Raw genomic sequence first — 57,671 nt, 5'->3', positions numbered from 1 at the left:
AATCTGAATAATACATTATGTTGTCGGGCTAACACGCCATTTGGTTTGGGTGATTAGCCAGAAATTTTCTGCCTAACACCCCGTATAGGGTGATTAGCCCGAAAATTGACATTCAGGCTATATCGCTTATAGTCTTACTAGACAGAAAATTTCCATCTAATACATAGTTAGGCAGCTAGGTTATCTGTGGGACGTTACTTGACTGCTGGCTATGATTGCTTAGCGTTAAAGCACCGTGAGATTCAGCAATAAGCTAAAGCTTTAATGGTTCGGCAAGAGATCACTACTCATGAAGCTTGCAAGTAGTAAAGTAGCATATTCTGTACCTTACGAGGATAAGTGATCCAGATCCAACGGATCGCTCTCAACATACTCCTTTGCTGTCATATCCTCCAAAGCGACTACTGAACCTTCTACATTTTTGTATCGTCCAGATTCAGGGATTAATTGCAGCCACTGGTTAAGAAATTGATCCCATCCTACTCCCTTGAACTGATTCTGATCCTCATCTCGGATAAACCAAAATATAAGTTGGATTTCAGAACTATTCCATGCAGGTTCTGCACGTACCCTAATCTCACGTAAGGCGCGAAGTGCTTCTCCTTCATCAGTAGCTTTATTATGCTTATCTCGTAGACGATTTTGGAGCTTTCTGGCAAAGTCAGTGAAGTCGTCAGGGAAAGCAAATCGAGCACGTTTCCGTGCCAGTGCTTGCCCAAGTACCCTAATTTCGTCATCATTAAGACATCCAGGTTTACGCTCCCATTCTGCTACAACCGCCTTTTCTACTGTCATGACACGGTTGAGGTCAGCGACAAGATAAAGTTCCGCGACCCCTGGAATGTAAGCGTATTGAGGTCGCCTGCTTCGTTGAACGTCATGCAACTGCTGCTCATCAACCTCAACAAGAGGGACGATTTCAACAAATGGGCGTTCGTTACAACTGCGAACAATATCGCAGGTCTGTGTGACTATGGTAAAACCCTTGACTTCAGATGTTGCAAGATCAGTTTCTTCCTTTGCAACATCAGCAGAGTCAGATGTCAAAGGTCGTTGAGGGTTAAAGCGATAGATGAACCAGTGTTCTCCAAGCACACAATCACCCTGACACCATTCTAAAAGAGTGGTGTCTATTGCTTGAATCCAAATGACACGATCATTGACCACTACTATTTTTTCGGCTCCTTACTGCTCTGGCTGGTCTGGATCGTCCTACGTCACGATGGATAGGATCATTGAGAGCATCAACTAGATCTTCGGGCTTCTGAGGCATACGCATTTTACGTGCATCTTCGGACAGAGAACCTAATAATGGTCTTCGGGGCGCATTATTAGAACCAGCGATCCGCTTGAACTCTTCGTATTTACCTGCAACCAGGAGATCGAGAAGGGGATTTCCATTACTATCAGGACGAAGTAAAAGACTGCGATTTAGATTTGCACTTCCTTGGTCAATATATCGAATAGTACCTAAAAGTCGATTAAGATGTTCCTCATTAAAGCGGGATAACGGTTGCCCACTTGCCCAAAAATGAAGACTTCTTCGAGAAACATTAAAGATCTTTGCCAGTTGATCCCAAGTTAATCCACTTAACCTTCTTAGTTCACTAAGAGCCTTTTGTGTTGCTTCTGGAGAACTGGCCGATGCTATAGTAACTCCACTCGTTGTCATTTCTGAGGCAGCTACTAAATTTCGATCAATAGTTTCTCTGGAGGTACTTGTACCAGAGGGAGCGGTTAAAATTCTTGATGTAATTATATTAGGTTTTATATTAGGTTTTCCGACATCGGGAATAAATACAGTTGGTTTAGCCAAAAGCGCATTCATAGCTGACCTCCATAACGCTTTAAGAAATCATCTTCTACCGCCCATCGAAAGAAAGTGTAAATTCTTTCAGCAAAATGTTGTGCTTCACTTATCAACTCCTCAACACGGAAGTCTCGATTCTTGGAAACAGACATGTCAAGATCAAGTATCCAACTGGGATCTGCAACAGCTTCTATCGCCTCTGGATCAAAAGTTGCACCAGCAGGCATAGCTCCCCATCTCGCAACAATTTGCTCGTCTCCGTCGGGAATAGTGAACAAAGATTCACTGATGGTTTGATGAATATGTTCTCTAAAATTAACAGCCATCATCCCCGCTATCTCAGGCTTTACAAGAGAAGATATCTCTTGCAAATTTTGTCCAACAATCCTGTCAATGTATCTCAATCCAAAACGCTCGATACTTGCAGGCTTAAAACTATCATTAAGCGCAATAAGTATATTTTCTAGACGCTTTAAAAAATCACGACGACTCAGGTAAGTCGTCGTTTCAAGCGCCAAAAAATTAGGTGCTAACGAAACTCTCCAGTTCCAGTTATCCGCTTTATCTACAAACCGCCAAGTAACTTGAGGTGCCATTGGAACGACACCCTGATGACTAAAAGTAAAACCCTGAGTTTGTTCAGGCTGGAGGATAGGATAGCTCTCACAAATTGCTTCTTGAAACGAACCCACAAAATCGCTCTTCCCAATTGAAAGAATAGGTGGAAAGCGCAACTGTGCAATCACTCGAATAAGGGGTGCATCTTTTAAGGGCACCTCTTGGGGTAGTGGCGAAGTGAATGGATTGAAATTAACCACCTTTTCCATCCTTTTTAGAGCTTTCAAAGAAATTAATCATAGTTGGAGCCGAGAGATAATACCTATTGTTCACTACCCTTATGATATACCAATAGTGTGAAATAGAGTGTGAAGTTTAAGTAGGCTTTCTCTAGTAAAGCGCCTCAGATTATAGAGGAAAATTGGAGAAAACCCAATACCTACAGCATTTCTAAAGCCCAGCACGGTCGAACAACACTGTTGCAGCGGACTGGCTAAAGCTGCGGGTGGTGATGCAAAGTTTATTGGCAGCTGCTGAACAGCCCCCGTTAGACTGCTTTTTTGAATAAATTATAGAAGCTTGCTAAAAATTCCATAACAAAGGCTCGCGTTGCGAGCCTTTGTTATTAAATACCACCGCCTTCAGAAAAACCTTCATATTCTTCAGGTTCAAAACAATTAGCACGATCGCATGGCGTAAGGTGGCGAGGTCGGACATTCTTGAGCAGTTCTGAATCAATAATGTAATTGTTAATGGGATGCAAGGTGTTAGCCTCAGCATGTCTCTCCAACTGCTCAACGCGACCAATAAGCGATCGGATGACATCGCCTTCAGGATCGGGAACCTGAAAGTGATCAAGAGCGGAAACCCTTACACCATGGCGATGGACAATGCGTCCAGGAATGCCAACCACGGTGCAATCGGGAGGAACACATTTCAAAACAACAGAGCCAGCGCCAATTCGCGAATTGCTACCAATTTCAATATTGCCTAAGACCTTTGCGCCAGCACCAATAACTACGTTGTCGCCGAGGGTGGGGTGACGTTTGCCCGATTGTTTGCCAGTACCACCAAGGGTTACTCCTTGATAAATCAATACATATTCACCAACGATCGCAGTTTCGCCAATTACCACGCCCATACCGTGATCGATGAATGCACCCATGCCAATTCTCGCGCCTGGGTGAATCTCGATGCCCGTTAGGAATCTCGCAAATTGTGAGATCATGCGGGGAATCACGGGTAACTTAAGAGTATGCAGCCAATGAGCAAAGCGATATAGGGCGATCGCGTGAAGTCCTGGGTAGCATAACAGCACTTCTAGCCAGTTACGCGCAGCAGGGTCGCGTTCAAAAATGATTGCGAAGTCAGCTCGCAGTGTTTTGATAATATTTTTCAACGGTTTTAAAACCCTTTTTTAAATGCTACTGCTGATTTTAAGATCCTAACGGATGCTTTGTATCAAAAGTAACTACCCTTTGGAGTGAGTATTTGTTGAAGTATTGTGAAGTAACTCCTTTATTTTCTAATTAGCTTAGATCAAACGAAGCGCACAAATTCTTGAAAGTGTTGCAAAGCAGTACTTTCAAGAATTTGTGCGCTTCGAGTTTGAGCGAAAAGCGCTATAGTTCAGAAATCACAAAAATACTTGATGTCTTGCCAAATGCTTTCCAAATCTTTACCAAGGGCATGGTCGTCGTCTAGTAACTTTAAAGTAACTTGCGATCGCCTTTTGGTAAATTCCTCACTGAGAGATGCTGGCACAACATCATCATGAACGCCATGAAAGATGAGGATAGGTAGCGATCGCGTGAGCTTTTCCTCGGAATATTTCTGAGCATCAACAAAAAATTGAAATTGTAAATTTACATTACGCTTCAGCCCGTAATGATAAAACTCACGAATGTTATCTTGTTGCCATTTAGTAACATTCTCTTCACCTAATGCTTTGGAGATTCTCAGACTAAATCCAAAAGCAGGGGCAAACAAAACTAGTTTTTGGACTTGTGTTTTTTGGGCAGCAAGTTGTGTAGCTAAAAATCCACCAAGGCTAGAGCCAATCACCACAAGCGGTTCGTTGTTATTGAGGTAAGTGCGATCTAGATAGTCAAGTTGATCTGAGAGCGTCACTGTCGAAAAGTCGGTGAGATTGAGATCAGGCACATGCAAAGTTAGCCCAACCTCCGCAAATTTTTGCTTCATAAATGTCGCCTTAGTAGACTGAGGGCTGGAAGCAAAGCCATGTAAATATAGGTAATTCATTTGAATCTAGGAATAAGTAATACCAAAGCACAAAATGGCTACACCATTTTGTGCTTTGGTATTACTTGCGCAGTTCTCATTATAAAAATTGGTTATTTGAAAGCCCGCCGTTGGCGGGCTTTCAAATAACCAATTTTGGTGTTTCCAGCGCCTTCGGCGCTGGAAACACCAAAATTGGTTTCATAATGAGAATCGCTGTATTACTTGCTTACAGCATATTCTGGTCAAACCCTTGTTTATTGTGGTTTTCCCTTTGCCTACGGCAAAAAGAAAACCATAAATCAATTCTTGGATTTTATGTCCTAGGACATTTGGCGACAGCTATATTTCGTAGACGAGTAAACGCTCATTTGCAAGATGCTGTAGTACTGATCTCAATTAATGGAATTAATACGCCATTTTGGATTTGTCCATTGGTGCTAAGTTCACTATGACAGAGATATAAGCGATCGCCTGTGCGATCTAGCAAATCCCTAAGTAACCTCTGTAAACGCTGCATATCCGCATCACGCTGATTTTCGATCGTCCATAATGTCCCATTCCAGCCTTTAAGAAAAAGTGGCGCACCGAATAGGGAAGCGGCTCCACCCTGCAACCATAGATCAGAACTAGCATCTAGCCAAAATTGCCAACGATGCGATCGTCTTGCCATGCGATATTGGATAATTGTCGCGAGAACAACGTTATCTTCAGGTAGGCTAGGAGCATAGGGATTGGCAGTAACAGTACCTTGCCGAATCAATTGAATGAAGTTCTCAAGAATCACTGCATCTTCTAGATCAAGTCGATATCCCAATTGCCAATAATATTGGGCAGTTTCAATCAATGATTGCAAAGTAGAAGTATGTTCATAACTGAGTTTGCGCGGTTTGAAGAAGGCTTGAATAGCGCGATCAATAAATAGTAATGGAGTATCTTTGGGAGATTGTTGTTCTATCCATTGCCGCAACTTTTCGTAGGCTTGGGTCGCTTCATAGCCAAGGCGATTCCATTGGTTATAGGTTTCCGCCTCCAGTAGTTGCGGATTCTCTGGATGTCTAGCAAAGCAATAGTCCGCCAGCATTCCTGCTCGAACGGGATCGATCGCTTCGGTAAGTACTACTAACATTTCAGCAATATGATCTCGGCTTACGAGTTGCCCAAGGTTCGGATAGACCAATGTGATTAGGGTCAGAAGCGATCGCACTTGAGCGGAATAAGACAATGGACGCTGATCGTTCAGGGGCGTAATATTAATATTCTTTTTGCGCAGAATTTCCGCGATCGCATACTTGGCAATATTATCTAATCCAGGGGCAATGATCGCGATCTCATTGGCTTTGATTTCATCTGCGGCGATCGCATCGGCAATCGTTTCCGCAACATTACGGAATAATTTGGCACGAGAAACAGATTCAATTGATTGAATGGAGACGTAGGGTTCGATAAATTGCAAAATTGGTTCGCTGACAACTTGTTGAACTGATTCAGCGATTTCAGCGCCCAGAGTATGCGACGCATGGGATAAATTTACGATTTCACATTCAGATTTAAGTAATTGCCAATATTCAGGATCGCCTCCCAATCCTAATCTTGCCGATCCATCAGGATTAAAAGTAAATATACCGATCACACTATTTTGAAGCAGTAGCCTGCATAAATCACAGGCGATCGCAGGCATCTCATCTGCGCGATCGACGATAACATATCGAAATCTTTCTTTAAGTTTGCGTTGGTATTGAGGATTGGGAAGTAAATAATGGGCAAACAAATCCGTAATAATTCCATAGGTGAGCAATCCCCTCTCCCAACAATACTTGCGCCATTCTTGTAAAGCTTCGCCAATTTCTTGCCATTGTTCTAATATATTATTCTCAACAACTTCAGAGCTTTCTAGAATATTAGTCTCGATACCAGCATTTAAAATCGCAGGAATTTCGTTAATCTCACGACCACCATAGGCAGCTAATAGAAACAAATCTAATAATCTTCGTACAAGGCGATCGCGCCCAATACCTTCCATCTGTAAGGTTCCTGTTTCGATGCGATCTTTCCATATCTTATTCGCGAGTTCCTGCTCATTCTCAACTCTTAGGAGCAAAGGAAACTGGGCTTTGAGGACAAGCTTTTTGATTAATAATGTCCAAAACAATTGCACTTCATCACGAAAAAAACTTAGCGGGGTGACAGCGGTAACTGGATAGCTACCATGAGTTGCGATCATCAAGCGATCACTAAGCTCACGACGCTGTTGAGAATCGACGGTAAGAACCAAAACTTTTTGGGAAGCAGCTTGAGGATTAGACTGGTATGCAAAATCTGTTTCTGTCCAATCACAAAATCGCTGAACTACTCGCTCAGTCTTACCGCTCCTACTACCGCCCTCAATCCACAAATTTGTCATGTCAAACTTTTAGTTCCATTATCTTTACGGTAGTTATCACCGCTGTGACTGCCTTTAGCTTTATTAACCATTGTAAGCTAGAAGTCAAGACCAAACGCCTTAAAGCTGGTTCAAAAGTAAGATATAAACCCAAAGAAAAGTGGCAGCGATTCAAGCTGCCACTTTTCTTGAGATTATTTGGCTAGACTGCGAAGTAGCGATCGCTGATTTTCATTCATACTTTGCAAAACTTGCTTAGCATCGCTGTTTTGTAACATTTGTAGAAGCTCCTCAATTTCTGCATTTAGCACAGTAGCAATTGGCTCTTTCACGATAGATTTTTCACTGTCTGGAGATGGCTTGTAAGTTTCCACTTGAGGCTCAGGCATCACGCAAGTACCAGTTTCACAATCCATACCGAGCTGTTGCCAATAGATTGTGGGAATTATCTTGCCTCGTTGACCAACATGCTCATGTTGGAGAAGATTCGTTTGTAGATAGTTAAGAGGTGAGTCATAGAACTTGACATCACGGGCATAGGGAATTGTGAAACAACCAAACGCTTTACGGTATTCTTCAGAACCTAGAATTTCATGAAAAAATGCAGAGACACCTTTCATCATCAGCAAATCCATGTACTTAGCAATTTCTTCTTTACCTTGTAGAGCTCTGCCAAGGATATGCTTAAAGCTCCATTCCACAAATTTGAGATTTGAGCAATCCTGATAGAAGCTATTGAGATAAACAGATGAAACGACTAGCTCACCGATGAAGTGGCGTACACCAAGCTTACCTTTCAGGAAATCCTTTTCGATCTTGGAGAGTTCTTTGCGTTCATGTATATAGGGCTGTCGCTCTAACACTTGAGCATAAATCTGATGAAGTGCGTTTTGACGCTCTACTTCTGTGGACTTGCGACCAATAGTAATGGGGGTATAGGTATCCATGACAACTTCTCCAAAAAATCTCTAAAAAATTATTTACCCCGTTTTTCAAATGAGTATTAACTCATTTGAAAAACAAGAAACAATCACAATAAGGGTTCAGAGTTTTCCTTTTGCAGTAGGCAAAAGGAAAACCACCTAGACGTTGAGCAAAGAAGATTTAGACATCTCTGAATAAGGTTTTATCAGTGCTGCACATTCTGCGGGTAACATCTCATCTATAACTGATTGCATAAGGCGATATGCAGTAGAACATTCCTTGGTAACTTGATAAGAATTGATAATATTTGTCAACCAATCCATCAATGTTTCACGAAAGAATAATTCATCGTCACGCAATATTGATAGTGACATATAACGAATCACGTTAGACATATCATATTTGCAGCGTTGCAGCTGCTTCTGGATTAATTCAGGATATTGTTGAGCCAAAAGCCTAAGCGATCGCATCGTGATTTCATCACTGCAATCGCGCAAAAGATTGTAAGTCTTAAGCCGCACTGAAAAATTGTTAGCAAATCGCTCTAAACTGAGCAAATCACTGTCAGTTAGGTAAACGTTGCCGATGTCATTGGCTTTTTCATCCAAGATACGATGCATTGTTAGCATAATCTTCTTTATTACCCCTCAAGTAAATATACTTAAACGCCTTCCGCCCCAAACTTCAAAGAATCATCTTTAAACTAAAAACTTTCCTCCACCCTTAAAAAACAATACAACTGTATTCCTCAATACATTCAAGAATGAAATTAAAGGTTACGTAACAACACATTTCGACATAATCGTTGTCCTTAAATATCAAACTCCAATGTTATAAAAGGCTCGATATCGCAAAAGGCTTTCAAGAAACTAATTTTTTTGCATCTGCTACTAAAAATTAGTTTCTGCATGAGAATCGCAGGAGAGATGAGGATTTTATTGCCGTTTGAAGAACTACACAGTTAAAATAGTCTTTTAATAGAACGTAATATTTTAGATACCTCCATGCAATCGGCAGTAAAAATTGAAAATCTCAGGAAAACTTATGGCGATACCGTTGCCGTAGATGGAATTTCTCTAAATGTTACGCAAGGACAAATCTATGGGCTGTTAGGTCCAAATGGGGCAGGCAAAACTACAACAATGCGTTGCCTTTGCACTCTCACTACGCCTGACTCTGGGTTGATCGAGGTGGCTGGGGCAACCGATGCAAGAGCTATTCGCAATCGACTAGGGTATGTTGCTCAAGAAGTGGCATTGGACAAAGTCTTGACGGGTCGTGAATTATTAAGGTTTCAAGCTGCTTTGTATCATATTGCGCCGAACCAAATCGGCGATCGCATTGACAGTGTCTTAGATTTGCTGCAACTAGAGCCTTACGCCGATAAACTTTCGGGGACTTATTCGGGTGGTTTGAAAAAACGGTTGGATTTGGCTGCTGGTTTACTACATCAACCATCAGTGCTGATTCTTGATGAGCCTACAGTGGGCTTAGATATTCAGAGTCGTTTCGCGATTTGGGAGTTCTTACGCAAGCTCCGAGCATCGGGTGTAACGGTATTAATCTCAAGTCATTACCTTGAAGAAATTGATGCTCTTGCCGATCGCGTCGCAATTATTGATAGGGGCAAAATTATTGCTGAAGGCACTACTGATGAACTAAAAACTAAAGTAGGAGGCGATCGCATTACGGTGAGAATTCGTGAGTTTGCGGATCGGCAAGATGCGGAACAGGCTAAAAAGATTTTGCAGCAGTTACCAATTGTGCAGAGCATCACAATTAATTCAGCTCAAGGTAATGCAGTTAATTTATTTGTTACACCTGATGCGAATGCAATTAGCGAAATTCAAAATATGTTGGCAGCAGTTGATATTGAAGTATTTAGTTTGTCCCAGTCACGACCTAGTCTTGACGATGTATTTCTAGCGGCAACGGGGCAGACTATTCTTGATGCCGAAATCGCCCAGTCAGAGATATTGTCAGCAAATAAAGGTAAAAAGAAATCTAAAAAATAAAAACCTAAAAGAGAGGTGCTGTGCTTCGCACCGCGCCTCTCTTTTAGGTTTGCTAAAGTTAAGTTTTTTATAGTAAATACAAGGGAAATCTTAACTATTGATAGCTATTTCATAGCAATAACTGCATTTAATATACGGTGTTAAGGATAAGTACCTCAGCACAATTAAAAACCTAGAGCCAGAACTTTACCGCCCGCGCAGCAGGCGGTAAAGTTTTTAGGGTTTTATATTTAATTATGCTTAGCTACTTAATCCTTAGTTCTTTACATTGAGGTTGCAGTATGCGCGAGTTGGCTTCTTTCGTCTTGGCACAAGCCTCGACGACAAAGAGTTTTGCGATCGAAGAATTACTGAGACCAGAAGGAATCGTATTCCAGCTTGTCTTTGCGATCGCTATCTTAGTTGGTGGTTGGGTAATTGCCATATTTTTCTCTTCTATGGCCGAAGGGTTACTGAAACGGACGGATGTTGATAATAAACTGTCGAATTGGTTAACAGGTTCTCGTAGTAGTAGTCTGCCAATTGAGAAATGGGCAGGTATTACAGTTTTTTGGATCATCATCCTATTCACTTTGGTTGGATTTTTCCAATTTCTTAGACTAGATGCAGTTGCAACTCCACTAAATAGTTTGCTAGCGCAAATTGCATCATTCTTGCCGAAACTTGGAGGTGCAGCGATTATCGCAGGCATCGCATGGGTCTTAGCAACCATCAGTAAAGTCATCGTCGGGCGCTATTTGCGATCGGCTCAAGTTGATGCCAAAGTAAATGAGAGCGTGGGTGAATCAAATACCGAAGTGATGCCTCTTAGTGAGACTCTATCTTCGGCTTTGTATTGGTTTATCTTGCTGCTCTTTTTACCTTTAATTCTTGATACCCTTGGCTTAGTTCAAGCACTTCAGCCCATTCAAAACCTTGTCAATCAGGTCTTGAGCGCTCTACCAAAAATCCTCAAGGCGCTAATGATTGGTGGGATCGGCTGGTTGATTGCTCAAGTAGTAAAGCGAATTGTCACGAATCTCTTAGCTACTAGTGGTGCAGATCGTTTTCTTCAGCGTTGGACTCCTAATCAAACTGAATATACTCTGTCTCAAGTAGTTGGGAACTTCATCTATGTATTGATTCTAATCCCCACAGCTATCTCTACATTAGAAGCCTTAGAAGTTGGCGCAATCTCTCGGCCTGCAACAGCAATGCTTGATCAAGTATTGCGCTTCTTACCTCAAGTTTTTGTGGCTAGTGCGATTCTTACTGTTGCCTATTTCCTCGGTCAATTTGCTAGAGACATTATTTCTGGAATTCTGACGGGCTTGGGCTTTAACAATATCTTGCAATGGTTAGGATTCTCAGCGATCGCTTCAGCACCAACGGAATCCCGTGTAAATGTTGATGATGAGAATAGCTCCATCACTTCACTTCCACCACAAACACCTTCGCAAATCGTTGGCATTATAGTGTTTCTAGCGATTATGCTAGTGGCGATCGCTACAGCAACCGATGTTTTACAGATTAATGCGCTCACCCGTATTGTCTTTGGAGTGCTGCTAGTAGCAGGTCAAGTTTTAAGCGGCGTAGTTATTTTTGCGATCGGCTTATACCTTGCTAATCTTGCCTTTAACTTGATTACGAGCACTGGCGGCAGACAATCCCGAATCCTCGGTCATGCGGCTCGGATTTCGATTGTTGCTCTGATTACAGCAATGGCTCTCAAACAGATGGGTATCGCTAGTAATATTGTCGATCTCGCCTTTGGCTTATTAACTGGCGCAATTGCAGTTGCGATCGCAGTTGCTTTTGGTTTAGGTGGCAAAGATATTGCTTCTCAACAATTACGTGAATGGCTAGAATCATTCAAACGGAACGATTAAAAAGCAAAAAAGATTCACTAAGTGAATCTTTTTTGCTTTTTAATTTGTTTTTTAACTCTCCCAAAGGGAGAGTTTTTTTGTTTAAATTAACATTGAACCTGCGGCATACATGCCTGAAGCGATCGCCCGATTCACAAGGGAATTTGATCCGATTAAAGTTTGCGATGGAATCTGAGCATCTTTGCCAATAGAAGCGTCTTCTCCCACATAACAAGGAGCATTTAAAACTGCGCCCTCAGCTACCTTAGCCGTTTTCGCGATCCAAACACCCTCACTTCTCTGCTCAACGCGATCGCCAAAATCATAGGCAACCTGACCTTCCAAAACATCAACTTGCGCTTGAAAATACTTCTCAGGTGTTCCCATATCCATCCAATAGCCATCCCATACAAATCCCATCATCTTTAATCCTCGTTCCAAAACATTGGGGAAAACTTTCCTTTCAAAGCTTAGAGGCTCACCCGTCGGATAGATGTCGAAAATCTTTGGTTCAAGAACATAGGTTCCTGCGTTAATTGTATCGATCCCTTGAGCAAGAAATTCTACCGCTTGCTCTGCATTCGGTTTTTCACGAAAAGCTTGTACCTGACTTTGCTCATTAATTTCTACTAAGCCAAAAGGCGTAATGTCAGGAACTCTTGTCAAGGTCAAAGTTGCATCAGCTTGAGTTTCCTTATGAAACTTTATTAGCGCCGTCAAGTCTAAATTAGTAAGAATATCGGCATTGAACACGATCAATGACTCACCTGTGAAATATGGCTCTGCTAGCTTAATTGCGCCTGCGGTATCGAGAGGGGTTGACTCTTCGATATAGCGAATTTTCACCCCAAAGCGATCGCCATCTCCAAAATAATCGATCACTTGTCGCGCTTGATACTGCACGTTTAGCAAAATGTCGCACACACTAGCTTCACGGCAACGATTAATCATCCACTCTAAAAATGGGCGATCAATTAGAGGTAGCATTGGCTTAGGACAGCCATAGGTCAAGGGTCTGAGGCGTGTTCCTTTCCCACCAGCAATAATTACAGCTTGCATAGAGTTGTTGACTTGCGGTATATGTTGTTTGTTGAGCATTATAGAAGTTATGGAGTGGTGTGTGAGTAATAGACCGATAACTGCATCCAAAATTCGGTCAGCCGATACCACCAATCAGGCTGATTTGCCTATTAATTTACTAGAACCAGCGCAAATCGATGCAGTTCCCACAACTATTACTAAAACTATTACAAAAATTAAGCGGATCCCCTTTGCGAAAATTGGTTTTACCCTATCCCTATTAATTTCTATTGGAACGGGAGCTCTTTTAGGTCGGATCATCCCTATTAATGCTCTGGATTGGGGCGGTTTGTTATCGGGACGCAAACCTGAAGAAGTCTTGATGGAGGGATTAGGTCGCAAGTTAGAGCGTCCCTATCAGATTTTGGTTATGGGGGTAGATCGAGTCCTTGATGCTCCAATTGGGTCTCCCGAATCCTTTAATGGTCGTAGCGATAGCATGTTGCTAATTCGTCTCGATCCCATTGATCGCTCAGTGCAGATGCTATCAATCCCTCGTGATACGCAAGTGCCTATCCCAGACTATGGCGTGACCAAAATTAATGCGGCAAATGTCTATGGTGGCGCGTCGCTCGCTCAAGAGGTTGTCTCAGGGAAACTTAATGGTGTTGAAATCGATCGCTATGTTCGTGTAGATACCTCTGGGCTATCAGCTTTAGTGGATGCCCTAGGTGGTATTGAGGTGAATGTACCAAAGCGAATGAAGTACAAAGACAATACTCAAAAGCTCAATATCGATCTTTATGCAGGTGTGCAGACTTTAAACGGGGAACAAGCTGAAGGCTTTGCGAGATTTCGCCATGATGAAGAGGGCGATATCGGACGGATTAAGCGACAACAGATTGTCTTAAAGGCTGTGAAGGCAAAAATTGCTAATCCTGGGGTTGTAATGCATCTTCCTGATCTGATCAACGTCATGCAAAAACATGTGGATTCTAATCTCAGCTTTGACGAAATGATGGCGATCGCTACTTTTAGTATGACTTTAAAACCTGACAAAATCCAAGCTACTAGCCTCAAGGGTAGACCCAGTGAGCCAAATGAGTTTCGATTTAGCTATTGGATTGTCAGCCCTGAGGATGTCGATCAAGCGATCGCGGATAAATTTACAACCAAACAAAATACTAAATAAATACCCAATATAAAAACCCAATAAAAAAGCAGCGTTTAGCGCTGCTTTTTTATTATTTAGGACGGGCCAGGAGGGATTCGAACCCCCGACACCGTGGTCCGTAGCCACGTGCTCTAGTCCACTGAGCTACAAGCCCTTAACTCGCGAATCTAATGATAACACAGTGTGCAATATTGACAAGCAAAAAATAAATTTTCTTTTCCCAAACAATGAAAACGCCGCTTTCATTATTTGGGTTAAGTATAATTCCACCAATCCTTCAAAAAATATCCCTTGAAGAATGGGCGATCGCCTCACCGTCAGGAATATTGTAGTTTTTACTCAAGCCTCACGCAAAATTTATGTTGCAGATGAAGTGTTGCCACACTTTTGTGAATTGGTATTATTTACTGACATTACGTGGGAAGAATTCCTGTAATGGCATAGGTTGGAGGCTGGTAGGGGGCGCACCCCCTTCGGCAACCTTTAAATGTTGGTTTAGGGACAATCTCCTCGTGGTTGTCCTGCTTCGCTAACAGCAAGAAATTCATCATCTGATTTCCACGTAACATCTCTGCCTTTCTGATCATCTGAATCCAAGCTAAAGTATAGGTGGCAACGTTCTTTAGTTGGTTTCTGTGCAAGAAGATTTTCGGTTAATTGTTGATTTAGTAACTGTTCTTGCGGCTGCTTCCTTTGGCGGATTGCTAGCGGCGGCGCTGCGATTACCAGTTTTATTGGGTTACATCTTTGGCGGCATCGTCGTTGGCCCCACAGGTTTAGGGCTGATCAAAGAATTGATACAGGTAGAAACCCTCGCTCAGTTTGGGGTTGCCTTTTTGCTGTTTGCTCTCGGCGTTGAGTTTTCACTGAAGCAATTAAATAAAGTAAGAGCGATCGCCCTTGGCGGCGGAACTTTACAAGTCTTGCTCACGATCGCCCTTACCACAGCTGTATCGGTATTTGTAGGATGGGTCGAGACACCAACCCAAGGAATCTTCTTAGGCGGAATTTTGTCGCTATCGTCAACGGCTGTGGTGCTGCGCAGCTTGATGGAAACCAATGCCACGGAGTCCGCACAGGGACAAGTTACGCTGGGGATGTTGATCATCCAAGATTTAGCGTTGGGATTGATGTTGGCGGTCTTGCCTGCGCTGGATCATCCTGAATCAGTGGGTATTGAAGTTATCAAAGCATTGTCGGTGACGGCGTTATTTGCAGGTGGCGCGATCGCAGCAGGGATTTGGGTAATTCCGCCATTTTTGCGATGGGTAGCGAGTACCGAGAGCCGCGAATTATTTTTGCTAAGTGTAATTGTGTTGTGCTTGGGGATTGCGCTCCTAACCGAGTCTTTAGGCTTATCGATTGAAATGGGCGCATTCGTTGCAGGTTTAATGATTTCCGAGGTGGAATACGCCGATCAAGCCCTCACCTATGTCGAACCTCTGCGAGATGTGTTTGCCACTCTGTTTTTTGCAGCGATCGGGATGCTCATCGATCCTGTATTTCTGATTCAGAACTGGGAGTTAATTCTCAGTCTGGTCGCGATCGTGATGATCGGTAAATTTTTGATCGTTGTGCCTTTAGTCAGTATCTTTCGATATCCTTTGCGAGTTGCCATTTTTGCGGGACTAGGTTTAGCTCAGATTGGAGAATTTTCGTTTGTGCTCGCAAGTGAAGGACAAAAGCTAGGTTTAGTTTCGCGTCGTGTTTACTTACTGATTTTGGGGACAACTGCGGTAACGTTGGTAATTACACCGTTCTTGCTGAAGGCAACACCGCAGATTTTAGAATTACTTGAAAAAGTTCCATTCCTAAAAGCTTGGATGAACAAGCTCGATATGCCCCAAGAGCTTTCCGCCAATGCTGAACTTAAGGATCATGTGGTGGTCTGTGGTTATGGTCGGATTGGACAGGGAATTGTTACTTTGTTACAGTCCAAGGGATATCCTGTGCTGGTAATTGAGGATGCCGAGTCAAAGATAGAAATTCTGCGATCGCAAAATATTCCCTACCTATACGGCAATTGCTCAAGCCCTTTTGTACTTGAAAAAGCGGAAATAGACCATGCGCGATCGATGTTAATCGCCATTTCCGACCCGATCGCTACTAGATTGGCGGTACAGAGAGCCATCTCTATTTCTCCAGAAATTGATATTGTGGTCAGAGCTGAGAAAGATGCTGATATCGATACGCTGTACCAACTTGGCGCTAAGGAAGTTGTGCATCCTACATTTGAGGCAAGTTTGGAGCTAACCACACATCTACTACTATGTCTGGGCGAAAGTACTAAAGATATTCAAGCAGAAATTATCGCCGTGCGTAGTAGCCGCTATGCTAATTTCCGTCCTGAAATTGCCTGTGTATTGCCAGTGACTGTGGCGATGTTGCCACCTAGTCCTAATCTCGTTGAGATTGACAAGGCTTCTTGAGGAGGATGTTATGAAACTAAAATTTAGAAGTCTTTCCAGAATTATCCTTATAGGTTTTCTAGCTTCTTCTGTTGCAGCTTGCCAAGACTCAAATCTCGGCAGCTCATTGGAGGTAGCGATCGCTCCCGCGAGTCCATCAACTTCTGAGCCAATCGCAGAAAAGCCCAATCAACCGACCCCGATCGCTACACCACCTGCTAATTCAACCTCAACCGCAAAACCTGAACCAAAACCAACTAATTCTCCTACTAGTTCCGTTAATCCTGTGAATAGCGATCGCTTATCTGCTCAAATGAAAGCGATCTCTCTACAATCCTTACCAAAGGAGTCAACCTCAGAAAAGAACTTACTCAAAGAACTTTTCTATATAAACTTTACTAATTCTCAGCCTCAATCTGGTGAATTTAGTGATCTAGAAACAGCACCTGCACCCCTCAAGGCTTGGATTAAGGACTTAAACAAATTAGGAACGATCACTCCGAAAATAGGGCAAGAGTTTAAGCCGAATATATTAGTTGCACGTCGTGAATATGCACGATGGTTATTAGAAACGAATAATCAACTTTATAAAAATCAACCTAGCCGCCAAATTCGACTTGCTCAACCAACCGATAGCGCCAGCTTCCCCGATATTCCTCAAAGCCATCCTGATTTTGCAATTATTCAGGGATTAGCCAACGCAGGACTAATCGGCGGAACAGGCGATCGCTTTCGTCCTAACGATCCCCTATTGCGCGAAGAACTCGTGCAATGGAAGATTCCACTTGATCTCAGACAACCTTTGCCAATTGCCACATTAGAGACTGTGAGTCAATCATGGGGTTTTAAAGATAGCGATCGCATTAGCGAGAAAGCTCTAAGTGCGATCTTTGCTGATGCTCAACTGCGCGATATTTCTAACATTCGACGCAGTTTTGGATTTACGACATTATTACAACCACAAAAGCCCGTCACCCGTGCCGAGGCTGCCGCTTCGCTTTGGTATTTTGGCACTGCGGTAGATGGCATATCCGTTAGCAAGGTTTTAGAAACTGAGCGATAATCAACGTTGCGATCTAATCAATTGGTCAATAAACAGGAGAAAAAAGCTATGGTTCAAACTCTACAAGCTTCAAGGCTCAGTTTATATGATGTCGAAACTAAATTTCATGCACATCAGCAATTTACAACTAACGATTTCTTTACAGATCTATTGCAAAATGCTCCTCCCCTAAGCGAATTTGAGAAACAAATTTTAGATCGTACTAGGCAGCACTATCTCTATCTAGCTAAACGCCCACTGCTAGAAGTAACTGTCAAGATGGTTACTTTGTCGCCATTACTATCCCTAGCAGGTTTTTATGATCCACCTTTTTATACAACTTTAGAAGAGTCTATAGAGTTAGTATCTCAGGACGGGGCAGAAGTGGTGCGGGGGCAGATAGATATCTTAGTTTTACAACAAGCAATTTGGGTATTGGTGATCGAAGCCAAAAGCATTCAATATGACGTGATGGTTGCTCTGCCACAGGCTTTGACTTATATGATTGCTAGTCCTAACCACACTCAACCAAGATTTGGACTAATCACCAATGGACGAGAGTTTCGCTTTATCAAACTAGATTCTGAAACTGAACCAACTTATACATTATCCAAAGTTTTTTCATTATCTGAAGCAGAAAATCATTTATATGTAGTGCTCCAAATTTTAAAATTTCTCGCTCATCTAGTTAAGTAGAAATGAAAAACGGCGCAAAGCGCCATTTTTCATTTTGCAATTTTGGATATAGAAAAGCTAGAATATTAGTAATTGTTATTGTTGAGAAAAATTAATACGTCATGTCTCAGTATCAACGTATCGAGTACTTAATCGGGAAAGATGGCAAAATCGTTGAACGGGCGATCGATATATCTGGTAGTGAATGCGTCGCGCTCACTGCTGAAATTGAGTCGAATTTAGGGAAGGTCGAAACTCGCCAATTGTTACCTAATTATTACGAGACATCTGAGCAAAATCTTGACAGCAATGCGATTGAGCAAGTTCAGTTCGATCAATAATCCTAGGTCACTTTGGATACTTGTGCTATTTAGGTAGTACTAACGAACCTAATATTTCCCAAAAACTTATTGGATTTACCTAATGTTTTATGATTGCTAACTTTATTGATAGCAATGATTTAAGCATTTATACCAATTCCCAAAAGTATAAGTACACTTTTGGGAATTAAAAAGCAAACCCAAAAAGTTATGATGCTTGCCATCGTCTGTGTAAAATTGTGATTAAGAAATTAAGAATTGTTAAAGATTTGCTTATGTAGAGATTTGCCATGGTAACTCAAACTCCATTATTGATATCAGAATCGAGTGCAACCAGTAGGCTCCGAAAGATTTTCGCGTCCGTCGATGCCGTGAGTTGTCCACATAGGCTAAATTTCCATTTGCATACAGTGTATTCTGACGGCAAAATGCAGCCTGTGGATTTAATCCAACAGGCGATCGCTTTGCGTCTATCTGATCTTGCTATTACCGATCACCATGCGATCGCAGGCTATTACATAGCTAAGCAATATCTTGAGCAATCTATGGGTCAATCTCCTGATCCCCACTCTTTGCCAACTCTCTGGTCTGGGATCGAAGTTAATGCCAGTTTGATTTTTACTGAAGTGCATATTCTTGGCTATGGATTTGATCCCCAACATGAGGCTATGCATCCTTATTTGCAAGGCAAAACTACCGCAGGTCTAGACTATCAAGCAATTAGTGTGATTAAGGCGATGCATTTGGCTGGAGGCTTAGCAGTACTTGCCCATCCTGCCCGATATAGGCGATCGCCTGAAGACTTGATCCCCGCCGCCGCCGCTTTAGGGATTGATGGTATTGAAACCTACTATGGCTATGACAATAGTGATCCTTGGAAGCCTAGTCCACGCCAAACCGAAGAAATTCGACATCTTGCGGAATCACACGGATTAATGCATACCTGCGGGACAGACTCGCACGGGTTTAAAATCAGTAAAAGACTTTAGCCTCTCGGTGGAACAAACCATGCTATGCGAGGTTTGTTCTACCAAATCAAATTGACGTTCAGAGAAAAATGACAGAAAAACCAAAAGTAATCGTCGTTGGTGCAGGTTGGGCGGGACTAGGTGCGACCTATCAACTCACAAAACAAGGATATGACGTAACCTTACTAGAGGCGGGAGCACAAGCGGGTGGATTAGTCGCAGGATGGAAAACGCAAGGGGGAAGATCCGTTGAAGCTGGCATTCATGGCTTTTGGTATCCCTATCGCAATATTTTTTCCTTAGTTAAAGAATTAGAGCTTGATCCATTTACTGCTTGGACGCGATCAGCCCAATATTCCCCCGCAGGCCTAGAAGTTGAATCACCGATTTTTCAAGACTTACCACGCTTGCCTTCCCCTCTTGGGACATTTGCCTATACACAATTTAAAAGATTGCCCTTAAGCGATCGCCTTTCTGCATTGCCATTGATGTATGCAGTGGTAGATTTTGACAATTCTGACGATGCTTGGAAACGTTACGACGGCATAACCGCCCGCGAGCTATTTCGTCAATATGGAGTATCAGAAAGGCTATACCGTGAATCCTTTGAGCCAATGCTGTTAGTTGGTCTCTTTGCTCCAGGAGAACAATGTTCGGCAGCGGCGGCTTTGGGGATGCTTTACTATTTCATCTTGGCGCATCAAGCAGATTTTGATGTGGTTTGGTGTCGAGGTACAGTCGGCGAAAAAATCTTTAAACCTTGGTGCGATCGCATTCTTAATCTGGGCGGCAAAATCCTCACTGATCGCCGTGTTAGTGATGTTTGCGTTGATGATTCTGGCAAAATTACGGCGGTAGTATGTGGTGATGAAAGCTTTGAAGCTGATGCAGTGATTTTCTCAGTGGGCATTTCGGGAATGCAGAAAATTGTGGCGAATAGTCCTGCTTTGCAAAAGCGTAGCGAATTTCGTAACTTGATGAACTTGGGTGCGATCGATGTATTAGCAGTACGACTATGGTGCGATCGCAAAATCAATATTCCCCGTCCTTCTAATGCCTGCTTTGGTTTTGACGTAACTACAGGCTGGACATTTTTTGATCTCAACGCGCTCCATGATGAATATGCCGATGAGACAGGCTCAGTGATCGAAGTCGATTTTTATCATGCGAATCAATTTTTGCCCCTTGATAATCAGGAAATTATTGCGATCGTCCAGAAATATCTTGCTTCCTGTTTGCCAGAATTTGAGACTGCTAAAGTTGTTGACAGCAGCGTGATTCGGTTGCCTCGTGCGGTGACTCATTTTGCCCCTGGAAGTTATCAGCATTTGCTTAGATCTATCACCAGTTTCCCCAATTTATATATGAGTGGTGACTGGGTGATTACCAATCACGGCTCATGGTCACAGGAAAAAGCCTATGTCACAGGTTTAGAAGCCGCAAATTTGGTGATTCAACAATTTAGTCATGGCAACATGACTCAGATTTTGCCGATTGAAGCCGATGAACCTCATATCCAGATTGCGCGATCGCTTAATCAAACCCTAAGAAATATAGCAAAATCCTTGATTCCTAATTTCTCACTGCCATAATTAAGTTTGAATTTTGCAGTGCCTACGGTGCAACAAAATTCAAACCTGACTACATAATTAGCTTGTAATCAATGTAAAATCGGATACGGTTAGACCAACCTAATAAAACTTTTTTATGCTCTTAACAGAACAAGCTCCAGCTACTGCTAAAAATACTGTCGGTTGTATCTTGGTAGTAGAGGATGAAGCGATTATTCAAGAGGCGATCGCGCTAGCTTTGCGTGAAGAAGGTTACAGCGTTCTATTGGCTGAAGATGGTTACAGCGCTTTACAAATTGCTAAAGCTGCGGCAAGACTTGATTTAGTAATTTTAGATGTGATGTTGCCATCGATAAATGGACTGGATTTTTGCCGCATTTTGCGTCACGAAGGCAATAATGTCCCTGTATTGATGATTAGCGCTAGGGGGAATGAATCAGATCGCATCGTTGGATTGGAAGTCGGAGCTGATGATTATCTCAGCAAACCCTTTGGAATGAAGGAACTAGTGGCTCGTTGCCGAGCTTTGCTACGCCGTAGTCGTCGCGACTTTGTGGCAACTAATGCCACAGTTTACAAATTTGGGGATATCACTATGTATCCCGATGAATGCCGCGTCACGATTAATGAAACTGAGATTAATCTTTCGCCTAAAGAATTTCGCTTGCTTGATCTATTTATGAGTCATCCGCGCCGCGTCTGGTCAAGGGAGCAACTGCTAGAAAAAGTCTGGGGTGTGGATTTCGTTGGTGATAGCAAAACTGTCGATGTGCATATTCGTTGGCTGCGCGAAAAAATCGAAGTTGATCCTAGCGACCCAAAACACATTGTCACAGTTAGAGGCTTTGGTTATCGCTTAGGCTAGCAGCCTGTCGGAAAACCCAAAATCCTTGTTGTAGTAAGGTGAGTTAGCGCAGCGTAACGCACCGTCAAATTTGGAGAGTGCGTTACGCTATCGCTAACTCACCCTACTGGATAGACTAACCAGAGAAGTTAAAGCATAAAAGCCAAAAGAGGGTAGAGGCGCTTCGCGCCTCTACCCTCTTTTGGCTTTTATGCTTTGTCTAGAGTGCCTAAAGCTATACAAATTTACGCCATTCGCACAATTCTTTTATTGCAATTTATTGATACTTTGAATTTAAGCAGAAAGTCTATCAAAAAAACTTTCCGAGACAGAACAAACAAGTTTTTCGCTATACTGAAAGAAGTCGGATTCAATATAATTAGATTGTGAATAATTAGCAATAAATAGTTGAATAATTCCTGCATTCAACTAGCTATATATGCTCTCTAATGAAATTGATAAATCGGAAATGGGTTACAGGGGATAAATATTTAAGTGTATTTATTATAAAACAGAAAAACCTAAATTAAATATAGACTTTATTGCTTGTTGAATATTGACCTTGCTATTTGGTCTAATACTAATACAGGTATAAAGTAATGCTTGGATTTGTCAATGTTTTAGAAGAAATTCTGGTTAGAGAAACTTATATTCAAATCGAAGAACTTCGTCCAGAAATACAACCTAAAGTCAAAGTTGCAGAGGTAGTAGCCTATGCAATTAATCGTTTGCCACCATTATTTGCCACATCTATGAAAGGGTGGCAATATCAATATCAATACGCTTTGAATGAATTACAACCCCAAATAACTCAGTTAGTCAGACAGGGGATTAAAGCTGTCTTATTTGGCGATCCTCTACATGATCTAACGCCGCTACCTAATCACCTATTTACCAATAGTGCAGGAGTACTTTATCAGTTAAGCCGAATTTTGGGACGTAAAAATTTACGCTGGCGGGATGTCCCAATCTTAGTTGAAGCAACGGTTAGTAAAACTAACTCTGCAATTAATATAAATGGTCAGACAGTACTTCAATCTGACCAAGAAACTGTTATGCAAGATGCTAGTTATCTGAATAGACATACAAAAGCGTTACTTTCCAGTTCAAAAAGATTTATGGAAAAGCAAATTGCTCAAAAGCAACAGGAATTAAGGCGACAAGAATTATGTCTACAGGGCTCTAGTCTTTTCGTTGCTCAAGGACTGCCATATGGAAATTCTTGGGCTTATGAGAAGAAAGTAAAAGATGCAGTTGAAATGGAATATAGAGCTCTACAAGCCTACACTCTACAAGCCCAGTTAGGTTTGGTTAATGTCTTAGAGCATCTTGTATATCGAGCTATGGAGCGTATTGCAAAACCAGAGTTATACGAACGAATTAACCAAAATGAAGTAGCTGCCTATGCCCTAAATCGATTACCGCCAATGTACGCAACTAGCGATCGCGGATTTAAGTATTTAAGGCAAAGGATAATTACAGAATTTGCTCGTGAATTGGTCGGAGCGGTGCGCACTGGTGTAATGAAAGTCCTGCAAGCTTCGTATGCAGATGTTCCCCCTATATATGCGTATCAGTTTGAGCGAGAGTATGAACAATCAATGCAGGTTTTAAACAGTTTTTTTAAAAGAGAAGATATTTCACTCCACAATATTGTGCTAATTGTGCAAGATTTATTGGTGTGTCAATCTGCATAATGACGACATAGCTGTCGCCAATGGATCAAGATACAAAATCCAAAAGAGAATGGCGGCGCGAAGCGCCGCCACTCTCTTTTGGGTTTTGATTTTGTCCTAAACAGCAAGGCTTTTAATATTTATATTTTATACCAATTCACAAAAGTGTGACAACACTTCTGTGAATTAAAAAGCAAACCCTGTAAGGGTTTTAAAAGCACAAAGTGGCGTAGCCACTTTGTGCTTTGGTATTAAACTGATGCATGCTCATCTTGTTTCGGTAAAAGTTCTGGAACAGGATCATAACCACCTATATTCCAAGGATGGCAACTACAAATCCGTTTCACAGCTTGTCCCCCTCCTTTGACTAAACCAAAGCGATCGATCGCAGTCCCTGCATATTGCGAACAAGTTGGTTGAAATCGACATCTCGGCGGAAATAATGGCGAAATACACAATCGATAAAACTGGATCAATAAAATGACAAGTTTTTTCATGGATTTTTGCGTGACTGCGCTAGGCTATTGATAAAGCTATAGATACATTTTACCGTTTCCATCCTAATCTTCTGATGTCATCCCCAAAAAACGTCACGATCGCTGTTATTCAGGCATCCCTAAATGCTGATGTAGCTACTAATGTTGCTAAAATCTCCGACTTAGTGAGCAAAGCAGCCCATCAAGGTGCACAGGTGATTTTGCCACCAGAATTATTTGAAAGCCCCTATTTTTGTCGAGAAGAGCGCGATCGCTTTTTTGATTGGGCGCAACCTGTGGAAAATCATCCGACGATCGCGCATTTTCAAAAGCTGGCTCAAGAATTAAATGTGGTAATTCCTGTTTCATTTTTTGAGAAATCAGGACAGGTCTACTACAACAGTCTTGCCATGGTTGATGCTGACGGTTCATTGTTGGGAGTCTATCGCAAAAGCCATATTCCCGACGGGCCTGGCTATGAGGAAAAGTTTTATTTTCGTGGCGGCGATACGGGTTTCAAAGTTTGGGACACCGCTTTCGGCAAAATTGGCGTAGGCATATGTTGGGATCAGTGGTTTCCTGAATGTGCAAGAGCAATGGTATTGATGGGTGCAGAGATTTTGTTATACCCAACGGCGATCGGCACTGAGCCAGAAGAGCCAAATCTAAATACTAAAGATCCTTGGCAACGCGCCATGATTGGTCATGCTGTTAGTAATGTGATCCCTGTGGCGGCAGCAAATCGGATCGGCTTAGAGGGAAATCAAACTTTTTATGGTCATTCCTTTATTGCCGACCATCGCGGCGATAAGGTTGCAGAGTTGAATGACACCGAAGAAGGCGTGATTTTAGCCAGTTTTGATCTCGATCAAGTACGACTTAATCGGGCATCCTTTGGATTTTTTCGAGATCGCCGCCCTGATTTATATCAGGTTTTATTATCTCCCTAAATACCAATTCCCAAAAAACTTAAAAAAGAGGCGGCACTGAGTGCCGCCTCTTTTTTATACCCAAGACCAGCGGCGTTTTGGGGTGTTGGTCTTGCCAATTTCTAGCCTTTGCGATCGCGTCGGCATTGGTTCAATCACAGTTGTGATATCTGATAGTGAATTAACCCTTAACTCATTAGTAAAAGTATTGCATTGATAAACTGTTGCCGAATCGACATCTAAAGCTGACAACCAACCACTCTTAGGGTGGTATCCACCAGTGTCAATATCGAGCCAGCCCTTACCCAATACCAAATTTCCGGGCTTTACCCCAGGAAAGACAAAGGTGATCGTATGTCCAGTAATAATAATTTTGTCTTCAAAAAAAGGCTCTGTGGCACTATGAAACTCTTCCCGAATCCAACAAAATTCCGCAGCACCCTGTAATTCGAGCGGTAAATTAGGATTTAAGCCTGCATGAACTAGCCACACATCCCCTAAATCCACATACAGCGGTAATTGCTGCATCCACTCTAAATGTGCTTCTGGCAAACTGTCTTCTCCATAGCTCGCCAAGGTATTGGCTCCACCATTGAGTAACCATCCTTTCCAGATCAATGATCCTTCATTACTGCTAAAGGCATCAAGACACATTTGTTCATGGTTTCCCTTGAGACAAGTGTGACCATTTTCAATGATCCATTTCACAACATCGGCACTGCGATCGCCGCGATCGATCAAGTCGCCCAAAAAGAATAATTTGTCACTAGAACCGCACTTAATGAAGTCAATTAACTTCATTAAGCCATCAAACTGACCATGAATATCTCCGAATACTAATCGAGCCAACTTATCTCACCCCATATCACAAATGGTGAAGGCAAAAACATAAAGTATTGAAAGCTAACGATAGGCATGAATAAGGTGTAGTGGTCTAGAGTATTTTCAAGACATATACAACTTCAAAGAAATTTTTCTTTTATCTACTATCTATATTTTATGACAGATTTTCCTTGCTTTCGTTTCATTTTGTCTCCTGTGGTGATAAGCAAACCTCTAAAGTATCATAAGCATGAGCTAAATTGTCACTGTCACAAGAATAAACAGCAATTCTCATTATGAAACCAATCTTGAAGTACTTTGTGCATCAACCATAGACAGGATGAACGATATGCCTCCTCATTTCTACTTTCTAGGGTTTAATTAAAAATTGTCATAGTTTTTGCAATTTTTATGTTCAATGGATTTATTAGTATCGATAAGCCGCCATTTATTACGGCTCATGACTGCATAAGTAAATTACGAAAACTGCTTAAGCAAAAGAAAATTGGTCATGGCGGTACGCTTGATCCAATGGCTACAGGGGTTTTACCGATCGCAGTTGGTAATGCCACAAGGCTTTTAAGATTTTTACCAGAAGGGAAAGCTTACGAGGCAAAGATTAGGTTTGGGGTGGTAACTAATACCGATGATGTTACTGGTGCAATTTTAAGCGATCGCCCTTGCCCAGATATAAAACTTGAGGACATTGAGAAATTATTACCTTTATTTCAAGGCAAAATTACTCAACGTCCGCCAGCCTTTAGCGCTATTCAAGTTAATGGTAAACGTCTTTACGATCTTGCTCGTAGGGGCGAGATTGTCGAATCTGATATTCCGATCCGCTCTGTGGAAATTACCGAAATTCGGGTTTTAAGTTGGACAACGGGGAGCTATCCAGAATTAGATGTAGCGATCGCCTGCGGGTCAGGTACATATATTCGGTCGATCGCCAGAGATTTAGGGGAAAAGCTGGGATGTGGCGCGACGTTGTCAGGACTTAGACGTACTTATAGTAATGGGTTTGATTTAAATTCTAGTTTGACTTTTGAGCAAATTGCGGATCTATTGAGATCGCGGAGTTTTGAAGTTCTTGCTCCCGATCATGGTTTGCATTTCTTGCCAATGATGTCTCTTGATGAAGATGCGACAAAACGTTGGTGTATGGGACAGGTGATTGCAATAAAGGATGTTCTTACCGAAGGTGAGAATATCCTTTCACAGTACGTAAGAATGTGCGATCGCGATCAAAAGTTTTTAGGCGTTAGCGAAGTTATTGAAGCTGGGTTACAACCAATTGTTGTTTTAAATCCCATAAATTAAAAAAAGAGGGCGCTTTGCGCCCTCTTTTTTATATAAATTGCGGCGCGGAACGCCGCAATTTATAGTTTAAATTTTGCTAGTCAACTTAGTTAGCAATTGATTAGAACGCTGCAAGAAGCCCTTCATGCTGTCAGCATCAAAGCTCTTCTGCGCCATCAGTGCCAAGTCATAGACATGTGTACATATCAAGTTAGCTAGATCCAATGATTCTGATTTGCCACCAGCCAAAATTTGACTACTATCAAGCTCAATCAACTTCTCCATGAGCGGGTGCGTCGTATTTACAAGTAACACATGATCTTCAGGGAAGCTCACCGTACCTTGCTGCATCAATGCCATCATTTCCTGCATCCGTCGCGCTGATTCGGGCAGCAGAATGATTGCAGGTGGGGCAGAGGACACATCTTCAGTTTTAATCGCCTCAGTGCGAATTACCAATTTGGGCTTATTCAGCGCTGCACGGAAAATATCTTGGAGATGATCGCTCTTGGTTTTATTGGTTTTTGGATCGACAATTTCTGTGTTCGCTCCCTTATCAACTAGGCGATCGTCAATTTCGGCATCAACACGGGAAAATTTAATATCTTTAAATTCGCGCTCAAGGAAATTAATGAAGTGACTATCAATAAACGCATCAAATGTGAGCACTTCTAAGCCTTGGTTTTTATGCAATTCCACATAAGTACCTTGAGCGATCGGATCAGAAGTGTAGAACACTTGGTTTTCATGCTCAGCTTTGTTGCGCTCTAGATAAGCTTGCAAGGTTGTATAGTTACCGCTTTCGCTCTTGACTTCATCAGATTCACTAGTGGTGGCATACACCAAGATCTCCTTGACTTGCTGATAAAACTTGTCGCTATTCATTGAGCCAAACTTCATGAAGATACTGATATCTTGCCAGCACTTCAGAAATTCTTCACGGGAATCGCTGTAAAGGGCAGTTAGGCGATCGCCTACTTTCTTAGCAATAAAATCTTGAATCTTACGAACTTTGGGATCACCTTGCAAGAAGCTACGTGATACGTTCAAAGGAATATCGGTGCTGTCGATTGCCCCACGCAAAGGCATCAAGAACTTAGGGATCACATCATCGCAATTGTCACTAACAAAAACGTGATTGCAGAAAAGTTTGATCTGTCCGCGATTTGGGTCAATATCCGCCTTCATCTTCGGAAAATAAAGAATCCCCTTAATCACAAAAGGATAATCTGTGTTCAGATGAATCCAAAACAAAGGATCATCTTGGTAAGGATAGAGATAACGATAGAATTCTAAATATTCGTCTTTGGTGACTGATTTGGGAGATTTATCCCATAACGCAGTTTGTTTATTGATGACTTCATCATTGAGCTTGATCGGCACAGGCATGAAGTCACAATAGTTGCGAATCATCCGCTTGATCGATGCTTCTTCTAGATATTCTTCAGCATCCTCTTGCAATGTTAAGGTGATCGTCGTACCAACATTGGTGCGATCGCTATCATCAAGTGTAAAAGTCGTTGAGCCATCACAAGACCAATGAACTGCCTCTGCACCTTCTTTGTAGGAAAAGGTATCAATCTCAACATTGCTCGCCACCATAAATGACGAATAAAAGCCTAAACCAAAATTACCGATGATTTGTTGATCGCCAGTGCCGCTACTCGCGTATTTAGTAGCAAATTCTTGGGCACTAGAAAATGCAACTTGGTTAATATATTTCTTTACTTCATCCGCTGTCATGCCGATACCAGTATCTGCGATCGCTAGAGTTTTTTTCTCCTTATCAATCGTCACAACAATTTCAGGATCGGCGGAGTGATTTGTTTCACCTGCATAGGAAACCATCTTAAGTTTGCTGATGGCATCTACGGCATTAGAGATCAATTCCCGCAAGAAGATATCTCGCTCTGAATATAAAGCCTTCTTGATAATGGGAAAGATATTCTCGGTATGAATGCTGATCGTTCCCTGCTCTTGCATATCGCGCAAAGCTCCTAATTATTACTAAATGTATTGCTAAGTAACTCGGCATAATTAAAAAACCAGGGTCAAAATCCGTACCGCCCGCGCAGCGGGCGGTACGGATTTTGGAGCTTTATATTTAATTGTGCCTAGCTACTCAAATGTTACTGAGTGTTAATCAAGCCTGATTATACAGAACCAATAGCAATATCAAAGCCCTTGAGCTTGTCGCGTTCTCCGTACCTAACCTTGTATTTATGAAGGTTTGCAAAGCAAATCTATACATTTTTGTAACTCTAGTTGAAAAACCCGATTTGCTCATCTATTGTGATATCAGCACTTTTTAATCAACCTTTACAGATATGGCGATCGCAGCGGTTATCTACATCTCAGTGTCTATACTCTTAGTAATAAGTGCAGGTATATTTTTTATTAAGGCTATCCATTCATTAATGGATAAACAACAAACATCAAACTACAAGCGTAAAGAACAAGTAATGTTTTTACGCCCTAAATCTAATGATCCCTTAATGATTTCCACCCGACGGGAAGAAATCATTGCTATGCTGGAACGACAATTTGCTAGTAGCCCATCATCTGACTCCTAGCACTATGAACTAGTAGGAGCAAAGATGACGGTTGAATTCCCTATCTCCACTGGAGAGGCAGACTATGTGGCTCGCCGCAAACAACTGCGGAAACAACGCCGCCTTCGCATCTTTCAACGCATTTGGCAGTTAACATTCATCACAGGACTTACTGGCGCGATGCTCTGGATAGCTATGCTCCCAGAGTGGCAGTTACGTAGTGCTAACCAAATTGAGATTGAGGGGAACAATCTGCTTTCCAAGGAAACCATCAAAAAATCTCTAGCTATTCAATATCCACAGTCGATTTTTCAAATTCAACCTCAATTGATCGCTACCCAATTAGAAGCAAATGCCCCAGTTTCTAAGGTTTTAGTTTCGCGCACCATTTTCCCGTCCAAGTTGACTGTTCAAGTCCAAGAACGTTTGCCGATCGCTAAATCTACACGCAAAGGTCAAAAAGGGTTTCTTGACACTGAAGGCATATGGGTATCTGCTAAAGCTTATCCATCAAATATTAATAAACCTAATCTCGTAGTCTTAGAGCCAAATGATAAGGTGATTGGTCAATGGTCAACCCTTTATCGCCAAATTAGCCAGAGTCAGGTCAAAATTTCGCAAGTAGATGCTAGAGATGAATCAAATCTTATTTTGACTACAGAGCTTGGTCTGGTATATTGTGGCACATACAAACCATCACTATTTACCACACAGTTAGAGACGCTTGATCGACTGAGAGCATTGCCCGAAAGATTGAAATCAAAAAGTTTTAGCCACATTGATATCAGTCAGCCCAGCAATCCGATTTTGGAAATGAATTTGCCATCCAAAGATAAATCTTCTGAAACAAAATCTTAAACTGTCGTTTTAAGGCTATTATTATTTTTTTCTGGTAGGTTTAAACTGTTACTCGAACTTTTGACTCGAATGGGGTTTAAGCTTAGCAAAATCTAGAGAGCATCAGTAAAACGATTCTATTTATGACATCCCTCGATAAATGACATCTCAAAATGACTGGTCAGATTTGGACTCAAATGGTTCGGAAAACGGAGAAGTAGACGTGCAAATGGATGAACTTTCTGAGTTTTCAAATAACTCTAGACTACACCTAAGTCACTCTCACAATCGTATGAAGCAGCAGTTAGGCGTTGATGCAAAAGCGGATAATATCATGTTGGGCAGTGTTGCAAAAATTAAGGTAATTGGTGTTGGCGGTGGCGGTGGCAACGCTGTAAATCGCATGATCGCCAGTGATGTGGTTGGTGTAGAGTTTTGGTCGTTTAATACAGACGCTCAAGCATTACTGCAATCCTCCGCTTCTAAGCGATTTCAGATGGGTCAAAAACTGACCAGAGGTTTGGGAGCAGGAGGTAATCCTGCGATCGGACAGAAGGCTGCCGAAGAGTCTCGTGATGATATCGCTGCGGCTGTCGAAGGAGCCGACTTAGTATTTATTACCGCAGGTATGGGTGGTGGTACTGGCACTGGAGCCGCGCCAATTATTGCTGAGGTTGCCAAAGAGGCAGGCGCATTAACGGTTGGCATAGTCACACGCCCTTTCACCTTTGAAGGTAGAAGACGTGGACAGCAAGCCGAAGAAGGAATTGCAGGGTTACAGAGTCGCGTTGACACTCTGATTGTTATTCCCAACGATAAGTTACTCTCTGTGATTTCTGAGCAAACCCCAGTCCAAGAGGCATTTAGGGTTGCTGATGACATCCTGCGTCAGGGAGTACAAGGTATATCTGACATTATTATGATTCCTGGTCTTGTTAATGTTGACTTTGCAGATATTCGCGCAATTATGGCGGATGCAGGATCAGCAATGATGGGCATTGGCATCGGCTCAGGCAAGTCTAGAGCCAGAGAAGCAGCTATGACTGCTATTTCTTCACCTTTATTAGAAACCTCAGTCGAAGGGGCTAGTGGAGTTGTCTTCAACATCACAGGTGGCGAAGACATGACTTTGCATGAAGTCAACGCAGCAGCTGAAACGATTTATGAAGTTGTTGATCAAAATGCGAATATTATATTTGGTGCAGTGATTGATCCCAAGATGGATGGTGAGATTCGGATTACGGTAATTGCGACTGGCTTTGCTCCCAAATCACATCCAGCGATCCCACCACAAATTTCTAAAAAAGTTCAACCTCTGCCTCCTAGCCCGCAACCAAGAACGTCAGCTTCTTCAATGCCCAGTACTTCCCAACCTGAAATTAAGCTTAGTAAGCCAGGACTTGATATTCCCGATTTTTTACAACGTCGCCGCCCACCTAAATAAGAGCCATAAATTTAGAGGCTGTGCTTCTAATTTACGGCTCTTATTTCATGCTGGCTGAAAAAAAATATCTAATTTAATCATAAACAGATAGTACGAATAGCGAATTAAGCCTGACAATAGAATGATGGCTATGTTACCTCCTGATAAATTGCAGTGACACACTTAACGACTACTAGGCATGGAATTCACCGACTACCTTCTTTAAATAGTGGTGAAGACCGACTTAGGCTGTTTGCTGGCTCAGCAAACTTGCCACTTGCCCAAGAGATTTCCCGTTATTTAGGTATAGAACTAGGGCCTATGGTGCGAAAAAATTTCGCTGACGGGGAAGTCTACGTGCAAGTACAGGAATCGATTCGGGGTTGTGATGTTTATTTAATCCAACCGACCTGTCGCCCTGTTAACGACCATTTGACTGAATTATTGATTATGATTGATGCCTGCCGTCGCGCATCAGCAAGACAGATCACCGCAGTAATGCCCTACTACGGCTATGCCCGCGCCGATCGCAAAACCGCAGGACGAGAGTCTATCACCGCGAAATTAGTTGCTAACTTAATCGTGCAGTCTGGAGCCGATCGTGTGATTGCGATGGACTTGCACTCAGCTCAAATCCAAGGATATTTCGATATTCCTTGCGATCATGTTTATGGCTCACCAGTTTTATTTGACTATCTCAATGAAAAGAAGCTACCTGACTTAGTGGTGGTTTCACCAGATGTAGGGGGGGTAGCTCGTGCTCGTGCTTTTGCCAAAAAACTTGATGATGCTCCTTTAGCAATCATTGATAAGCGTCGCCAGAGTCATAATGTGGCTGAAGTGATGAATGTGATTGGAGATGTGTCGGGTAAAACTGCTGTTCTTGTCGATGACATGATTGATACGGCTGGGACGATTTACGAAGCGGCTAAGCTGTTGAGAAAAGAGGGGGCGCGACAAGTTTACGCTTGCGCAACCCATGCTATTTTTTCACCGCCAGCGATTGATCGTTTATCAAGTGGCGTGTTTGAAGAAGTAATCGTCACCAACTCGACACCTGTAAGACAGGAGAACTACTTTCCTCAATTGCGGGTACTATCAGTTGCTGACCTCTTAGGTGAGACAATCTGGCGTGTTCACGAAGATACTTCGGTAAGTAGCATGTTTAGATAGCGATCGCCATTTATTTCTTGAATATGTCAGTTTTTATTTCGTAATCATTTTCGCAATCATACTTAATTCAAGAAAATGTGCAGTATGATACAAATTGCAATTATGTAGTAAGTTTAAGTGAGAATACTCATATCAATTGCTAGACAAACTTTCTAAAGTTATGACCTATTTTGACGAATTAAAGGAGTTTTAAAGGCTTTATATAGTCATGATTTTAAGTGAATGTACAAGCGATCTACATGTAGATTATCTTTGTACATTTAGATGCAAATCAACATATGTCACTCCACTCGATTGTTTGCTGACGTACTTTCCATGCAATTGTCATTATTTGTGATAAAGACCCTCTATCAATAGGCTTCCATCACAACTAATTTTGGGATTTTCGGCACTTTAGGTGTTGAAAATCCCAAAATTAGTTTCATAATTAAAGTTGCTGATACTTTTCTAAAGATTGGTGATCGCAATTGATTACGATTTTTTGATAGATTGTCTGTTTTCTCGTCTGAATAAAATCTAATACCAATTCTCGAAAGTGTAGTAGCACTTTCAAGAATTAAAAATCAAACCCAGCAAGGTTTTGATGTTCTAAAAATGGCAACTTCATTTTTAGAATAGGTATAAATGATGCTTTATATATTGTTTTGTTTTTGGTTAAAGAGGATATATAAGATTGGCTGACCGTGCTCTTGTTGAAGTCTTTCGCGAAATGAATGGGGGGATGTTCCCACCCATGACGGAAACGTTTGAACGCGGTAAGACGATTTTTTTTCCTGGCGATCCTGCTGAACGTTTTTACTTTTTGGTTAAGGGTGCTGTAAAACTTTCTAGAGTTTATGAAGCAGGTGAAGAAATTACTGTTGCCCTATTACGTGAAAATAGTGTGTTTGGAGTTTTGTCTTTGATTACTGGCAATCGCTCCGATCGCTTTTATCATGCAGTTGCCTTTACGCCTGTCGAGTTGCTTTCTGTACCGATTGATCAGGTTGAAAAGGCTCTGAAGGAAGATTCTGAATTGCCGATGGTATTATTGCGCGGATTGTCATCAAGGATTTTGCAAACGGAGATGATGATTGAGACGCTTGCCCATCGGGACATGGGATCAAGGCTAGTAAGCTTTTTGCTAATTCTTTGTCGTGACTTTGGTACACCTTCGACTGACGGCGTAACGATTGATTTGAAGCTATCCCATCAGGCGATCGCGGAAGCGATCGGCTCCACACGAGTAACGGTAACTCGATTGCTGGGCGATTTGCGCAAGCAAAAAATGATCGCAATTTCAAAAAAACGAATTACAGTGCATAACCCGATTGAGTTAGGTCAGCAATTTGCCTAATTTAAACCCAAAATCTGTACCGCCCGCTACGCGGGCGGTACAGATTTTGGGTTTTACATTTAATTTTGCTTAGCTACTTAGTAGATGCGTTAAGCTGTTTATAGAAAACCATATAAAGAAAACTATCTAAAAATGTACGAAACCTTAAAAATAGTCTGGTCTATTGTTGCTATTTGCTTAGTGGTCTTAATTCTCTTACATAGTCCTAAAAGTGATGGTCTGGGTGGCTTTAGTGGTCAAGCTCAATTGTTCTCAAGTACCAAAAGCGCAGAAACAGCTCTCAATCGAGTCACTTGGTTTTTAACCGCAGCTTTTTTGGGCTTAACAGTGATGCTTAGTGGTGGTTGGCTTACTAAGCCAACGGTAACGGCTCCGATCCCTGCACAAGTTGCTCCTGCAACTCAGACTGCACCTAATGCACAACCAATCCCTCTAAATTTGCCAGCAACAACTCCAGCAACAACTCCAGAAAAACCTCAGTAATAACATGACGGCAATTCTGCCTAAATCTAGCGATCGCGCAAGTAATCATATATTGCTGCCATCGATAAGATGGGAGACGTATCGTGCGATCGCCGATGATTTAGAATCTCAGCCCAGTAAGCGCCTCACCTATGACAATGGGCTGTTAGAAATTCGGATGCCATCTGACCTGCACGAAAATTATAAAAAGATTTTGGGTCGCATTGTCGAGGCTCTGACTGAGACACTAGGAATGGAAATTCTTAGTTTAGGTTCGATGACTTGCGATCGCGAAGATTTAGCAAGAGGTCTAGAACCAGATCAATGCTATTACATCCAGAATGAAGCGAAGGTTTGGGGTAAAGACAAGATTGATTTACAACTCGATCCGCCACCAGATTTAGCGATCGAAATTGATATTACGAGTAGTTCGCTGAATCGATTTTCTATCTATGCCCAATTAGGCGTACCTGAAGTTTGGCGCTATGACGGGCAGGTAATTACGATTCATTATTTAGTCGGCGCACACTATTCTTTGAATGATTATAGTATTGCTTTTCCTTTACTAAGAACTAGCGATCTTCAGAATTTTTTAGAACTCAAAAGTACTCTCAAAGAAAATGCTTTGATTCAGCAGGTACGCCAATGGGCGATATCAACTCACGTTTAAAAATATGCCGTGTGATGAGTTAAGTAGCGCTTGATCAACTTGAAAAAATAGCTCTTCGGTATTATCAGAGTTAACTATTATTATGTCAGCTAATTCAATTTTTTCAGATTGAGACATTTGACTAGAGATTCTCTGTAGCGCTTCAGATTCTGAAAGATGATTGCGGTTAATTAGTCTTTGCAACTGTTGTTGGGGATCGCAAGCGATCGCCCATGTCTCGGTCACTAAGTCTTCCATTTTTGCCTCAAACAGTAAGGGAATCACCATTACCACCGTTGATGGCTCTAAATGTTGTGCTTCAGCAATTAAGCATTCTTGGACATAGGGATGGATTAGTCTTTCCAGCCATTGACGCTCGATTTCGCTCTCAAATACGATCGCGCCCAACTTGCGGCGATCAAGGTTTCCTTGATCATCAAAGATTAATTTGCCATAGCGATCGCGGAGTTTTGCAAGGCTATCGCCTGTTAAAGCTTGTCTAGCATATAAATCAGCATCAAGAATTGGCAGTCCATAGGTCTGATGCAAATAATCAGAGACGGTGGTTTTACCTGTGGCAATGCCTCCTGTGATGCCAATGATGCGCTGATTCATGTGATTTAATTCTAATTTGGGATGCTCTGCTGAGCAGAACATCCCAAATTATCCTATTTATTGAACTCATGGATTTCACCAATATTCTTGGATTTACAGCTGCATCTCTAACAACTATTGCTTTTTTGCCCCAAGTAATTAAGGTTTGGCGATCGCACTCAACTAAGGATATTTCTTTGCCAATGTTGGTTACTTTTATTGCTGGGATAACGCTCTGGCTAATTTACGGCTTATTAGTAAATGCTGCACCCATCTACCTTGCTAATGGCATTACCTTGATTTTGAATCTACTGATTTTACGATTTAAACTTAAATATGGATAAACTAGTGAGAATGGTGCAAAGCACCGCCATCACTAAAGTTAATAGTTTTAATATGACCTCTCTTAGCTCCTTCTTCTCGACTTACTTCACCCATTTTGTAATGTTGGGGCTGATTTTGACCTTTGCGATCGCCCATAGTGGGCTTGCCGAATTACGGATGTGGGCAGAGGAACGGATTGGAGCAAGGCTATATCGAGTAATTTTTGCACTAGTTAGCATTCCCCTTGCGGTAGTACTACTTATTTATTTCTTCAACCATCGTTATGACGGTGAACAGTTGTGGAATGTACAAGGAGTTACGGGCGTAAGTGAGTTTGTATTGATTCTTTCAGCAATTTCATTTCTTTTTCTTTATCCTGCTACGTTTAACTTAACTGAAGTTGCTGCGATCAAAAAGCCAGAGGTACATTTATTTGAAACGGGGATCATTCGTATTTGTCGCCATCCACAGATGATTGGTCAATGTCTATGGGGCATAGCTCATGCACTTTGGGTAGGAACGTCTTTTACATTGGTAACAGCGATCGCATTAGTTATCTATCATTTATACGCTGTGTGGCATGGCGATCAGCGTTTGTTCAAACGATATGGCGATGCTTTCTTAGCGGTGAAGGAGCGGACTTCAGTATTGCCATTTGTGGCGATCGCTCAAGGTCGTCAGCAATTAGTTTTAAAAGAATTTGTGCGCCCTGCTTATATTGGTGTTGCAATTACGATTGTTTTATTTAGATGGCTACACCCGATCGCAATTACTGCATCTGCAAATGTAAATTGGTAAAAAATTCAAATCAAAAAAAGAGGGTGTTTTACCCCCTCTTTTTTTCATTAATAAACGGGAAGCGTAAAGCGGAAGCAACTGCCTTTTTTGCCGATCGCGTCATCAACCCAGATGTGACCATAGTGGGCGGTAATAATACGGCGGCATAGTGATAAACCAATACCATAGCCATCGGCATCACCATCGCGTTCTAGACGATAACGCTCCTCAAATACGCGATCGCGCATTTCTGCAGGAATCCCAAGGCCGTTGTCAGTAATGCTAACTTCAATCTTTTGGGCAGTGCGATGCATGACTGTAAGCTCTATTTTGCCGCCTTCGGGGGTGTATTTAGTAGCGTTGCCTAAGAGATTTATTAAAACTTGACGAATTTTTTCTTGATCTACATAAACAGGCGGCAAATCGTTAGGAATATCCTTGACTAATTTTTGGTGCTTTCCCTCAAGACATTTACTGAAATAAAAATCGCTCAATACGCTATGACAAAGCTGATCAAATTGGATTTTTTGTCGTTGGGTGCGAAATTGGGCATTAGCCCCCCGTCCTGCTTCGAGAATGTCGGTAATCATGTTATCGGCATCCCGTGCTTTGTTGCGAGCATGTTTGAGTAGACGAGATACCATTTGCGGATCGATTTTGTCGCCGCTTTTTTCGATGGTGTCGATCGCTAATAAAATTGCGGTTAGGGGGTTTCGCAGATCATGAGCTAGCATCCCTAACACGCGATCCTTAAAACGAATTTGCTCTTCAATTTCAGATTTCTCTTGCGACAGTCTAAATACGTCATCAGCAAGACGTGCAACTTCATTCATGTAGTCAATATTCTGAGCAAGTTCAGGCGGATGGTTATTTGTTTTGTCTAATACCTGCTGTTTCCAAGTATCCAAGCTATTTTCTAGCTGTTTGAGTATGTTTTTCCCCGCGATCGTTTGTCTTGGTAAAGGTGATAATTTGAGCAAGGCTGGTGACATGACCACTTTAAATAGTTCGGCAAGTTGTGGCTGACTGGCGACATTAATAATTTGGAGTTCGGATCGACAATCACTTTCTCGTTGCAAAAATTCCTCCACATCCTTGACTAAATCTTTTGCCTTGGGGCGATCGTCAATAAATAGTAAGAGTTGTAGGGTTGATTCAGGTAATGTTGGAATAGTCCTCATTACTTTTCGGACTCGCAACGGATTTTTTAAGACATTCTTAATAATTATATTATTGTTCTCATGCATTTACCTCAACAGCGATGGCAGATTTTCTCACCACAGCCAGATTTGTCACGAGAGATCGCTGATTCTACGGGACTTTCACCCATAATTGCTCAGGTTTTGCTAAATCGCGGTATTAATACTCCCGAAGCTGCCAAGATCTTTCTCGATCCTGAACTGGAAGATTTGCCTGATCCTAAACAAGAATTTCCTGACTTAATTAGGAGTATTGACCGTATTGAACTAGCCATTAAAAATGGCGATCGCATCACGATCTGTGGTGACTATGATGTTGACGGCATGACCAGCACCGCTTTGTTAATTCGCACCTTGCGATTATTAGGCGCAATTGTGGAATATGAAATTCCGAGTCGGATGACGGAGGGCTATGGAATTAATGCGCGGATCGTGCAGGATTGTCACGATCGCGATGTGAAATTAATTATTACGGTGGACAATGGTATCGCTGCATATGAAGCGATCGCTCTTGCAGAGTCCTTAAATATTTCTGTAATTGTCACCGATCATCACGAAGTCCCCGAAGACCCTAACAAAATTCCTCCCGCGACAGCAATTCTCAATCCGAAATATCAGGTTGATCCAAATTCACCTTATGCAGCGATTGCTGGTGTTGGGGTTGCCTATGTGTTGGCATTGGAATTAAGCGATCGCTTTGGCAAACGTACTGAATTAGAAAATCCTTTATTAGAATTATTTACACTCGGCACGATCGCTGATCTTGCCTCGTTAACTGGTATTAATCGTCGATTGGTGAAAAAGGGTTTACGGTTACTTTCGCAATCTAAAGTAATTGGCATTATTGCGCTGATTAACGAAACGGGAATTGCTAAAGACAAACAAACTGGATTGAAACCTGAAGCGATCGGATTTGGACTTGGTCCTCGCATTAATGCGATCGGGCGAATCGGCAATCCGCAAGTGATTATTGACCTGTTAACTTGCGAAGAAATGGGGCAAGCGATCGCTTTAGCGCAAGAATGCGAGGCAACTAATCGTAAACGCCAAGATCTTTGTAAAGAGATCGAACAAGAGGCGATCGCCTATATGACTAAGAGACGTTTAGATGGTTTTGATATTACTCAAGAGCGTGTTTTGGTGATTGTTGATCGAGAAGTTCAAAATGCACTCACCCCTGCAAAAACTAAAAAAAAGAAATCTACCTTGTCTAGCAGCGATCAAGATTTACCAAAGGGCAATGGCTGGCATCACGGCGTAATCGGTATTGTCGCTTCGCGCCTAGTCGAACGCTACGGTGCACCCGTCTTTATTGGTAGTTATGAGGATGCTCATGACGAAGATTTAGAATCAAAACATAAAGGTGCAACTGTGCGCTTCTCAGTACGTGGTATTCCCGAATTTCATGTCTTCCATTCCCTAGAATATATCGCAAATATACGGAATAAAGGCGGTGGACATAAGGCGGCGGGAGGATTTACGCTTCCTGCGGAGAATATGGAAAAGTTGCGAAGCGGATTGAGAGAATTTGCCGATCGCGAAAATCTTCTCCCTAGTCACATCATGCCGTTAATCAATGTTGACGTGCTTGCCGACATTAGTGACATCTCAATGACAATGTTGCAGACCTGCGATCGACTGCAACCCTGTGGGCTAGGCAATCCTGACCCCGTATTTTACAGTAAAAATGTACGGGTACTAGCTCAACAGACTCGCGGTAAGGATAAAGTCAAACATCTTTCGCTTACGCTGGATACTGGAAATGGTGAAAAGCTGAAGGCGATCGCATGGCGATGGGGAGAATATTGCCCTGTGCCTGATTATGTGGATATTGCTTATAAGTTACGTGCGAATCAATGGCAAGACACAACTTCAGTAGAATTAGAAGTAGTTGGTATTCGCGAGGCAACAGGTACAGCAATGGAAAGTTCTCAAAATTCGCCTAAGCAATTGCAGTTGCAATACAACCCTGCTCCAATAATTACGAAATTTCCTCAATGGCAGAAATTGAGTGAAGCGCCAAGACCTTTGCCTCGTCCGTTATTGCTATATGGCTGCGATCGCCCTGCCGATAAATTTAAAGGCGATGTCGATTGCGATCGCCCAAATCGTAATCGCAATTATCAATCGATTGTTCTTTGGACTTTGCCACCATCTTTCACCCACCTACAATGGCTAATTGCGATCGCCAAACCCGATTATATCTATCTCGGTTCCCATATTCCTTCACTCCCTTCTATTGATCAATTTCTTGCCCAAGTTCAATCTCTTGATTTAGAGAATATAGAGAAATTAAATCTGTTAGATATCTCACAGCAATGGTGGATTTCTCCTAGTACGATCGTCTCGGCTTTGAGAGAATTGAACTACATCTGCGACTTCCCTCCAACATTACCTCTTGATGGAGAACTTCTCAGAATGCAAAAATGGTATGAGATTGCGATCGGAAAGCTGTCAGCATTATTTACAAACTTAGAATGATTTGCATTTATGGCGCGAAATGATACACATCATCTAATCGCTAGATTACTAGCAGACTTTAGTGAACTGAATTATGTGCGATTCTGGGCGATCGCATGTTTCATTTGACAGGAAGAAAGGGAATGATTTAGATTATAAGTAGGGAATAAATAAATAAATGATAAAAAACTAAATATTAAAAAACTAAATATACTTAGAGATGAATATTTACAGCTTTTTCTCTGCATTTACAAATTATTTGTTTTTGTTATAGCCTAAACAAACAATTTGTGAATGTATAATTACCGATGTTGCGTAGAAAGAATTTTTGTCATAGCATAGTTCTAGAGTTGTCACTCTAGCAGCAATAAGCCTGTCATCTAAGCTCCAATTAATATCAGTAATTTATAAGTTTATACGCTCAATTCTATCTATATAAATGCAGTTATTTATAATTCGCATTATTTCCTTTTTATCATAGGAATCCACAACATTCTTAAGACATCATAAACCTTAACTTTAAACAACAAATAAACTTATCATGCATTCCAAAGCACCTATCCCAGAGAATGAAGCAGAACGTTTAGAAGCCTTAAAAAGGTACAACATTCTTGATACATTGCCAGAAGAAACGTTTGACGATCTGACAAATCTTGCGGCTTATATCTGTGGTACTCCCATTGCACTTATCAGTCTAGTTGATGCTAATCGCCAATGGTTTAAAGCCAAAATTGGGCTAGAAGCTTCGGAAACCCCAAGAGATCTTGCCTTTTGTGCTCATGCAATTCTCCAGCCTACGCCATTGGTCGTACCTGACACGAAGAAAGATGAACGATTTGCCAATAATCCATTGGTAGCATCTGAACCCAATATTCAATTCTATGCTGGCACACCCTTAGTGACTCCAGACGGATTTGCGTTGGGAACTCTCTGTGTTATTGATCGCACCCCAAGAGACCTCAGTCCAGAGCAGCTAAAAGCTTTACAGACATTAGGTCGGGAGGTGATTACGCAGTTAGAACTTCGCAATCATGTCTCTAATCTGCGGGAAAATATCACAGAAAGACAAAGAATAGAAGATGCTCTGTTGGACAGCAATCAACAACTGGAACAAACTGTAGTAGAACTAAAAAATACGCAAGCACAACTTATTCATGCCGCAAAAATGTCTAGCTTGGGGCAACTGGTGGCAGGTATTGCCCATGAATTGAATAACCCCATCAACTTTATTTGTGGTAATGTCAGCTATATTCGTTACCAAGTAATGGGAATACTAGAACTTCTGAAACTATACCAGCATGAGCATCCGCAGCCCAGTGCTAACATTCAAACCAAAGCTAAAGAGCTAGACTTGGAATTTCTAGCCGAAGATTTGCCTGACACTCTATCTTCCGTCGAAAATGGTGCAGAGCGCATTAATCAAATTGTGTTGTCATTGCGTAATTTCTCCCGCTTGGATGAATCAAATCAAAAAGAATCTGATTTACATGAAGGGATTGACAATACACTTTTATTTCTGCAACATCGTCTCAAGGATATCCACATCATTCGTGAATATGCCAATTTGCCAATGTTAAATTGCAATGCGTCGCAGCTCAACCAAGTTTTTATGTCTATCATCACTAATTCCATTGATGCAGTAGAAGGTTTGATGCATACGCGATCGCCAGAAATTACAATTCGCACTGAATTAGGCGATCAGTCGATCATTATCAAGGTTATTGATAACGGGGTTGGTATTAACAAAGAAAGTCAAGACTCTATCTTCGATCCATTTTTCACAACAAAGCCAGTTGGTAAGGGAATAGGCTTAGGACTGTCCATTAGTTACACAATTATTCAAGAACATGGAGGAGATCTGAAATTCACTTCACAGAAGGAAGGGGGAAGCGAATTCATTATTACGCTTCCTATGTCTACTAATTAGGGTTTTGAACGCAAAGCGTTATAAGCCAAATCAGATTTAGGAATTATGCAAAATCACCTTAAGAACAATGTTTATATTAGGGACAATTCATGAATTGTCCCTACATCTCATCATTTTTTTGCAAGCCCTAATATCAAAGCTTTGCCATATTTGCTTTCATGATAAATCGCTCAAGGGTGACAATCTCTACGCGATCGCCATAGGGAATATATTGCTGCAAATCGCCTGAGATATAGAATTCGCGCAGAGTCCAACCTTCACCACCAAGGACTAAATAAGCCTTTTGATAATTAGGGTTTTGATCCATCGCATCCATTAAGCAAATTACTTCAAAAGGAACCTTTTGTTCCGCAGTGCCACCCACCTGTTGCCATTTTAGAGAAATCAAAACATTGCGATCGCCACGATTTGCCACCACATCGATTTTGTGTCTACCTCCCCCAGGGCGGCTGCCAATGTATTGCTGGGACTGCGAGAGATATCCACCATAAATTAAGGAATGCAATACCATCTGCTCCAGAACTGCCCCAGTTTCGGTATTGCGAAGACTCATAATAGTTCTAAGCCCCCATTAAACCCTTTATAAGCAAGCATTTCCTTTGCAGGAACGCGATCGCCATTGCAGCTAATCCGTCTTGGAGCATCAAGAATTTGATATTCAAATCCTAGATCTTTGTAGAGAGCAAGAATGCGATCCGTCGCCTGATTAGATGCGATCGCAGGGCAATCTTGACTAGCTAACCATTGGGCTAAACGCTCTTGTTCTGACCATTCAAAGCCATTTTTGGAATATTGCCGAAACTCAACATCGTAAGGAGGATCGGCATAAATAAGATCATTAGAATTAACCTTGATTTTACCAAAGTCTAGATTTGCAAACTTCCATTGTGAAAGTGTCGGCTTATAGGCTGTGAAATCTCGATTGTAATTTATGGTTTTATATTTCCCAAAAGGAACGTTAAAACCACCTTTTTGATTAAACCGACAAAGCCCGTTATAGCCTGTGCGATTGAGGTAATAAAAGAGTTGCGCTGCTTTAGGAGTTTCAGCTTGTCCTGAATGAATTAGGCGATTAAATTCCACACGCTGAGCATAATAAAATTCGCGATCATTCTGAACCTCAATTTCAAGCTTTAATCCCTTTTGCAAACATTGATAAAAATTGACAACATGGGGATTGATGTCATTTAGCAAAGCTTTGTGAGGTTGTAAGCCCAAGGCGATCGCTAAGCCTCCACAAAATGGCTCCACCAAACGGCGATCGCTATGCTTTTGCCAAGTGTGCTGCAAATGTTGCACAAGCCAACGCTTACCGCCAGCCCATTTCAGGGGTGGAGTAAGACGTTCTGGCTTTGAGATCGATCCAGTAATATTTGCCACTTGTTTTGCCAAGGGAGTCATGAGCAGAGATGAACGGTGAGACGATGGCATGGCGACAAGGGAAATTAATGCTTATTCAATCTAGTACCACTAGGCGGCAACTAGCAAGCCTGCACTGGATTGTTTTGGTAGCACATCGACGACATCAATCTTGGCACAGTAGGCAATATCTTCCGCGCCGTTAAGGTTGAGCAAGCGTTTGCCGTGACTTGCTTGATAAAATAAGTCTTCAACCTCACCTTTCCAAGCTTTGTATAGGGTTGCGGCTGCGATCGCTTCATCATTTCCAAAATCAGCCTCATCTTCGAGATTAGCCATGATCGCACCCGCGCAAGTAGTATCCTCAAGCGAATAGCTACCTTCCCAGCCAGAGCCAACGATCCACACAGTTTCAGGCTTAGTTTCGCGAAGATACCTCAATACTGAGCCAAGATTAATCATCGCGCAAGCCAAAACACTCTTAGCATTGGCGATTTTTTGTAGCGATCGCGTGCCATTAGTAGTACTCATAAAAATCCGCTTACCCTTTACGACATCAGGCGTAAAGTCAAAGGGCGAATTCCCCAAATCACAACCTTCTACAGTCTTTCCCCCACGCTCACCAACGCGAATCCGTAACTCTGGTGGGTGTGCTTCGCTGACGCGCATTAGCTCATCAAGATCGGAAAATACTTGCACTCCCTCAGCTCCCGCAGCAAGGGCTGTGGCGATCGTAGTGGTTGCTCGCAAAATATCAACAGCGATCGCGCAATCTGGATTTCCTTCAGCAGGCACTAACTCAGGCGTGTGATAAACAAAGATTTTCATTTATAGATCTAATGGTTTAGCTATCTACTATAAATTAAACTCTATGTTTGCCTGTTTGGCAAATTTTAGGCTACTGTCTTTGAGTTTCATTGATTTGCCATTGTTTTGAGGATTCATTCCAAACTAAACTCATCCGCAAAGTTTCGGGGAAAATAGCTTTATCTTTGCGATAAGTAAGGTCAATATCAATGATTGCAGAATTCTCTTTAGATTCAACAAGACGTACTCCATTGATAGAAACTTGACTTACAGTTTGCCACCAATCAGTAAAGGTTTGGTATCCACCAGCCCGATCGCGTTGAAATTTGGGTGTGAGATTTTGCCATGCGTTTTGAAATTGGCGATCATTGATGAGGCTGTAATATTCTCGAATTGCTTGTTCTGGAGATGGTCTTACAGGAGATGGAGTTGCGGTTGGTGTTTTTGAGGGTGTTGCTGTAGGCAAAGGCGAAGGTGAAGCTGTAGGTTGTAGGATATCGCTCCCAGAAATTCTTTGTACTGAATCTTTTTCGTTAGGACTCGCCAGAGCGCAATACGCATCTTCTACAAATTTAAGATGTTCCTTGAGCTTAGACTTACAACTTTCAATATCTTTGAATTGGCTAGTATATACCTGTTGAAATTTATTGCTTCCTAAATTGGGATAGTCAGGTATCCAAAACACTCCTGCTTCTTTATATCCTAGAGATTTCAATTTTTCTACTCTAAGATTTGCTTTTTCAGCATCCTCAAAAGCAGAATCAGCCAGAAAATAAAATGGAACTTTAGCAGCAGCTTTATTAAATGGGGAAATTTTGTTCCAGAATGCAACGATGCCGCCATTTTGAGAGATGACTACACCTAGAGCGATCGCAGCCCCGACAGCCCCACCGACAATTATTGTTACGAGTAATTGACCAAATATCTTCTTTTTAGGGTCTTGTTGAGGCTGATATACATAAACAGATTGATCAGGAATAGTAGGCGGTGTATAGCCTCTAGGTGTGACTGCCACCGTCTGCATATTCGACATTGCTGGTGGAGTTGGAGGTTGTTTTGGCGGAGATTGATTTAATAGTTGAGTTGGTTGCAACGCTTCTAGCATTTCTCTCGCGGAGCTATAGCGATCGCGTGGATCAAATTGTAGAACTTTTGCAAATATTGCTTTTAAATCAGCACTAATTCCTGTTAAGTGATTCTGCCATAGTACTTCTCCAGTTTGTGGATCAGTACCTAGCTCCTGTGGATATTTACCCGTAAGTGCAAAGATGGCAGTTAGCGAAAGACTGTAAAGATCGCTAGCAAAAAAGGGTCTACCAGCCGCCTGCTCCGATGCCATAAACCCTGGTGTACCGATCACAATCGAATGTACCTGTTGAGCCGAACTGCGGATTGTGCTGACATTGATAATCTCTTTAACCGCACCAAAATCAATTAATACAGGTTCACCAGAACGCAAAATAATATTATCGGGCTTAATATCTCGATGAATAATACCGCGATCGTGTACATAGATTAAGGTTTGGAGAATACTAACCATCAATTGTCGGACAGCATTCTCATTCCATTTACCGTTACGTTCAATTGTTTCCGTAAGTGTTAAACCATCAATCCATTCTTGGACTAAATAGAATAACCCATTTTCCGCGAAGTTTGCATAGAGTTTGGGAATATAGCGGCTTTCTTCGCCCAAGGTTTCTAAGACTGCTGCCTCACGGTGAAATCTTTGCTGCAATAATTCGTACATCTGCGGATTGTCAGCAACAGGTTTAAGCTGCTTAATCACGCATCGACGGTTAGATGGCATTTTGGTGTCTTCAGCCAAATAGGTTTCCCCAAAGCCGCCACTGCCTAGGACACTAGTGACGCGATAGCGGTTATCTAAAAGGTTTGACATAATTGAGTTATATTCATCGCTATTAGGGATCGTACAGCATAAAAAGTGTTTTGCGTTGCTTGCAAGGTTCTATAGTTTGATTCCCTATGAGTTCAAGCTGATCCTTAATCTCTTGTTTTAAGCTGTGAAAATCTGATTTTTGAGATGCTAAAGGATCGTCAATCGAATACACTTCCACGATCGCTTCTCTTCCTTTGGCATAGAAATCACCCATTTTTAGGATCTTCCAGTGATCGCTAAGTCCATCGCGTACTGCTTCAGAAAATACTAAAAATCTATTTAACTGTCTGGTTAGCGATTCAATTCTTGATGCAACATTGACTGCATCGCCGATTACTGTATACTCTTTTTTTGTTTGAGAACCTATATTTCCTTCTAAAACCGTTCCCTTAGACAGTCCTATCCCAATATAGAGAATTCGTAATGGGCTATTGACAGGTGCGCGAGCGCGTAAAACCTCTAATTCTGAAAGAATGTTTAGACTTGCTTGTAAAGCATCATCTGCGCGATCGCCATCGAAATATGCCATCACGCAATCGCCTATAAATTTTGTGACTTCCCCACCCTTAGCAACGATCTCTGAAGTGCAAACTGTAAAAAATTGGTTTAGTAACTCTACAACTTCGGTCACTTGTAATTTTTCAGTAATACTCGCAAAGCCCATAACATCTGCGAATAGAATGATTTTTTCAGTATAACGAGGGATTAAGGTGAGTGGATTGATTCCATTTTCCATAGCCTGTAAAACCCCTGAATGAGTATAATTCGCTAAAACTGCTTTTGACTCTCCCAAGGCTTGCAACAATATTTTGATCGGTTGGAGTAAAGTATCGGTGTTATCCTCTAGCATGATTACTTTCATCGACCAATTGGGGAAATATTTCTCAGTAATGTTTCGATCCAACCTAATACATACAACTTGTTGGTGACGATCGTCTTTTAAGATTTTTTCATACAAATGATCGACGCGATCATCATCACCTTCCAAAATTTGAAAAAAAGTTCTGTTACAACTTAGTAAAATTCCTGTAATCCCCTCCTTAGCATTATTTACTTGCGAAATATTTTCGATGTTTTCTATTTCCTTTCTCGTAAGCGATCGCGAGAAGTTACTGATATAGGTTAGCCGTTTCATAAAATTGCGATATTTTAAGTTATATTCATCGCTAATTCGCGATTGATCGTGGAGGATAAACAGTGCTTTGCTTTGCTCATACCAACTCTGGGGTTGGCGTGCTAATTAATTCAAGATGTTGCTTAATTTCTTGTTTTAGCTTCTGAAAGTCCGATTTTTGGAAAGTTAAGACATCATCAATCGAATAAACCTCGACGATCGCATCTTTTCCCTTCGCCTTAAAATCGCCCAGCCGCACAGGTTGCCAGCGATCACTTAAGCCTTCACGTACAGCCGACGAAAACACCAAAAATCGATTTAATTGTCTAGTCAATGCTTCAATCCTTGAGGCAACGTTTACAGCATCACCGATAACAGCGTATTCCTTTTTAGTCTGGGAACCGATATTCCCCTCTAATACTGTTCCTTTCGATAAGCCAATACCTATATAGAGAACTCGTAACGGACTATTCGCTGGAGCTTGATTGCGGAGCATCTCTAGTTCTGCAAGGATATCTAAACTTGCTTGCAGAGATTCGTCAGCTCGATCACCGTCAAAATATGCCATCACACAATCACCAATAAATTTAGTGACTTCACCACCCCTAGATGTGATCGCCTTAGTACAAATAGTAAAAAATTGATTAAGTAAATCGACAACCTCTGTTACCTCTAGTTTTTCGGTGATGCTTGTAAAACTAATAATATCAGCAAAGAAAATGATCTTTTCTGTATAGCGAGGAACTAGTGTAAGTGGATTAATTCCATTCGCTATGGCTTGCAAAACTCCCGACTGCGTATAGCTTGCTAAGATTGTTTGTGAGTCTGCCAAAGTTTGCAGCAAAATCTTAATTGGTTGCAACAAAATATCGTTATTTTCATCAAGGACGATTACTTCCATTGACCAATCTGGAAATCTTCGCTGCGAGACGTTTAGTTCTGATTTTAGGCACAAAATTTGATCGTGGCGATCATCTTCTAAAATCTTTTTGTAGAGGCCATCAATTCTATCTTCTTCCCCCTCTAAAATCTGAAAAAATATACCACTACAGCAAAGTAAAACTCCTGTAATACCTTCTCTAGAGTTATTTGTTTGCGAAATACTACCAATGCTCTCAATTTCCTTTTTGGTAAGCGATCGCGCAAACTTACTAATATAGGTTAGCCTTTTCATAAAATTGCGATATTTTAAATTACAAAAGAATTCAATCTCTGTGAAATTACTACCTTCCCACCCAATAATTAGTGGTGCGGCGCAGAGTGCTGCACCACTAATTATTAGGTTTTACTTTGTATTTGTAGACTGGGAAGGGAGTAGATAAAAAGTCAATCTTTAAGCCCCCACTTTACTTGTAACTTAAATAATGTCAGCAGTGTAATCAGCCATACGGCGTAACTGTTTTTGGATTAGTACATTATACAAATGTATCATATAGCACATTTTGTTTGCACGGTTTCTCTGTTGCTGTTCACAGGGTGCGATAGGATTAAAATTACTACTTTTAAGTTTATAAATAAGTATTTCCCATGAGTATTTCTGCTGAAGATATTAAAAAGTTAAAACAAGAAGTTGGCATCGCAGCGGCGCAACGGGTGAAGTCGGGCATGGTGGTTGGCTTAGGTACTGGCTCAACTACTGCCTTTGCGATCGAGGAGCTAGGAAGACGCATTGCAGCGGGTGAACTAACCGATATTGTCGGCATCCCCACTTCTTTCCAAGCTTCAGTCTTGGGTAAAAAATATGGCATTCCGATTCGGAGTCTTGATGACGTTGATCGCGTTGATGTAGCAATCGATGGTGCTGATGAGGTTGACCCCAATAAAACTTTGATTAAAGGTGGTGGCGCAGCGCATACCCGCGAGAAGGTAGTCGATTCACTTGCGGCTCTGTTTATCGTTGTTGTTGATGAGTCGAAATTGGTCGATAAGCTCGGCTCGACTTTTGCCGTGCCAATCGAAGTATTGCCGATGGCAGTTTCTCCTGTAACCAGAGCTGTAGAAAAGCTAGGTGGCAAACCTGACCTGCGGATGGGTGTGAAGAAAGATGGCCCCGTGATAACAGATCAAGGCAACATGGTTTTAGATGTCACCTTTGATGCGATCGCAGATGCTGCCGAACTTGAGAAAACCTTGAACAATATCCCTGGCGTTGTCGAGAATGGTCTATTTGTCGGTGTTACCGATCTAATTTTAGTTGGTGAATTTAAAGACGGAAAACCCCAAATTCGCGAAATCTCTTAACCCCTCCCTCACCCTCCCCTTGCAACTACGGTGTACACACAAGTCATAAAACCCAGTCAAGTCAACAATTAATCGCCCCCTAGCCCCCAATTCTGGGGGGACAAGAAAATAAATTTCTTTCAAAGTCCCCCAGAATTGGGGGATTTAGGGGGCTTAGATAAATCAAAACGTAGACAGTTAGACTTGTGTGTACACGGTAGCCCCTTGCAAAGGGGAGGGAACGAAATTTCTAGTTTTCCTCCTTTGCAAGGGGGAATTAAAGGGGGTTACAGTTTTTCGCCGCTAATAATAAACATGGGACTAACTGCCGCGAAGACTTGACGGTTTCCACGAGTTTCTAAACGGTTCACAGAAGACTGCACAACTTCCACGTTTCGCGCTTGTAGTTTGGCAAAACTTTCAGAAATTGCATATAAACCTTCCAGACTATTCGTAGTTGCGATCGCCCTGCCCTCATCTTGCAAACGCTCCCAACAATATTCCAGAATTTCTGATACAGATCGCCCACCCTCGATACAAATGCGATCAGGATCTGTTGACATACTTGTCAGGCATTCTGGTGCACTGCCAATTTTAATCTCAACATTATTTACGCCAAATTTTTGGCAATTTTTGGCAATCAATCCCGCTACATCTTCATCGCGTTCAATCGCGACAATTTTCCCTTTAGGACAGAGCAACCCAGTCTCAATGGGGATTGTCCCAGTACCTGCTCCAATATCCCACAGTATCGAGTCTGCTTTGAGACGCAACTGACCGATAATTAATAGCCTCGTCTCGCATTTGCTCATCGGTATTCCTGGTAAGCGATCGAATAATTCGTCAGGTATACCGGGGGTGACATAAGACCAAATAGGTTCTGACATGAGCTTAGAGCACGAAGATGGTTAAACATGATCAATATACAGCAAATCTAAAGAGTAAAGGGAGCGCTAAGCGCTCCCTTTACTCTTTTATCTCTACTAATTTGTTTCGACTAGATAAGCCCAATTGAATCGTGATGTGAGATTTTGGCAAGTTGAACTTTTTAGCTAAAAGTTCAACTAATTCCTTATTGGCCTTGCCATCAACGGGTGGAGATTTTAAATGCACCGTCAGACTTCCATCTAACTCTTCGATAATGGCTTGCTTTTTAGAATTAGGCTTGACCTTAACCGATTTCTTCATTCATTTTCCCAACGGATCACCCCACAGAGTAGGGTGTTGGTGCTAAAGATTACGAGATTCTGGATCTAGGATGGGTAGCTTCTCACCGCCCATCCTAGATCTAGATCACTACCCGTCGAGTAAATCTTCTTTTATCTAAACAGTTGCAGCAGTGCGCTTGCGTCTGCCAACGCTAGCTGTAGCAGCACCAGTCGCGACAGGTGCTTCAATGGCAGCGCCATTACCATTACCATTACCATTACTACTTTCTTGATCAACTTTAGGAATAACCTTATTGCTGCCTGATTTTAAGGTCACACCTAAGGCATTAGGCTTTGCGGCAGGAGCAGGAGCGGATTGAGTGGAATTGGGAGGTGTTTGCAACAGGAATACAATCATTGGCTTACTTTGAATCTGTTGACGCAAGACACGAGTGAGGTCGCGCTCAAGTTGACCACGTAAACCGATCCAATCAATTTCTAAAGAACCGACATTGCGAGCATAGTTACCCCAAGAATTAGCCAAAGAATTATCGATCGCCTTAGCAACTAAAGCAATAATTTGGGAATGTTCCATCGGTAGAACCACGCCACTTAGTTGAATGTCAGGATTTGTGGAGAGCTTACCGTCAAGACCGACAGATACAGCGATCGTGAAGATACCTTCGCCAGAAATCTGTTGGCGATCGCGTAATACATCGCCCTTCACCATGCCATCGCGAGAAGAATCAACTAGTTCGACACCAGAAGGAACTTTATCGACAATCCGCATATAATCTTGACAAACTTCAACAACATCACCATTTTCGGCAATCACGATATTTTCGCTAGGTATACCCATTGCTTCAGCCATCTTCGCGTGCTGCTTGAGCATTCTCAACTCACCGTGAGCAGGGAAGAAGAACTTCGGACGGACAAGCGCCAACATCATTTTGTGTTCTTCTTGAGAACCATGTCCCGAAACATGGATACCTTTGTCCTTACCATAGATTACATTTGCACCAAGTGCTATCAAGCGGTCAATGGTACGAACAACTGGAATCGTGTTACCTGGAATCGGATTTGCCGAGAAAATCACTGTATCGCCTTGACGTACTTCCAATTGTCTATGACTAGAATTTGACATTCTTGTTAAGGCAGACATCGACTCACCTTGAGAGCCTGTAGTCAAAATCAGAATTTGATCATCACGATAATGACGGAGATTTTGTAAAGGTTGGAATAGGTCATCGCGGCACTTAATGTAGCCAAGATTGCGGGCATGGGCAATGACGTTGAGCATCGATCGGCCAACTACACCAACCACACGACCTTGCTTATCGGCAATGTCCAAAATCATGTTGACACGATGGACTGAAGAAGCAAATGTGGTAATAATCACACGCCCCTTTGCCATCATGATGTATTTCTCAAGGTTAGGATATACAGCTCTTTCCGAAGGAGTAATCCCAGGAAGTTCGGCATTAGTGGAGTCACTAATCAAAGCCAATACGCCTTTCTCGCCATGTTCAGCTAGACGAGCGAGATCAAAAAATTCACCATCAACGGGAGTATGGTCAATCTTGAAATCTCCAGAGTGAATTACCATCCCCGCAGGTGTATTAATAGCGATCGAGAAACTATCCGCGATCGAGTGAGTGTTACGAATAAACTCCACAAAGAAGTTAGTACCGACACGAACAACATCACGAGGCATAACTCTGCGCAATTCAGTGCGATTTAGTACGCCAGCTTCACGGAGTTTATCTTCGAGTAGCGCCATCGCTAAACGTGGGCCATAAATAACAGGAATTTCAAACTGCTTTAAATGGAAAGAAATCGCACCGATATGATCTTCATGACCGTGGGTGACAATCATGCCCTTGATCTTATGCTTGTTTTCTCGCAAATAAGTCATGTCAGGCAAGACGACGTTTACACCTGGCATCATGTCGTCAGGAAAAGACAAACCACCATCAAGCAGCATGATTTCATCGTTGTATTCAAACACCCATGTGTTTTTGCCGATTTCATGGAGTCCACCGAGAGCGATTATTTTGAGAGAAGGAGTGTTGGTTGTAGGCATATTGTTTGGTAAGTAAAAGGTAAAAAGGTAAAAGGAAAAAACGAGAAAATTGAATCTTGAAAATAATTCAATTTAATTGGTGATGGAAAACTTTACGGTTATAAATACCTAGATAGAATGACTAGAAAGGTTTAGTCCCCCCACAAGTTCATCATTATCAGAAGTAATCAAGTTCTATGTCTCTAGACTGAAGTTATCAACCTTTGTTAAGCAATAATTCCAATTTCTTGTAATACAACTTTCAGCTTGGCTTCGAGTTCGGCATTACCTGCCACTAGAGGCGATCGCACCACGCCTGTATCTAACCCCAACAAGCGCAAAGCCACTTTGAGAGGAATAGGATTACTGGTTAAGAACAAAGCCTTAAACAAAGGAAAAAGCTGAATATGAATTTGCAAAGCTTCTTGCACTTTACCTGCGACAAAGGATTGCATCATTGCTTGCAGTTGCGTGCCAACCAGATGCGAGGCAACGCTGACAACTCCCTTTGCACCCACAGCCATTAATGGCAATGTTAGTGAGTCATCACCCGAATAGATCGAAAATTCGGCTGGTGTGAGGGCACGAATTTGGCTAGCTTGATCTAAATCACCTGTTGCTTCCTTAATCCCAATAATATTAGAGATTTCGGCTAACTTAGCAACAGTCTCAGGTTCTAGTTTGCAACCCGTGCGACTAGGAACATTATAGAGAAGAATCGGAAGCTCTGGCGCAGCTTCAGCAATCGCTCGAAAATGTTGATATAAACCCTCTTGCGGAGGCTTGTTGTAATACGGTGTTACTTGCAGTGTACCATCTAATCCGAGATGTGCGGCTTTTATGGTAGCTGAGATTGCTTCTGAAGTAGAATTAGATCCCGTGCCTGCCATGATTTTCGCTTTACCAGCGATCGTCTGTTGTAGCACCGAAAACAATTTATATTCTTCATCCCAACTAAGAGTTGGTGACTCACCCGTCGTACCGCACACGACAATCGTATCAGTTCCTGTCTCAACCAAATGAATGGCAAGCTGTTCTGCTTTCGCATAATCAACATTCCCTTCTATATCAAAGGGAGTAATCATTGCCGTTAGTAAACGCCCGAAATCGATTTCACTCATAGATTCTCATAAATAGAAGCTTGCTAAAAGTTTATTAAAAGTCGATAAACTTTTAGATAAGAGCTTTGGCAATTAGTAATTCGGCAATCTGAACAGCATTCAATGCAGCTCCTTTACGGATTTGATCGCCACATAGCCATAATTCCAAACCGTTAGGGTGAGAAATATCTTGACGAATTCGTCCTACTAAAACTTCATCTTTGCCACTAGCATCAATGGGCATCGGGAAATAATTTTTGCTAAAGTCTTCTACCAACCTTACGCCAGCTGCTGTAGCCAGAATCTCTCTAGCTTTGTCTGGATTAAAGGGATGAGCAAACTCTAGATTAATCGCTTCAGAATGCGCACGCAATACGGGAACCCGTACACAAGTTGCCGTGATCCGAATATCATAATCGCCAAAGATTTTGCGAGTCTCATTGACCATTTTCATCTCTTCCTCGCAATAGGAATTATCCGTCATTGGCGAGTTGTGGGGGAAAAGGTTAAAAGCGAGGGGATAGGGCAAAATCTCAGTTACAGCAGGTTCACCATTGAGAATTGCTTGTGACTGTACTTTTACTTCTTCCATGGCTCTTGCGCCTGCGCCACTTGCAGACTGATAAGTAGCGGCGACAATACGCTGGATCGGCTGAACCTGATGTAGTGGATATATTGCCACAGCCATCAAAATTGTCGTGCAGTTGGGGTTAGCGATAATACCCTTGTGATGCGCGGCAGCTTCAGGATTAACTTCTGGCACAATCAATGGCACATCGGGATGCATCCGAAAAGCACTGGAGTTATCAATGGATACTGCTCCTGCTTTGGTAGCGATCGGTAGCCATTTTTTAGAGATACTGCCACCTGCGGAAGCAAGAACAATATCAATATCATCAAAAGAAGATTCGATGACGGCTTCAATGATTAAGTCTTCCCCAGCAAATTTAATCGACTGACCTGCCGAACGCTCCGAAGCTAAAAGTTTCAACTTACCTAAAGGAAAATTTCTTTCTTCCAGCAATGCCAAAAGCTCTGTACCAACTGCGCCTGTTGCTCCCAAAATGGCAACATTATAATTCTTGCTCAATGAACCTCCAAAATAAAAACATCAAGTTAGGGTGGAAAACTTTAGCTAAGACTATGAGATTACTTAATGAAATGACTTATGTATAGTTTCATCATTCATAGATTGATTCCCTGTCTTGCTTGATCACATATTAACAAACTTTCAGAATATTGCTAATGTTTTTGGCTAAGGGCCTGTAAAAATTGCGTCTTCAACATCTTGGCGACTGAGTGAATAGGGAAATGCACGTTGAATTTCTTTTCCACCATAAGCATCTTGAATGTAACGCACACGAATATCTTCTATATCCATGACAATTTCTGCTTGCCATGACGATCGCGTAACGCGCCAGACATTAGGATTTGACTGATCTTGTGAACATCCTTGCTCATCTAACCATGCTTCAAGTGCAGGCAAAGGGTGATTGTAGAGTGGTGTAGCAGGAGAGGGAAGCGCCATAGTAGACGAGTTTATAGGAATGATTATTGATGGGAGATTTATAGAAAGTAAAGCCAAAAAGTTGATATGGGTGCGATCGCTTCGGGGAAAAGGCGATCGCCACGTAGCCATGCTACTAAAACAACTAACACTAAACAAGCAACTAGCGTAGCACCAATTAACAAGAGTGCAAATAGTTCACCACCAGATAATGGACGCTCACTGGGCAAACCGTCATCATCTTGGGTTTGGAGGTTTTTCGGTGTTTGATTTGCTGTGTACTGAAATCGCGAAAACTGAATACTGCGATCGTAGATACTACGGCGATCGGCATTACTTAGTGTGGCATAAGCTTCATTAATTTGTCGAAAATATTCAACTGCATCATCTTTAGGCAATTGAGTCGTGTCGGGGTGGTAGAGCTTGCTGAGATCTCTATAGGCTCGACGAATATCGATTTCATTAGCCCAAGGAGTGACACCGAGTACAGCGTAATAGGTTTTAGGCATATCACAATCAGTCGTATTTCAGATATAGCATATACAATCTACAGACAAAGCCTGTAGGCAAAATCCTCAAAAACACAAGAATTCGCAAATTTGCATAACGATTTTGTTGCTTCAACTGTTGATGGGAGTATATTTACTTCTGAGGTAGCACAATGTCTAGCTTTGTGTAAATTGCCCATATCCACTTTCTCAGTTGTGCTATTTTCATGCATTGGACTCGCATTATCAGTGCTTTATTAGTCGTCCCTCTTGTACTAGCGGCGATCGCCCTAGGTGGATGGGCGTTCACCGCCGCATTTGCTATGCTGGTGATTTTTGGTGAGATGGAATATTTTGCATTGGTACGAGCCAAGGAAATTGTCCCAGCCAGCAAGATCACTATTTTTGTTAGTTTAGCACTGCTCATCGTTTCGCAAGTGAGAGTCGATCTTGCGGATGCCGTGATCCCGATCGCAGGAACTTTTATTTGCTTTTATCTACTGTTTCAAACCAGAATTGCCACGATATCCGATATTTCCGCCTCGATTTTGGGGTTGTTTTATGGTGGCTATTTGCCTAGTTTTTGGGTAAGGATTAGAGGGCTAGGCGATAGCACCATCTTTGAAGTTAGCGATCGCCTCCACCAGTTTGATTTCTTTAATCAGTTACGTAATATTGAACAGCTTTCATGGTTACGAATTACCTTTCCAGTGTCTTCAGGCAGCGTTTATGTAGTGATGGCATTTTGTTGCATTTGGGCTTCAGATGTTGGCGCATATATATTTGGCAAGATATTTGGACGCACAAGACTTTCTGACATTAGTCCCAAGAAAACGGTGGAAGGTGCAATCGCAGGGTTGCTTTGCTGTTGTGTGACAGCAATTATCTGGGCTTTTAGTCTGGGATGGGCGGAATGGTGGTTGTTGGGTGCAATTTTAGGATTATTGATCGGTATTGCAGGGTTGCTAGGAGATCTGACTGAATCGATGATGAAACGTGATGCTGGAGTCAAAGATTCGGGGCAGATTATGCCAGGACATGGCGGAATTCTTGATCGCGCTGATAGTTATGTGTTTACTGCCCCATTGGTGTATTACTTCATTACTTTGATTTTGCCCATTGTGCATAAAGCTTCTTGAACATTTTTTATAGGCATTTTTACGCTCGAACCCACATTCCGCTCCCAAAAAGAAGCGCAAAATAATTAGAATAGGAAAAAAGCAAGGATAGAAACAGGAGGGAGATATCAGAAAC

Annotated in this window: 53 protein-coding genes and 1 tRNA gene; 26 read left to right on the top strand and 28 right to left on the bottom strand. The window is 41.9% G+C overall.

The genetic code is table 11. The annotated features are described in order from the left end of the window. Positions 1–327: 327 nt before the first annotated feature. The 8 genes from CQ839_RS20740 to CQ839_RS20705 all read right to left on the bottom strand — a co-directional run bounded on the left by CQ839_RS20740 (position 328) and on the right by CQ839_RS20705 (position 8,545). A complete protein-coding gene (locus CQ839_RS20740; protein ID WP_103670197.1) occupies positions 328–1,167 on the bottom strand; it encodes a hypothetical protein in 840 nt (279 codons plus the stop codon). Then, positions 1,157–1,672, bottom strand: coding sequence for a hypothetical protein (locus tag CQ839_RS20735; RefSeq protein WP_219817829.1), 516 nt, complete (start codon positions 1,670–1,672; stop codon positions 1,157–1,159). Before CQ839_RS20735 ends, CQ839_RS20740 begins: the two co-directional genes overlap by 11 nt. Before the next feature lie 152 nt (positions 1,673–1,824). After that, the gene (locus tag CQ839_RS20730) at positions 1,825–2,637 is read right to left on the bottom strand and encodes a TIGR04255 family protein (protein WP_258040815.1); all 813 of its coding nucleotides are present in this window, start codon (positions 2,635–2,637) and stop codon (positions 1,825–1,827) included. 356 nt (positions 2,638–2,993) lie between these two features. Next, a complete protein-coding gene (gene cysE, locus CQ839_RS20725) occupies positions 2,994–3,758 on the bottom strand; it encodes a serine O-acetyltransferase (RefSeq protein WP_103670208.1) in 765 nt (254 codons plus the stop codon). 239 nt (positions 3,759–3,997) lie between these two features. Beyond that, positions 3,998–4,630 carry a YqiA/YcfP family alpha/beta fold hydrolase gene (locus tag CQ839_RS20720; RefSeq protein ID WP_103670196.1) on the bottom strand — a complete coding sequence of 211 codons (633 nt, stop codon included), beginning with the start codon at positions 4,628–4,630 and terminating at the stop codon, positions 3,998–4,000. Positions 4,631–4,976: 346 nt separating this feature from the next. Further along, complete coding sequence (locus CQ839_RS20715; RefSeq protein ID WP_103670195.1) at positions 4,977–7,013, bottom strand: hypothetical protein; 2,037 nt, start codon at positions 7,011–7,013, stop codon at positions 4,977–4,979. A 173-nt stretch (positions 7,014–7,186) separates the two neighbouring features. Continuing rightward, positions 7,187–7,939 (bottom strand): phycobilisome rod-core linker polypeptide, encoded by a 753-nt coding sequence (locus tag CQ839_RS20710; protein ID WP_103670194.1) that lies wholly within the window; start codon positions 7,937–7,939, stop codon positions 7,187–7,189. Positions 7,940–8,074: 135 nt separating this feature from the next. Further along, on the bottom strand, positions 8,075–8,545 hold the full coding sequence (locus CQ839_RS20705) for a phycocyanin (protein WP_103670193.1): 471 nt from the start codon (positions 8,543–8,545) through the stop codon (positions 8,075–8,077). Positions 8,546–8,920: 375 nt separating this feature from the next. Between CQ839_RS20705 and CQ839_RS20700 the strand changes: the two genes are divergently transcribed. Both CQ839_RS20700 and CQ839_RS20695 read left to right on the top strand, forming a co-directional pair. Next, a complete protein-coding gene (locus CQ839_RS20700) occupies positions 8,921–9,931 on the top strand; it encodes an ABC transporter ATP-binding protein (protein WP_103670192.1) in 1,011 nt (336 codons plus the stop codon). A gap of 281 nt (positions 9,932–10,212) precedes the next feature. After that, complete coding sequence (locus CQ839_RS20695) at positions 10,213–11,799, top strand: mechanosensitive ion channel (protein ID WP_103670191.1); 1,587 nt, start codon at positions 10,213–10,215, stop codon at positions 11,797–11,799. A gap of 81 nt (positions 11,800–11,880) precedes the next feature. Here the strand turns inward: CQ839_RS20695 and CQ839_RS20690 are convergent, their stop codons facing one another. After that, the gene (locus CQ839_RS20690) at positions 11,881–12,837 is read right to left on the bottom strand and encodes an NDP-sugar synthase (RefSeq protein WP_103670190.1); all 957 of its coding nucleotides are present in this window, start codon (positions 12,835–12,837) and stop codon (positions 11,881–11,883) included. A 61-nt stretch (positions 12,838–12,898) separates the two neighbouring features. Here CQ839_RS20690 and CQ839_RS20685 point away from each other — a divergent pair, with 61 nt between their 5' ends. Further along, positions 12,899–13,990, top strand: a complete 1,092-nt coding sequence (locus CQ839_RS20685) for an LCP family protein (RefSeq protein ID WP_258040813.1) — start codon at positions 12,899–12,901, stop codon at positions 13,988–13,990. 62 nt (positions 13,991–14,052) lie between these two features. Here CQ839_RS20685 and CQ839_RS20680 read toward each other — a convergent pair. Next, a tRNA-Arg gene (locus CQ839_RS20680) sits at positions 14,053–14,126 on the bottom strand. Positions 14,127–14,607: 481 nt separating this feature from the next. On the opposite strand from CQ839_RS20680, the gene CQ839_RS20675 reads away from it, so the two are divergent. The 8 genes from CQ839_RS20675 (at position 14,608) to CQ839_RS20640 (ending at position 23,497) form a co-directional block, all read left to right on the top strand. Then, positions 14,608–16,401: a cation:proton antiporter gene (locus CQ839_RS20675; protein WP_103670188.1), complete on the top strand. Its 1,794-nt coding sequence runs from the start codon at positions 14,608–14,610 to the stop codon at positions 16,399–16,401. Between the two features lie 10 nt (positions 16,402–16,411). Further along, entirely contained in the window at positions 16,412–17,443 is a 1,032-nt protein-coding gene (locus CQ839_RS20670) for an S-layer homology domain-containing protein (RefSeq protein WP_103670187.1), read from the top strand. Positions 17,444–17,491: 48 nt separating this feature from the next. Continuing rightward, positions 17,492–18,118 (top strand): type I restriction enzyme HsdR N-terminal domain-containing protein, encoded by a 627-nt coding sequence (locus CQ839_RS20665; protein ID WP_146048779.1) that lies wholly within the window; start codon positions 17,492–17,494, stop codon positions 18,116–18,118. 101 nt (positions 18,119–18,219) lie between these two features. Next, positions 18,220–18,438 carry a DUF2997 domain-containing protein gene (locus CQ839_RS20660; RefSeq protein WP_103670185.1) on the top strand — a complete coding sequence of 73 codons (219 nt, stop codon included), beginning with the start codon at positions 18,220–18,222 and terminating at the stop codon, positions 18,436–18,438. A gap of 269 nt (positions 18,439–18,707) precedes the next feature. Beyond that, positions 18,708–19,406, top strand: coding sequence for a PHP domain-containing protein (locus CQ839_RS20655; RefSeq protein ID WP_103670184.1), 699 nt, complete (start codon positions 18,708–18,710; stop codon positions 19,404–19,406). Positions 19,407–19,474: 68 nt separating this feature from the next. Further along, entirely contained in the window at positions 19,475–20,977 is a 1,503-nt protein-coding gene (locus tag CQ839_RS20650) for an FAD-dependent oxidoreductase (RefSeq protein ID WP_103670183.1), read from the top strand. Positions 20,978–21,092: 115 nt separating this feature from the next. Next, a complete protein-coding gene (locus CQ839_RS20645) occupies positions 21,093–21,821 on the top strand; it encodes a winged helix-turn-helix domain-containing protein (protein ID WP_103670182.1) in 729 nt (242 codons plus the stop codon). Between the two features lie 578 nt (positions 21,822–22,399). After that, a complete protein-coding gene (locus tag CQ839_RS20640; RefSeq protein WP_103670181.1) occupies positions 22,400–23,497 on the top strand; it encodes a late competence development ComFB family protein in 1,098 nt (365 codons plus the stop codon). A gap of 230 nt (positions 23,498–23,727) precedes the next feature. On the opposite strand, the gene yidD is transcribed toward CQ839_RS20640, so the two are convergent. Further along, positions 23,728–23,973 (bottom strand): membrane protein insertion efficiency factor YidD, encoded by a 246-nt coding sequence (gene yidD / locus CQ839_RS20635; protein WP_103670180.1) that lies wholly within the window; start codon positions 23,971–23,973, stop codon positions 23,728–23,730. 74 nt (positions 23,974–24,047) lie between these two features. Between yidD and aguB the strand changes: the two genes are divergently transcribed. Then, positions 24,048–24,902 carry an N-carbamoylputrescine amidase gene (gene aguB / locus CQ839_RS20630; protein ID WP_103670179.1) on the top strand — a complete coding sequence of 285 codons (855 nt, stop codon included), beginning with the start codon at positions 24,048–24,050 and terminating at the stop codon, positions 24,900–24,902. A 54-nt stretch (positions 24,903–24,956) separates the two neighbouring features. Here the strand turns inward: aguB and CQ839_RS20625 are convergent, their stop codons facing one another. After that, positions 24,957–25,730, bottom strand: coding sequence for a metallophosphoesterase family protein (locus CQ839_RS20625; protein WP_103670178.1), 774 nt, complete (start codon positions 25,728–25,730; stop codon positions 24,957–24,959). 384 nt (positions 25,731–26,114) lie between these two features. On the opposite strand from CQ839_RS20625, the gene truB reads away from it, so the two are divergent. Continuing rightward, complete coding sequence (truB, locus tag CQ839_RS20620; protein WP_103670177.1) at positions 26,115–27,023, top strand: tRNA pseudouridine(55) synthase TruB; 909 nt, start codon at positions 26,115–26,117, stop codon at positions 27,021–27,023. A 66-nt stretch (positions 27,024–27,089) separates the two neighbouring features. Here truB and htpG read toward each other — a convergent pair whose 3' ends face one another. Continuing rightward, entirely contained in the window at positions 27,090–28,985 is a 1,896-nt protein-coding gene (gene htpG, locus CQ839_RS20615; protein ID WP_103670176.1) for a molecular chaperone HtpG, read from the bottom strand. A gap of 434 nt (positions 28,986–29,419) precedes the next feature. Here htpG and CQ839_RS25270 point away from each other — a divergent pair, with 434 nt between their 5' ends. From CQ839_RS25270 to CQ839_RS20585, 7 genes are all read left to right on the top strand, one after another. Next, positions 29,420–29,575, top strand: coding sequence for a hypothetical protein (locus CQ839_RS25270; protein WP_181016273.1), 156 nt, complete (start codon positions 29,420–29,422; stop codon positions 29,573–29,575). A gap of 24 nt (positions 29,576–29,599) precedes the next feature. Further along, positions 29,600–30,412 carry a cell division protein FtsQ/DivIB gene (locus CQ839_RS20610; protein WP_103670175.1) on the top strand — a complete coding sequence of 271 codons (813 nt, stop codon included), beginning with the start codon at positions 29,600–29,602 and terminating at the stop codon, positions 30,410–30,412. A gap of 139 nt (positions 30,413–30,551) precedes the next feature. Beyond that, a complete protein-coding gene (gene ftsZ, locus CQ839_RS20605; RefSeq protein WP_103670174.1) occupies positions 30,552–31,835 on the top strand; it encodes a cell division protein FtsZ in 1,284 nt (427 codons plus the stop codon). A gap of 183 nt (positions 31,836–32,018) precedes the next feature. Further along, on the top strand, positions 32,019–32,987 hold the full coding sequence (locus tag CQ839_RS20600) for a ribose-phosphate pyrophosphokinase (RefSeq protein WP_181016275.1): 969 nt from the start codon (positions 32,019–32,021) through the stop codon (positions 32,985–32,987). A gap of 709 nt (positions 32,988–33,696) precedes the next feature. Beyond that, positions 33,697–34,323, top strand: coding sequence for a global nitrogen regulator NtcA (ntcA, locus tag CQ839_RS20595; RefSeq protein ID WP_103670207.1), 627 nt, complete (start codon positions 33,697–33,699; stop codon positions 34,321–34,323). 132 nt (positions 34,324–34,455) lie between these two features. Then, entirely contained in the window at positions 34,456–34,806 is a 351-nt protein-coding gene (gene secG, locus CQ839_RS20590; RefSeq protein ID WP_103670172.1) for a preprotein translocase subunit SecG, read from the top strand. Positions 34,807–34,810: 4 nt separating this feature from the next. Then, a complete protein-coding gene (locus CQ839_RS20585; RefSeq protein ID WP_103670171.1) occupies positions 34,811–35,455 on the top strand; it encodes a Uma2 family endonuclease in 645 nt (214 codons plus the stop codon). Here the strand turns inward: CQ839_RS20585 and coaE are convergent. Next, positions 35,441–36,049, bottom strand: coding sequence for a dephospho-CoA kinase (coaE, locus tag CQ839_RS20580; protein ID WP_103670206.1), 609 nt, complete (start codon positions 36,047–36,049; stop codon positions 35,441–35,443). The two genes, CQ839_RS20585 and coaE, sit on opposite strands and share 15 nt — an antisense overlap. Before the next feature lie 68 nt (positions 36,050–36,117). Here coaE and CQ839_RS20575 point away from each other — a divergent pair, with 68 nt between their 5' ends. Both CQ839_RS20575 and CQ839_RS20570 read left to right on the top strand, forming a co-directional pair. Further along, on the top strand, positions 36,118–36,372 hold the full coding sequence (locus CQ839_RS20575; RefSeq protein ID WP_103670170.1) for a SemiSWEET transporter: 255 nt from the start codon (positions 36,118–36,120) through the stop codon (positions 36,370–36,372). Between the two features lie 52 nt (positions 36,373–36,424). Continuing rightward, entirely contained in the window at positions 36,425–37,150 is a 726-nt protein-coding gene (locus tag CQ839_RS20570; protein ID WP_374937754.1) for an NnrU family protein, read from the top strand. 47 nt (positions 37,151–37,197) lie between these two features. Here CQ839_RS20570 and CQ839_RS20565 read toward each other — a convergent pair whose 3' ends face one another. Then, entirely contained in the window at positions 37,198–38,310 is a 1,113-nt protein-coding gene (locus CQ839_RS20565; RefSeq protein ID WP_103670168.1) for a histidine kinase, read from the bottom strand. Between the two features lie 60 nt (positions 38,311–38,370). On the opposite strand from CQ839_RS20565, the gene recJ reads away from it, so the two are divergent. Together recJ and CQ839_RS20555 are read left to right on the top strand one after the other, a co-directional pair. After that, positions 38,371–40,809, top strand: a complete 2,439-nt coding sequence (recJ, locus tag CQ839_RS20560) for a single-stranded-DNA-specific exonuclease RecJ (RefSeq protein ID WP_103670167.1) — start codon at positions 38,371–38,373, stop codon at positions 40,807–40,809. A 520-nt stretch (positions 40,810–41,329) separates the two neighbouring features. Further along, entirely contained in the window at positions 41,330–42,715 is a 1,386-nt protein-coding gene (locus CQ839_RS20555) for an ATP-binding protein (protein ID WP_103670166.1), read from the top strand. A gap of 133 nt (positions 42,716–42,848) precedes the next feature. On the opposite strand, the gene CQ839_RS20550 is transcribed toward CQ839_RS20555, so the two are convergent. The 6 genes from CQ839_RS20550 to CQ839_RS20525 form a co-directional block, all read right to left on the bottom strand. Beyond that, complete coding sequence (locus CQ839_RS20550) at positions 42,849–43,268, bottom strand: PD-(D/E)XK nuclease superfamily protein (RefSeq protein WP_103670165.1); 420 nt, start codon at positions 43,266–43,268, stop codon at positions 42,849–42,851. Then, positions 43,265–44,146 (bottom strand): Dam family site-specific DNA-(adenine-N6)-methyltransferase, encoded by an 882-nt coding sequence (locus tag CQ839_RS20545; RefSeq protein ID WP_103670164.1) that lies wholly within the window; start codon positions 44,144–44,146, stop codon positions 43,265–43,267. Before CQ839_RS20545 ends, CQ839_RS20550 begins: the two co-directional genes overlap by 4 nt. Positions 44,147–44,185: 39 nt before the next feature. Beyond that, the gene (locus CQ839_RS20540) at positions 44,186–44,902 is read right to left on the bottom strand and encodes a 2-phosphosulfolactate phosphatase family protein (RefSeq protein WP_103670163.1); all 717 of its coding nucleotides are present in this window, start codon (positions 44,900–44,902) and stop codon (positions 44,186–44,188) included. 70 nt (positions 44,903–44,972) lie between these two features. Beyond that, the gene (locus CQ839_RS20535) at positions 44,973–46,778 is read right to left on the bottom strand and encodes a serine/threonine-protein kinase (RefSeq protein WP_219817827.1); all 1,806 of its coding nucleotides are present in this window, start codon (positions 46,776–46,778) and stop codon (positions 44,973–44,975) included. 22 nt (positions 46,779–46,800) lie between these two features. Beyond that, on the bottom strand, positions 46,801–47,913 hold the full coding sequence (locus tag CQ839_RS20530; RefSeq protein ID WP_103670161.1) for a BLUF domain-containing protein: 1,113 nt from the start codon (positions 47,911–47,913) through the stop codon (positions 46,801–46,803). 76 nt (positions 47,914–47,989) lie between these two features. Then, positions 47,990–49,066, bottom strand: a complete 1,077-nt coding sequence (locus CQ839_RS20525) for a BLUF domain-containing protein (protein ID WP_103670160.1) — start codon at positions 49,064–49,066, stop codon at positions 47,990–47,992. 353 nt (positions 49,067–49,419) lie between these two features. On the opposite strand from CQ839_RS20525, the gene rpiA reads away from it, so the two are divergent. Further along, a complete protein-coding gene (gene rpiA, locus CQ839_RS20520; protein WP_181016272.1) occupies positions 49,420–50,133 on the top strand; it encodes a ribose-5-phosphate isomerase RpiA in 714 nt (237 codons plus the stop codon). A gap of 266 nt (positions 50,134–50,399) precedes the next feature. On the opposite strand, the gene cbiT is transcribed toward rpiA, so the two are convergent. The 7 genes from cbiT to CQ839_RS20480 form a co-directional block, all read right to left on the bottom strand. After that, positions 50,400–50,999 carry a precorrin-6Y C5,15-methyltransferase subunit CbiT gene (gene cbiT, locus CQ839_RS20510; RefSeq protein ID WP_103670158.1) on the bottom strand — a complete coding sequence of 200 codons (600 nt, stop codon included), beginning with the start codon at positions 50,997–50,999 and terminating at the stop codon, positions 50,400–50,402. A 79-nt stretch (positions 51,000–51,078) separates the two neighbouring features. After that, the gene (locus tag CQ839_RS20505; RefSeq protein WP_103670157.1) at positions 51,079–51,300 is read right to left on the bottom strand and encodes a DUF167 domain-containing protein; all 222 of its coding nucleotides are present in this window, start codon (positions 51,298–51,300) and stop codon (positions 51,079–51,081) included. Positions 51,301–51,435: 135 nt separating this feature from the next. Further along, positions 51,436–53,343, bottom strand: coding sequence for a ribonuclease J (locus CQ839_RS20500; protein WP_103670156.1), 1,908 nt, complete (start codon positions 53,341–53,343; stop codon positions 51,436–51,438). 206 nt (positions 53,344–53,549) lie between these two features. After that, a complete protein-coding gene (gene dapA / locus CQ839_RS20495) occupies positions 53,550–54,443 on the bottom strand; it encodes a 4-hydroxy-tetrahydrodipicolinate synthase (RefSeq protein ID WP_103670155.1) in 894 nt (297 codons plus the stop codon). A gap of 52 nt (positions 54,444–54,495) precedes the next feature. After that, positions 54,496–55,512 (bottom strand): aspartate-semialdehyde dehydrogenase, encoded by a 1,017-nt coding sequence (locus CQ839_RS20490; protein ID WP_103670154.1) that lies wholly within the window; start codon positions 55,510–55,512, stop codon positions 54,496–54,498. Between the two features lie 165 nt (positions 55,513–55,677). Then, positions 55,678–55,950, bottom strand: coding sequence for a DUF3143 domain-containing protein (locus CQ839_RS20485; protein ID WP_103670153.1), 273 nt, complete (start codon positions 55,948–55,950; stop codon positions 55,678–55,680). 38 nt (positions 55,951–55,988) lie between these two features. Continuing rightward, the gene (locus CQ839_RS20480; RefSeq protein WP_103670152.1) at positions 55,989–56,438 is read right to left on the bottom strand and encodes a J domain-containing protein; all 450 of its coding nucleotides are present in this window, start codon (positions 56,436–56,438) and stop codon (positions 55,989–55,991) included. A 206-nt stretch (positions 56,439–56,644) separates the two neighbouring features. Here CQ839_RS20480 and CQ839_RS20475 point away from each other — a divergent pair, with 206 nt between their 5' ends. Beyond that, a complete protein-coding gene (locus tag CQ839_RS20475; protein WP_103670151.1) occupies positions 56,645–57,556 on the top strand; it encodes a phosphatidate cytidylyltransferase in 912 nt (303 codons plus the stop codon). Positions 57,557–57,671 lie beyond the last annotated feature (115 nt).

Source organism: Pseudanabaena sp. BC1403 (assembly GCF_002914585.1).
Lineage (GTDB): Bacteria > Cyanobacteriota > Cyanobacteriia > Pseudanabaenales > Pseudanabaenaceae > Pseudanabaena.
This window is presented reverse-complemented; position numbering and strand designations above follow the sequence as displayed.

Coding starts and splice junctions, on each gene's coding strand:
- CQ839_RS20735 (WP_219817829.1), bottom strand. CDS start 1,672: ATGACAACGAGTGGAGTTACTATAGCATCGGCCAGTTCTCCAGAAGCA.
- CQ839_RS20730 (WP_258040815.1), bottom strand. CDS start 2,637: ATGGAAAAGGTGGTTAATTTCAATCCATTCACTTCGCCACTACCCCAA.
- CQ839_RS20720 (WP_103670196.1), bottom strand. CDS start 4,630: ATGAATTACCTATATTTACATGGCTTTGCTTCCAGCCCTCAGTCTACT.
- CQ839_RS20715 (WP_103670195.1), bottom strand. CDS start 7,013: ATGACAAATTTGTGGATTGAGGGCGGTAGTAGGAGCGGTAAGACTGAG.
- CQ839_RS20710 (WP_103670194.1), bottom strand. CDS start 7,939: ATGGATACCTATACCCCCATTACTATTGGTCGCAAGTCCACAGAAGTA.
- CQ839_RS20705 (WP_103670193.1), bottom strand. CDS start 8,545: ATGCTAACAATGCATCGTATCTTGGATGAAAAAGCCAATGACATCGGC.
- CQ839_RS20700 (WP_103670192.1), top strand. CDS start 8,921: ATGCAATCGGCAGTAAAAATTGAAAATCTCAGGAAAACTTATGGCGAT.
- CQ839_RS20695 (WP_103670191.1), top strand. CDS start 10,213: ATGCGCGAGTTGGCTTCTTTCGTCTTGGCACAAGCCTCGACGACAAAG.
- CQ839_RS20690 (WP_103670190.1), bottom strand. CDS start 12,837: ATGCAAGCTGTAATTATTGCTGGTGGGAAAGGAACACGCCTCAGACCC.
- CQ839_RS20670 (WP_103670187.1), top strand. CDS start 16,412: ATGAAACTAAAATTTAGAAGTCTTTCCAGAATTATCCTTATAGGTTTT.
- CQ839_RS20665 (WP_146048779.1), top strand. CDS start 17,492: ATGGTTCAAACTCTACAAGCTTCAAGGCTCAGTTTATATGATGTCGAA.
- CQ839_RS20660 (WP_103670185.1), top strand. CDS start 18,220: ATGTCTCAGTATCAACGTATCGAGTACTTAATCGGGAAAGATGGCAAA.
- CQ839_RS20655 (WP_103670184.1), top strand. CDS start 18,708: ATGGTAACTCAAACTCCATTATTGATATCAGAATCGAGTGCAACCAGT.
- CQ839_RS20650 (WP_103670183.1), top strand. CDS start 19,475: ATGACAGAAAAACCAAAAGTAATCGTCGTTGGTGCAGGTTGGGCGGGA.
- CQ839_RS20645 (WP_103670182.1), top strand. CDS start 21,093: ATGCTCTTAACAGAACAAGCTCCAGCTACTGCTAAAAATACTGTCGGT.
- CQ839_RS20640 (WP_103670181.1), top strand. CDS start 22,400: ATGCTTGGATTTGTCAATGTTTTAGAAGAAATTCTGGTTAGAGAAACT.
- yidD (WP_103670180.1), bottom strand. CDS start 23,973: ATGAAAAAACTTGTCATTTTATTGATCCAGTTTTATCGATTGTGTATT.
- aguB (WP_103670179.1), top strand. CDS start 24,048: ATGTCATCCCCAAAAAACGTCACGATCGCTGTTATTCAGGCATCCCTA.
- truB (WP_103670177.1), top strand. CDS start 26,115: ATGTTCAATGGATTTATTAGTATCGATAAGCCGCCATTTATTACGGCT.
- htpG (WP_103670176.1), bottom strand. CDS start 28,985: ATGCAAGAGCAGGGAACGATCAGCATTCATACCGAGAATATCTTTCCC.
- CQ839_RS25270 (WP_181016273.1), top strand. CDS start 29,420: ATGGATAAACAACAAACATCAAACTACAAGCGTAAAGAACAAGTAATG.
- CQ839_RS20610 (WP_103670175.1), top strand. CDS start 29,600: ATGACGGTTGAATTCCCTATCTCCACTGGAGAGGCAGACTATGTGGCT.
- ftsZ (WP_103670174.1), top strand. CDS start 30,552: ATGACATCTCAAAATGACTGGTCAGATTTGGACTCAAATGGTTCGGAA.
- ntcA (WP_103670207.1), top strand. CDS start 33,697: ATGAATGGGGGGATGTTCCCACCCATGACGGAAACGTTTGAACGCGGT.
- secG (WP_103670172.1), top strand. CDS start 34,456: ATGTACGAAACCTTAAAAATAGTCTGGTCTATTGTTGCTATTTGCTTA.
- CQ839_RS20585 (WP_103670171.1), top strand. CDS start 34,811: ATGACGGCAATTCTGCCTAAATCTAGCGATCGCGCAAGTAATCATATA.
- coaE (WP_103670206.1), bottom strand. CDS start 36,049: ATGAATCAGCGCATCATTGGCATCACAGGAGGCATTGCCACAGGTAAA.
- CQ839_RS20575 (WP_103670170.1), top strand. CDS start 36,118: ATGGATTTCACCAATATTCTTGGATTTACAGCTGCATCTCTAACAACT.
- CQ839_RS20570 (WP_374937754.1), top strand. CDS start 36,425: ATGACCTCTCTTAGCTCCTTCTTCTCGACTTACTTCACCCATTTTGTA.
- CQ839_RS20565 (WP_103670168.1), bottom strand. CDS start 38,310: ATGAGGACTATTCCAACATTACCTGAATCAACCCTACAACTCTTACTA.
- recJ (WP_103670167.1), top strand. CDS start 38,371: ATGCATTTACCTCAACAGCGATGGCAGATTTTCTCACCACAGCCAGAT.
- CQ839_RS20555 (WP_103670166.1), top strand. CDS start 41,330: ATGCATTCCAAAGCACCTATCCCAGAGAATGAAGCAGAACGTTTAGAA.
- CQ839_RS20550 (WP_103670165.1), bottom strand. CDS start 43,268: ATGAGTCTTCGCAATACCGAAACTGGGGCAGTTCTGGAGCAGATGGTA.
- CQ839_RS20545 (WP_103670164.1), bottom strand. CDS start 44,146: ATGCCATCGTCTCACCGTTCATCTCTGCTCATGACTCCCTTGGCAAAA.
- CQ839_RS20540 (WP_103670163.1), bottom strand. CDS start 44,902: ATGAAAATCTTTGTTTATCACACGCCTGAGTTAGTGCCTGCTGAAGGA.
- CQ839_RS20535 (WP_219817827.1), bottom strand. CDS start 46,778: ATGTCAAACCTTTTAGATAACCGCTATCGCGTCACTAGTGTCCTAGGC.
- CQ839_RS20530 (WP_103670161.1), bottom strand. CDS start 47,913: ATGAAACGGCTAACCTATATCAGTAACTTCTCGCGATCGCTTACGAGA.
- CQ839_RS20525 (WP_103670160.1), bottom strand. CDS start 49,066: ATGAAAAGGCTAACCTATATTAGTAAGTTTGCGCGATCGCTTACCAAA.
- rpiA (WP_181016272.1), top strand. CDS start 49,420: ATGAGTATTTCTGCTGAAGATATTAAAAAGTTAAAACAAGAAGTTGGC.
- cbiT (WP_103670158.1), bottom strand. CDS start 50,999: ATGTCAGAACCTATTTGGTCTTATGTCACCCCCGGTATACCTGACGAA.
- CQ839_RS20505 (WP_103670157.1), bottom strand. CDS start 51,300: ATGAAGAAATCGGTTAAGGTCAAGCCTAATTCTAAAAAGCAAGCCATT.
- CQ839_RS20500 (WP_103670156.1), bottom strand. CDS start 53,343: ATGCCTACAACCAACACTCCTTCTCTCAAAATAATCGCTCTCGGTGGA.
- dapA (WP_103670155.1), bottom strand. CDS start 54,443: ATGAGTGAAATCGATTTCGGGCGTTTACTAACGGCAATGATTACTCCC.
- CQ839_RS20485 (WP_103670153.1), bottom strand. CDS start 55,950: ATGGCGCTTCCCTCTCCTGCTACACCACTCTACAATCACCCTTTGCCT.
- CQ839_RS20480 (WP_103670152.1), bottom strand. CDS start 56,438: ATGCCTAAAACCTATTACGCTGTACTCGGTGTCACTCCTTGGGCTAAT.
- CQ839_RS20475 (WP_103670151.1), top strand. CDS start 56,645: ATGCATTGGACTCGCATTATCAGTGCTTTATTAGTCGTCCCTCTTGTA.